Genomic DNA, 55,408 nt, shown 5'->3' with positions numbered 1-55,408 from the left:
GAGATAATCCAGCCGTATGCAGAGTATGCGTTCGGCGCGCTGCCAGGACGATGCATTCATGGGGCCGCCAACTCCCCGCCTGCCGGGGCCTGGCCCTGCCTGCCCGCATGCTCGCGCGCAATCAGCGTGGCCGCCTCATACAGGTTCTGCGCGGTGAGGTCGGGCGTGCGCAGCGGCGACATTTTCCATTCGGTTTCATTGCCGTTGTCGATCAGCACCGTGCGGCAGCCCGCGCGGCGTCCCGCCTCCACGTCATTGAGGATGTCGCCGATCATCCAGGACTGCGACAGGTCGATGCCGTGTTCATGGGCGGCGCGAAGCAGCATGCCGGGCATCGGCTTGCGGCAGGTGCAGGCGGTCGCATAGCGCGCCACGGTGCCGTCGGGGCTGTGCGGACAGTAATAGAAGCCGGCGAGCGTGACGCCGTATTGCGCCAGCCGCTCGCACAGGCGGTTGTGTATCGGCTGCAACGCGGTCTCGGTGAACAGGCCCTTGGCGACGCCGGACTGGTTGGTGACCACGATCAGGGCATAGCCGAGCTGCTGCAGGATCTGCAGCGCCTGGCCGGCCTGCCAGGTGAATTCAAGCAGCGACGGGTTGACGTTGTATGGAATGTCTTCCACCAGCGTCCCGTCCTTGTCGAGAAAGATTGCGCGCATGAGGGGCGTGTCCGGTGAGGAGGGCGGGGGCAATGCCTTGGCGGCATTGCCCGGATAGCAGGATCAGGGCCAGGAGCTTTCCTTCATCGGCAGCACCATGATCTCCGGTATGACGGTCTGCTCCGGCAGCAGGATCACGCCCTTGACCGCCCTGGCGACATTGACCGGGTCCTGCAGGGTGGAGACGTCGATGTCGGGGAAGCGGTCGAGCAGGAAAGGCGTGCGCATGCCGCCGGCGAGCACCGCGGTGACCTTGATGTTCATCGGCCGCAGTTCCGCATGCAGCGCGTGCGACAGGCCGAGCAGGCCCCACTTGCTCGCATGGTAGGCGGAGGCGTTGGGCCAGGCGCGCTTGGCGGCGGTGGAGGCGATGTTGATGATCTGGCCGCCGCCGTTCTTCATGTGGCGCGCCGCGAACTTGGACAGCAGGAAGGGGCCGTAGAGATTCGTCTTCATCACGCGGTCCCAGTCCTCGATCGCCAGTTCCTCGACCGGGCAGGTGACGTCGGTGCCGGCGTTGTTGATGAGCACGTCGAGACGGCCGAAGCGCGAGACGGTGTCGTTGATGGCCTGCTCGGCTGCGGCCGGGTCGCCCACGTTCAGGGCCAGCGCATGGGCCTTGCCGCCGCCGGATTCAAGCAGCTGCGCCACGGTCTGCGCCTTGTCGAGCTTGAGGTCGGCGACGATCACGGTCGCGCCCGAACCGGAAAGCACGTGGCAGAGGGCGGCGCCCAGGCCGCTCGCGCCGCCGGTGACGAGAATCGTCTTGCCCGCGAGCTGGCTGGCTTCCGCAGGGTCGGCGACATAACTCGATAGTTGTGCTGTGCTCAATTCTCACTCCCAGTATTGAAGGTTGAAGGACAAAAAACAGCTTATGCCGTGCAGGAGCCGGCGTTATTGATGCAAGCGGAACAGTGGCCCGGCGCTAGCTGCGCAAACCGACCTCGCCGGCGGCGACGCGCGACGGGATCGGGTAGCTCCCGGCCGGCACGAGGACGCTCTCGTACACAGCGGCCACGTTTTCGGCGACATGGCGCCAGGTGAAGTTCTGCCAGGCGCGCCGCATGCCCGACCAGCCCATGCGCTGCGCGGCGTGCGGGTGGCGGTAGAGCCACTCGAGGCGCCCGGCGAGCGCCTCGGGATCCTTGGGCGGCACCAGGCAGCCGGTCTCGCCATCGACCACGGTGGTCTTGATGCCGCCGACATTGCTGCCCACCACGGGCGTGCCGCAGGCCATCGCCTCCAGCGGGGTGATGCCGAAAGGCTCGTACCAGGGCGTGGTGACGAAGACATTCGCCGCGCTGTAGTAATAGCGCAGCTGCCCGCGCTGCCGCTGCCCGGTGAAGGTGACGCAGTCGCCGATGCCGAGCTCTTCGGTCATCCGCATCAGGCGGCCCAGCTCGGGCGTGGTTGCGACGTCGGGCGTTTCGGCGTTGCCGCCGACCACCAGCAGGCGCACCGGCACGCCGTGCCGGTGGCGCAGGATGGCCGCGGCCTGGATCACGTTGTCCACGCCCTTGCGCGGCACCATGCGGCCGAGCTGAAGGATGATGAATTCATCGCGCGACAGGCCGAGCTGCTGGCGCGCGTCGAGCGTGACCGGCCAGAACTCGTCGGGATCGAAACCGCAGGGAACGATGTCAATGCGATCGGACGGCGCGTGATACAGCTGCTCCATGTCCTCGCGGTCCTGCGGGCATTCCGCGATGACGCGGTCGGCGTCGCGCATCAGGCTTTCCTCGATGTCGAAACGCTCGTCGGGGAAGCCGTCCGCTTCCTTCTGCGACAGCCGGCGCACGCGGCCGAGGGCATGGAAGGTGATCACGAAGGGCAGGCCGAGCGCGCGGCCGACGGATCGGGCCACCATGCCGGACATGAAGAAGTTCGCGTGCAGCAGGTCGTAGCCGATCTGCTCGCGCCGCGCGAAGCGGATCATGAAGCGCGCGAACTGTTCCATGTGCGGCAGCATCGCTTCCTTGGGGATGAAGCGGGCCGGGCCGGCGGGAACGTGGACCACCCGCACGCCGGGCATCCAGTCGACGACCTGCTGCAGGTCCTGCGCATCGCGGCGGGTGAAGACATCGACGAGGTAGCCGAGTCGGGCCAGGTGCATCGCCAGTTGTGCCACGTAGACATTCTGGCCGCCGCTGTCGATGCTGCCCGGGCGGGCCAGCGGCGACGCGTGTTCGCTGATGAGCGCTATTTTTCGCATGATCTGTTTCTGATTGGTTTATCGATGTCCGCGGGTTGTTGGATATGCAAAGCTTGTTCCCGGTTCACTTCTCACAGTCATTTCAGGCGCGCACCTTTGACATAGCTCTCCGGCCTTGCCGATCGCTTTGAATATCCGGGTAATTCATGCCCTTGCATGTAAATATTTCCGCAGTGTTCCGGGGCATCATGACTGCGGGAGCAAGCCATGCTCGCGCGATCCGGGCAGGGTCCGCGCAGCGATGCGACGGGCTCTGGCACAAGAACTGCATCCGTTGACGCAGTGATCCGGCGCCGCTTTTCCGTCTGGAATGCCGCCGGCTGTCTGAACCAACAAGGAGATGACCATGCGTACCAACAAGATGAAACTGGCGATCGCCAGCGCTTCGGTCGCGCTGCTCGCGGCCTGCGGAAGCTCCCCGGACCGTACCTACGGCGACACGTCTTCCAGCATTCCGGTGACCACCACCACCAGTTCGATCCCGGTCACCACCACCTCGACCACGAGCGCGGCCAGCGGCTACGGCGTCGTGCAGGCGATCGACGTGGTGCCGCGGGAACAGGCGGGGGTGGGCCTCGGCACGGTGGCCGGCGCGGTGGTCGGCGGCGTGCTCGGCAACCAGGTGGGCAGCGGCACCGGGCGTACCGCGGCTACGGTCGCGGGCGTAGCCGGCGGTGCCATGGCCGGCCGCGCGATGGAGAGGAATGCGCGCGCGGGCGAGGTCTACCGGGTAGCGGTGCGCATGGATAACGGCGCCGTGCAGACCCTCGCGCAGGAAGTGCCGCCCGGGGTGCAGATCGGCGAACGGGTGCGGCTCGAGAACGGCGTGATCGTCGAACGCTTCCGCTGATCCGTCCGCGGCGACGCGCTAAAATCGCCCGAAGCAGTGAGGTGCAGGCAGCAATGCCTGCACCTCGTTTTTTGTGCGACGGAAAAGGGGGGCGAATGGAAAACGATATCAATACCTTGAAGCTGTGGGCGACCGCGCTGCGGCCGTGGATCGACATCTTCGTGATCTGGGTGCTGGCCTGGATCACGCTGCGCCTGATCCGGCATTCGCTGCAGACGCTGAAGAACCATATCGTCGGGCGCGTCGACAGGGAGCGCGAAGGCCGGCGCATCGAGACGCTGATGAATGTGTTCCGCTACACCGCCAACGTCGCCGTTGCCGCAGTCGCGGTGATGCTCACGCTCGGCACCATCGGCATCTCGGTCGCCCCGCTGCTGGCGACCGCGGGCGTGGCCGGCATCGCGATCGGCTTCGGCGCGCAGAGCCTGGTCAAGGATTTCTTCACCGGCCTGTTCCTGCTCATCGAGAACCAGGTCAGCGAGGGCGACATGATCGAGGCCGCCGGCAAGAGCGGCCAGGTGGAGCGCGTCACGCTGCGGCATATCCGCGTGCGCGACTACGACGGCAGCGTGCACTTCATCCCCAACGGCATGATCACCACCGTCACCAACCGCAGCCGCGACTTCGCCTATGCGGTGATCGACCTGAACGTGCGGCGCCAGGATGATCTCAACCACGTGTTCGACACCATGCGGGAGATCGGCCAGCAGCTGCGGCGCGATCCCGCGCTGGGCCCGTCCATCCTGGACGACATCGACATCGGCGGCGTGGAGCAGGTCGGCGACGCCACCGTCACCCTGCGCTGCCGGATCAAGGTCCGGCCCGGCAGGCAGTGGCGGATACGCCGCGAATTCCTGCGCGCAATGAAACAGGTGATGGATGAGGTCAGGGAAGTGGAAGCGGCTTCCTGAGAGCACCGCATTCGACCCGCACATGCTCCTGATCCGGTAGCGCCCGGTTGAACTTCCGCCCGATTGGGGCGGTCTCGGTTATTGCACGGGAGCCTTCCGTGCAATACAGGGGAGAATCATATGGCGGTCAGCGAAACGCACGGTTCCGGGACGGTGGGGCAGGTCGGGGCACCGCTCGACAACATGCGCCGGCCCGTGTTTCCGGCGATCCGCTGGGGCGCGGTGCTCGCCGGCGTCGCGGTCGGCATTTCCGTGCAACTCGTGCTCACGCTGCTCGGCATTGCGCTCGGCCTGTCGGCCACCGCGATGACCGAAGGCACGGACATGGGCACCGGCCCGCTGGTCTGGGCCGGCATCAGCATGCTGGTCGCGGCTTTCTTCGGCGGCTATGTCGCCGCCCGCATGTCCGGCCTGAAGCGCCGGGCCGACGGCGTACTGCACGGCGCCGTCTCCTGGGCGGTGACCACCATCATGTTCGTGATCCTGGCGACATCGGTCGGCGGCGCGCTGGTATCCGGCGTGTTCAGCAACATGGGCCAGCTGACCGGCGCCGCCGCGCCGGGCGGGCAGTCGCCGCTGGCCTCGCTGCTGCGCGTGCAGGGCGCCAGGATCGACCCCGAGTCCATGCGCCAGCTGCAGGAGCATCTGCAGGCCGGCCGCCGCGATGAAGCGGTGCGGCTGGTCAGCGGCAACATGGGCATCGAACAGGCAAAGGCGGAAGCGCTGGTCGACCAGGCGCTGATTCTGTCCGGGTCGCCGCAGCAGGCGTCCGGCGAGGGCCAGGCGACGGCGCGGCAGGCGATGCGTTCGGCGGCCACGGCCGCATGGGTCGTGTTTCTTACGGTAGCGCTGGCGCTCGCCATCGGCATCATCGGCGGCATGCTCGGCGCAAGGGGCTCTCGACGCCGGGTCAGCTGGACCGGCAGCGGAGCGCGTTGATACCACTCCAACCGACAGGAGTCGTCATGCAGAGCAAGCCAGGGAGCCGTGGACGAGTGCGCCGCCGGCACGGACCGCCGCGCTTCATCCGGATGAACGGGCATCATTCGAACACGGTCGGGCTGCTGCAAGGCTGCCCCGTGGTCACGAGCGGCGGCGAGCGCATCGGCACCGTCGATCACCTGATGGTCGATGCCGATACCCAGCAGCTGCGTTTCGTGATGCTCGCGCGGCGGCGGCAGGGAGCGGTGGTCGCGATTCCCTGGCACACGCTGTATTTCGATTCCGAAAAATCCCGGCTCGTGTTTTACACCCTCGCCTGATCCGCGGGCAGGAACAGGCCTTTCCTGCGTTCCTCCACCACCGCCGCTTTCGCCAGCGCGCGCAGGCACATCGCCACCGTGCCGGCGAAGGCTTCGTCGTACCAGGGATTGGCGCCGCTCACGCCGACCACGATGCCGTCCACGACCACGCTGCCCCACAGCACCGTATCCCTGGCGGCGAGCAGGTGCGGACGCAGCTCCTGCACCAGGTGGCTGTCGAAGCCGGTGCGCCAGGCCAGCTTCGCCTTGGCGCGCGCGAAGCCGGCATAGTCGGCATCCCATTTCTCGCGGTCGCCGATCGCATGCTCGTACAGGATCGCTTCCTCGAAGGAGGCATTCCCGGGCGTGCGCAGCGGGTCCATGACCACGATGTACAGGAAGCCGCTTTCGCCGACTTCCTTGAGCTTCATGGCTTCCTCGATCATCGGCAGGCTGAGGCGGACCGCCTTTTCCGCGGCGGCGCGGTCGAGCAGAAAACTACCGTTGGATGGCATAGGTGACTCCTGTTGATGGAAAAAAGTGTCAGGCGGCGACTTCGCGGAACACCGCATCCCAGTCGCGGGCGAAGCGCGCGATGCCGAATCGCTCGTTGGCATAGCCGCGCGCCGCCTCGCCCAGCGTCCTGGCCAGCCCGGGGTCGGCGAGCAGCGCCTGCATGCCTTCGGCGAGGCGCGCCGGATCGTTGCTGGCATAGCCCCTGACGCCGTCCTGGACCACGGTCGACATCTCCGTGGTGGCGAGCGCGACGATCGGCAGGCCGACCATCATCGCCTCGATCACGGCCAGGCCGAGGCTGGTATAGCGGATGGGATTGAAGAAGAAGCGGTAGCGCGCGGAGAAGGCGGGCAGCTGCGCATGCTGCACTTCGCCGAGCCCGCCGATTTCCTGCGCGCCCATGCCGACCAGATCGAGCGGAACGCGGTCGCGCATGTCGGCGAAGATGTCGCCGCCGAGGCGCCGGCCGCGGCTGGCGATGTTGTTGACGACGACCAGGCCGCGCGCGAGTTCGCCGGTGTACGCGATGCCGGGCGGGATTTTCACGCCGTGCTCGACCACCCTCGTCGGGGTGCGTCCGCTGTCCCACATCAGCGCGTTGAAGGGCGTGACATGCACCAGCAGGACCCCGGGGTCGTCGACGGGGTGCCGCTCGTCGGTCGGGTTCTGGCGCGGGCAGTCGTGCTCGATGTAGATCTTCGGCAGGCGCCGCTGGGCGGGTGTCAGAAAGTCGTGCTGGTCCTGGAAATACTGGTGGTCGTCCTGGAAGACGATGCAGTCGAACTCATGATGCTTCGCTTCGTCGACCGGCATGTCGAACACGTTGTCGCCCCACGGTATGTGGCCGCCGCGCCCGCCGTAGCCCGCCGGACGACCGGGCTTGGACAGCACGTAGAAATCATGCGGCGCCTGGGTGAGGTAGTAGAGGTAACTGCCGTGCGTGTGCCAGGTAAGTATCTTGAGTCTTCTCTGCATGGACGGGTCGGAACGGATCGGTGGAGGGCGGCGGGCCGACCGGCGGTGCTGCAGGGAGGCGGGGAAGGGGCGCTAGAACGTACCCGAATAGAGCGCGCAGCTCTGGCAGACTTCCGGCGCCGGCCCGTGCTCCAGCTGCTCGCGGAAGGCCGAATAGGACTGATTGTTCCAGACCTGTTCCACGCCGTATTGCGCCATATCACCGAAGTGGATGCGGTCCGGCGTGGCCACCATGCAGCAGGGCATGGCGCGGCCGTCGTAGCTGATGTAGGCGCCGCGCCAGGGCCAGTCGCAGCGCGTGCGGCCGGATACTCCGGCGTCGTGCGCCCGCGGCCTGAGGCTGGGCAGGCGCAGATCCATGCCGAGGCGGCGCGCCTCCGCGCGCGCAAGCCCGAAGTAGTGCGCGACACGCGCCGGGTCCTCGTTGAGCAGGGTCTGCGCGTCGACGAAGTCGCGCATCGGCGCATAGCGCGCGGGCAGCGTGGATTCGCCGAAGTCGTGGCACAGGTGCTGGACGAAGATCGTGGAGATGCCCTCGTCGTGCGCGAGGGTCACCAGAGCCGGCAGTTCTTCGAGATTGCGACGCATCGCCACCGCCACCAGGCGCAGGTGCGGGGTCGCGCTGCCCGCCTGCGCGCGCGCCGCCACCACCCGGCGCAGATTGCGCAGCACCCGCTCGAAGCGCGCGCGCAGGCGTATCTCCTGATAGGTGCCGGCGGTGGCGCCGTCGAGCGACACATGCAGGGTATGCAGTCCGCTGTCGATGCATTCGGCCGCGCCGTGCCCGGTCATCACCGTCATGTTGGTGTTGGTCGAGACCTGCATGCCGCGCTTCGCCGCATAACGCACCATGTCGAAAAAGCGCGGATGCAGCAGCGGTTCGCCCAGCCCCTGCAGCTGCAGCTCGCTGTCGGCCGGGAACTGGTCGACGAGCCGGCAAAAGAGATCGAAATCGATGAAGGCGCGCGGCTGCCCCGGCTGTCCGTCGGCGCGGAACTGTATCGGGCACATCCGGCAGCGCAGGTTGCACTGGCCGACCGGCTCGATCTGCAGATAGCGCGGCAGCGGAACGGCCGCGGTCACAGGAAGCCCACCCGGAATTTCCAGGCGCCGACCGCCCGCCAGAAGACCGCGAGCGGCGGAATCAGCGCCGAGGTGACCACCATTTCGGCGACGTGCGAAGGCGCATGCGAGGTATTGCGCAGCCGCTGCGCGCAGAAGCGCGTGGTCATGCCCAGCCATACCGCGCCGGCGGCACCGGCGAGCAGCGGTTTGCCGGCGGCGAGCGCGCCGAGGCCGAGCAGCAGCGAACTCACGGTCAGATAGAAATCCCAGCGCGGGCTGGCGCGTATGCGGCGCCGGTAGAGCAGCGGATGCTTCTTGTAGAGCAGGGCGTCGAACTGCACCTTCCTGACCTGCTTCAGGCTCACGCCCCAGCCGGCCGGCCGCACCGGATGCATCATCACCGCGCGCGGCTCGCGCACGATGCTGGCGTGGTACTCCATGAGCCGGAAGTAGAGGTCGGAATCCTCGCGCCATGCCGCCTTGAAGCGTTCGTCGAAGCCGCCGATGTCTTCCAGCACGCGGCGCCGGCAGAAGCAGTTGGCGGTCACGAACTCGGCTGTCTCCAGCCGCTTGGCGTCGAGTTCATAGTCGGTCGGCGTGCCGTTGAGTGGCATCACGATGCGCCCGCAGACGGCGTCGGCGCCGTCTTCGATCGCGCGCAGGCCGTTGCGCAGCCAGTCGGTGCGGGCGATGGTGTCGTCGTCGGTGAAGGCGATGACGGCGCCGCGCGCCGCGCGCCAGCCGTGGTTGCGGGCGGCCGCCGGCCCGTAGGGACCCATCGAGGGAATGTAGACCACCTGCGGCCCCTTTTCCTCGGTGTGCGCCGCCCAGTCGGTGGCGACCTCGCGCGTGCCGTCATCCGGCCCGTCGTCGACCACGATGATCTCGAAGCGCTGCGGGTCGAGGTTCTGCAGGACGAGGCTGGCCAGGCAGCGGTTGAGCAGCTGGGGCCGTCCCTTGGTCGGTACCACCACGGAGATGGCGATGGCCTGCTCGGGCTCGGTCCGCTCGCCGCCGCGGATCAGGACGAGCGGCGCGGTCCGCGAACGCAATGTTCCTCCGCTGTCATGGCCGCCGCCGCGGTTGGCGGTCTGGCGGCGATTCCTGTCAAACGCAAGTATTTTTGACATGCTGCCTCGCTAGAATCTTCTTGTTTTCCATCGATAGACAGGCGCGCAGCAAGACCCGTTCCAGCGCCGCTTCAGGCGGCGCGCATGCGCTCCCTCGACTGATCGGCGTCTTCCCGCTGCTGCAATTGCCAGAGGCGGGCATAAGCGCCGTTCTGCTGCAGCAGCTGGGCATGGGTACCGCGCTCGATGATGCGGCCGCGGTCCATCACCAGGATCTCGGTGGCGTCGACCACCGTGGACAGGCGGTGCGCGATCACGAGGGTGGTGCGGTTGACGGCGAGCGCGTCGAGCTCGGCCTGGATCGCCTGTTCCGACGCGGTGTCCAGCGCCGACGTGGCTTCATCGAAAATCAGCAGCGGCGGATTCTTCAGGATGGCGCGCGCCAGCGCGAGACGCTGCCTTTCTCCGCCGGAAAGCTTGACGCCGCGCTCGCCGACCGGCGTCTCGTATTTCTGCGGCAGGGAATCGATCAGCTCGTGGATGTGCGCGGCCCTGGCGGCGCCGACGATCTGCTCGCGCGTCGCGTTCTTGCGGCCGTAGCCGATGTTGTAGCCGATGGTGTCGTTGAACAGCAGGGCTTCCTGCGGCACCACGCCGATCGCCTCGCGCAGGCTGGCCGAGCTGACCTTGCGGATGTCCTGGCCGTCGACCTGGATACTGCCCGAGCCGACCTCGTAGAAGCGCAGCAGCAGCCTCGCCAGCGTCGACTTGCCGGAGCCGCTGCCGCCGACCACCGCCACCGTGCCGCCCGGCGGGATGCGGAAGCTGACGTTGTGCAGGATCGGCCTTTCGGGTTCATACGCGAAGCTGACATTGTCGAACACCACCTCGCCGCGGCTCACGCGCAGGGCGGGCATGTTGGGGGCTTCCGCGATCTCGGGCTTCTCGCGCAGCAGCTGGAAGAGTTTCTCCGCGTTCACGAGCGCATCGCGCGCTTCGCGGTAGACGAAGCCGAGCGCGTTGAGCGGGAGACAGATCTGGATCACATAGGCGTTGATCAGGATGAGGTCGCCCACCGTCATCGCGCGGTTGAGCACGTCGCTGCCGGCGAGCAGCATGACCGCCCCGACGCCGAGCGCGATGATGCCGCTCTGGCCCACGTGCAGGGTGAACAGCGCCTTCTGGTTGGACACCTGCGCTTCCGCCCAGTTATCCATGATGTGGGAAAAGCGCTGCGACTCCATTTTCTCGTTGGTGAAGTATTTCACCGTGTCGTAGTTGATCAGGCTGTCGGCGAGCAGGCTCTTGGCATTGGAGTCGAGGCGGTTGACGCGGCGCTGGAAGATCGCGCGGCGGGCCGTGAACACCAGGGTGAAGCCGCAGTAGATGACGAAGGTCACGGCCAGGATCACGGTGTACCACTGGCTGTAGCGCGCGGTCATGATGCCGACCACCATCGCGATCTCGAGGAAGGTCGGCACGATGGTGAACAGCGCCACGCCGAGCAGGAAGGCAATGCCGTTGGTGCCGCGGTCGATGTCCGGCAGCAGGCCGCCTATCCGCCGCTGCGCATGGAAGCGCGCGCCGAGCGCATGCAGGTGGGCAAAGGTATTGAGCGCATACGTCGCTACCGTGTGCTGCGTCACCCGCGAAAACACCAGGTCGCGCAATTCATTGAACAGCGTGCTGGCGAAACGCAGCAGCGCGTAGCCGGCGAGCAGGGCGACCGGCAGGATGAGGACGGCTTCCGGGCGCGACAGTTCGTCGACGATGCGCTTGAGCGCCAGCGGCACCGAGACCACGGCCACCTTGGCGAGGATCAGAAAGAACAGCGCGATCGCGATGCGTTCCTTGAACTGCTTGGCCACCTGCCACAGGTCGCGCATCACCTGGGCGGTGTCGGCCGGCATTTCTTGCTTCGTCTCGGTCATTGTGATGTCGTTCCCTTTGGCAAGCGCGATCGCGCGTCGATGGTTCTGGAATGGAAGTTGCAATCACCGTGCGCGCTCCGCATGCAGCACTGTGAAGAAAAATTAGCAGGGTCCGTTCCAGCAAGCCGGAGCCCGGACCAACGGAAAAGGAGATCCATGATGGCAAGAGTCGAGCAATCGATAGAAGTCAATGTGCCGCCGCGCACCGCATGGGAGATGCTCACGAGTTTCGAGCAGTATCCGCGCTTCATGCAGGGCGTCGAGGAGGTGCGCAGGCTCGACGAGCGGCGCCTGCGCTGGCATACGCGGGAGGGCGGGCTTGGCATGCACTGGGATGCGGAGATCACGCAACAAGTTCCTGAGCAACGTATTGCCTGGCGCAACATGGACGGCCCGAGGAACGAGGGCGAGATTTCCCTGCAGCGCCTCGACGGCGACTGCACCCGTATCGTTCTGTCCATGGACCGTGAAGCGCTGCAAGCGGATGCCGGCGCGCGGGCCGAGCAGGACCTGGTGCGCCTGAAGCAGTTCATCGAGAAACTGGGACGCGACAGCGGCGAATGGCGGGGACGGGAACAGGACGGCATGCCGAGCCACAGCGCGCCGGCGGAATTTGCGGCGGGCAACGTGACGCGCATGGCGGACACCACGCCCCTGCATGCGGTCGGCAGTCTTGCGCAGCAGCCGGATGCGCCGCAGCAGGCTTTCGGCGCGGACGAGGCCGACAACGCGCGCGGCGGCGCGGGCAGTCTGCAGGGGCGGCGCAGTGCGTCAGGAATGTTGCCCGGCCTTTTCCGCCAGCGCTGGCAGGATCCCTTGTCCACCATGCGCCGCATGTCGGACAACGTGGAACAGGTCATGACGACGCTCGCCGCCGCCTCCGGCCTGATGCGCGGCAGGGAGACCGCGCCCGGCGCCTGGCTGCCGCGCATCGAGATCGTGGAAGACCCGCTGCGCATCCTCGTCTGCGCGGAATTGCCGGGCGTGGCGCGCGACGAGATCACGGTCGAGGTCAGGGGCGGAGAACTGGTGATCGAAGGCGCCCGCGGCAAGCCTGCCAATGTGACCGACGCCGGCAGCCGCTGCAGCGAATTCCGCTATGGACGCTTCCACCGCGCGGTGGCCTTGCCGCCCGACGCCGACCCCGGCGCGGTCAGTGCGGAGCTGCGCCACGGCGTACTCCAGGTGACCGTCCTGCGTCATCCGATGGCCGGCGGCAAGCGCATCGATATCAGCGAAGGATGATGAATGCGGAACATAGCGGTACGGTCCGGCGTCCATCGGCATAGCCTCACTTTCAACAAGGATACCCATGAATGCCGACCTCATCGGCTGGATCAGCGCCGCCATTCTCGTTCTGACCATTTCCCGCCAGGTGTACTCGCAGTGGCGCAGCGGTAGCGTCGCCGGCGTCTCGAAGTGGCTGTTCATCGGACAGATGTCCGCGTCGCTCGGCTTCACCATCTACAGCTGGCTGGTCGAGAACTGGGTGTTCGTGTTCGCCAATTTCTTCATCCTTCTGACGGCGGTCGCCGGTGAAGGCGTGTACCTGCGCAACAAGCGCAACGCGCAGCGCAAGCAGGCCGCGCCGATGAACGCGCAGGCGATGCGCCGCTGATTCAATTTTTACAAGCACCTGCATTTCTTACAGCGACGCAGGCGCGCCGGCTGGAGAAATGCCTGCGCGAACATGCAGGTACAGGGCTTGCATGGGCTCAAGAACGCTTTCCCGCTTTCATTGCCGGCCTACACGGGGCGGCGGAGCGGGACCGATCGGAGGTGACTTGTGCATACGCTCGGAATCAACGCCGCCTACCACGACTGTTCCGCCTGCCTGGTGCGCGACGGGGTCGTGATCGCGGCGGCCGAAGAAGAACGCTTCACCCGCATCAAGCACGGCAAGCGGCCGGTGCCTTTCTCGACCTGGCAGCTGCCCTTCCATGCGATCGACTATTGCCTGCGCGAGGGCGGCATCATGCTCGCCGACGTCGACCATGTCGCCTATTCCTACGATCCTTACCTGCTGCTCGGCGACCATGCGGGGCGGGCGACGATCACGCTGCCGCTCGAGCCTTCCGCGCATCCGCACGAGGAGTGGCTGTCGCCGTGGGATCCGCTGTTCCTGTCTTCCATCGTGAACGCGCCGCGCCAGCTCGCCGCCGGCGCCCCGCATCACCTCAAGAAGCGCTTCGCCGGGGTGCGCCACGACGGCCCGTTCCGCTGGCACTTCATCGAGCATCATCTCGCGCATGAAGCCAGCGCCTTCCTCGCCGCGCCGTTCGAGGAATGCGCGGTGCTGACCATGGACGGGCGCGGCGAGCAGGCGACCACCAGCTACGGCGTGTACCGCGACCGGCGCTACCGCCGTCTCGGCCAGGTCAACCTGCCGCACTCGCTCGGCCTGCTGTACGAGTCGCTGACCACGCATCTCGGCTTTCTTCATTCATCCGACGAATACAAGGTGATGGCGCTCGCGTCGTTCGGCAAGCCGCTGTTCGCCGAAGCCTTCCGCGACATCCTGCGCTATCGCGGCGAGGGCCAGTATGAAGTCCGGTCCGCCGACTGGCACGCGCTGTTCGGTCCGCCGCGCGAGCGCGGCGCGCCGTTCACCGACCACCACATGAATATCGCGTCGTCGCTGCAGGTGGTGCTGGAAGAGACGGTGCTGGAGATGACGCGCTGGCTGCACGCGCAGGCGGGGACCGACAATCTCGCGCTGGCGGGCGGCGTGGCGCTCAACTGCGTGATGAACGCGCGCATCCGCGACCGCGGGCCGTTTCGCCGGGTGTGGGTGCAGCCGGCGGCCGGCGACGCCGGCACCTCGCTCGGCGCGGCCCTGTGGGTGGACTCGCTCGAGCGCGGCGCGCAGGCCCGCCGCTGGACCATGGACCACGCTTTCCTCGGTCCGGCCCATGACGACCAGGAAATCGAGGCTTTCCTGAAGCAGGCGCGGCTGTCGTACCGACGGCCGGCGAACCTGGCCGAGGAAGTGGCCGAACTGCTGGCGCGGAACAGGGTGATCGGCTGGTTCCAGGGACGCATGGAATTCGGGCCGCGCGCGCTGGGCGCGCGCTCTATCCTCGCGTCGCCGCTCGACGCCGGCATGCAGCAGCGGCTCAACGGCATCAAGGACAGGGAAGACTTTCGCCCGGTGGCGCCGGTCGTACTCGAGGAAGAGGCGGCGGAATGGTTCGTAAATGGGAGCGTCTCGCCCTTCATGGTTTTCGTGTACGACGTGCGCCCGGACCGCGCGCAGCGAATTCCCGCGGTGCGGCACGTGGACGGGACCGCGCGGATACAGACCATCAACCGCGGACAGAACCCGGCCTATTACGATCTGCTGCAGGCCTTCCGCCGGCGTACCGGCGTGCCGGTGCTGATCAACACCTCGTTCAATACCCGGGGCGAGCCGGTGGTATGCAGCCCGCGCGACGCCGTCGAATCCTTCTGCAGCACGCCGCTCGACACACTGGCGATCGGCCCGTTCATCGTTGAAAAGCCATGAAGCCGCCGCGGCTTCAGTCGACACCGGAGGCGCAATGAAGGCAGCGGACCGCAAACGCATACTCGTGACCGGCGGCGCCGGTTTTCTCGGCTCCCACCTGTGCGAAGCGCTGCTGCGCCAGGGACATGAACTGCTGTGCGCCGACAATTTCCTGACCGGCTCGCGGCGCAACCTGCTGTCCCTGCTTCGTCATCCCCGCTTCAGGCTGATGCGCCACGACGTCACGCAGCCGCTCGAGGTGGATGTGGACGAGATCTACAACCTGGCCTGTCCCGCCTCGCCGGTCCACTATCAGCAGGACCCGGTCCGCACCACGCGCACCAGTGTGCTCGGCACGCTCAATCTGCTGGAGCTGGCGCGCCGCAGCGGCGCCCGCCTGCTGCAGGCATCCACCAGCGAAGTGTATGGCGACCCGCTGCAGCATCCGCAGACCGAATCCTACTGGGGCAATGTCAACCCGGTCGGCGTGCGCGCCTGCTACGACGAAGGCAAGCGCTGCGCCGAGACCCTGTGCATGGACTACCGCCGCCAGTACGGCGTGGATGCGAAACTGGTGCGCATCTTCAACACCTACGGTCCGCGCATGCAGGCCGACGATGGCCGCGTGGTGTCGAACTTCGTGATGCAGGCGCTGCGTGGCGCACCGCTGACGGTCTACGGCGACGGCATGCAGACCCGCTCCTTCTGCTATGTCGAAGACATGGTGCGCGGCCTGGTCGCGATGATGGGCACACCGGCCGGGACCGGCGGGCCGGTGAATCTCGGCAACCCGAACGAGTGCACCATGCTCGAGCTCGCGCAGCAGGTGATCCACCTGTGCGATTCCGTGTCGAGCGTCGAGCATCGTCCGCTGCCGAGCGACGATCCGGCACGGCGGCGGCCGGACATCGGCCTGGCGCGGCAGCTCCTCGGCTGGGCACCGGAAGTCCCGCTGGAGGCCGGCCTGCAGCGCACAATCGGATGGTTCCGGCAACAGTGGCGCGCGGCGCCGGCACTGGCGGCGGAGCACGCGCGCACGCGGCGGCGGGACGCAGTTTTCGCCGCGCGGACCTGAGCCATCGCCGCCGCCCCGTGGCATGAAGCTTGCGACGGGGCGCGGAGCAGGATTCCGGACATGCGCGAGGCGCTGCCGAAGCCTTGCCGCCCGGCTTGCCGGCGACGCGCGTACCCGCGTGACGGAATGCACCGGAATCCGGCCGACAGAGATGGAGAGTGATGATGGCGTTATCGATTCGAACGGAGAGGATAAGGATTCCCCTGGAGTACATGGAGATCGAGGGCGTGCTGTCGCTGCCCGAGGACGCGCTGGGCGTGGTCATGTTCGCCGACACCGGCGTCGGCGCCCGGGTCAAGCCCGGCAACGATTATCTCGGCGCCGCCCTGCGCGGCGTTCGCCTCGGCACGCTGTGGCTGGATCTGCTGCGGCCGGAGGAGGCGCAGGCGAAGGCGCCGCGTCCGCCTGCCGCGTTGCTGCATGCCCGCCTCGCGGCCGCTTGCGGCTGGCTGGGCCGGCATCCCGCGACCGAGTCGCTGCCGGTGGCATTGTTCGGCGCCGGCGAGGCCGGGGCGGCGGCGCTCGAGCTGGCGTCCGGCCGGCCGGCATGCATCTGCGCGGTGGTCACGCGCGGCGCGAGCGTCGACATGGTCGAGACGGGCACCCTGGCGAAGATCGCGGTGCCTACGCTCTTGATCGTGGGCAGCCTGGACGACGCACTGCTTGCCGCCAGCCGCGGCGCCTACGCGGCGCTGCGCTGCAAGAAGCGGCTGGAAATCGTGCCCGGCGCGACCCGCGACTTCGAGGAGCCGGGAAGCCCGGAGGTGGTTGCGCGGCTGGCGCGCGCCTGGTTCCTGCAGCACGCGCGCTTCGCGATGGCCTAGCATTGGCGCAAATCATTTCCCGTGCGGGAGACGGAAACCCGCCGGCAGGCGCTCGCGTCTACGTCTCACGACCCACACAAAAAGGAAAAATGCCATGAAAAAACTCGTGTATCCCGTGATGCTCGCCTGCACCCTGCTTGCCGCGGGCTGCGGCACCTTCGGCGGCGATCGCAAGGACGGCGACAACAGGACCGCCGGGGCCGTGGTCGACGATGCGCTCATCACCTCCAAGGTGAAGGCGGCCCTGCTGAAGGACCCCGACATCAGCGGCTTCAAGATCAATGTGGATACCGCCAAGGGCGTGGTCAGCCTCAAGGGCGAGGTCAAGACGCTGGCGTTGCGGCGCAAGGCCGAGTCGATCGCCTCCGGCGTGGAAGGCGTGCGCAAGGTCGACAACCAGCTGATCATCACCGGCTGATTCCAGCGAGCCGGCATGGACGGGGCGCCTGCCGATCGGCCGCGGGCCGGTCGGAACGGCGCCGCTCGTCCCGCCTCAGGCACGCTCCTTCCTGCGCGCGCCCGGCGCCTCGAGCGTGACGTCCGACTGCGCGACGGCCACGCAGGGCAAGATCCATCCCTCCCGTTTTTCTTCCGGCGTGATGCCCGGCCATTCGATGCGATGGCGGATGCTGCCTTCGCGCAGGCGTGCGATGCAGGTGCGGCAGCTACCGTTGCGGCAGGATGCCGGCAGCACGATGCCCGCCGCGCGCGCGGCTTCCATCAGTGAAAGCTGTTCGGAGGCATCGAACTGCCAGCCGGAAGGCAGCAGCGTAACGCGGTGCCCGGCCATCAGCCTGTCCTCGCGCGAGACGGACGGCGGACGGAAGCGGCGCGGCGATGGCGGTCATGTCGGATCATGCGTGGCCGGGGGCGGGAGGAGAAGGCGGCCATTGTAGCGACTCTGCGGCCGACGCCGCCGCGAATTCCGCCGCGAAGCCTGCCGTCGACTCGCGCAGCGCCGCGATCACGGCCGCGCGCAGCGCCCGCCACGGCGGCCCGCCCGCCAGCACATGCCGCTGATTGATTTCGAGTTCGATGCCGAGGTAATGCGCGGGGCCGAAGCGCTGGCGGAGATAGGTGGTGAAACCATCCGCCGTGCCGGCGTAGGGGTAGTTCATTCTTACCCGCATCCCCGGCGCATGGCCCGCCAGGCTTTGCCGCCAGCGCCGGCAGAGCTGCGCCTCCGGTTCGCGCGAGGGGTCGTACAGCAGGCCGATGTCGGCGTTGCGCACCACGCCGTTCAGCTGCGGGGTGAAACTGTGGCAGGAGACGTGGATGACGCGCCGCCCGGCGGCGATCTTCTGCCCGGCCAGCGACTCGAGCTTCGCGCGATAGGGAAGGTAGTAGCGGTGCAGGATTTCCTTGCGCACCTCGGGCGCCGCGGCGCGCGAGGCTTGCGACCACAGGCCGGGATGGTGGAGCGAGCGGTTCAGGTCGACCAGCAGCCGGCTGACGGTGGACGCCAGGAGCGGGGCGTCGAGGGCCGCCGCCATCTCGCGCGCCACGCGCAGCGCGCCGAAGTCGGCGCCCCGGTGCGTGCGCAGCAGCGCCTGGTGGGCCAGGAACAGCTCCCGGTACCGCGAGGGAATGCGGTTGCCGCCATGCTCGCAGCTGACGAGGATGGCGACGGTCGGCGTACTGGCCGCCTTACTGGCCACCTTACTGGCCGCCATCATGCCGGCGCCGCGCCTTGCATGGAATCGCCACGCGCGGCAGCGGTGATTCGCGCCAGCTCGTGGCCGTCCGGCACCGCGAAGGCGTAGCGGCTGCGCGCGGCGCGGGGCAGGGGCGTCACGCCGTCGCGATCGAAATCGTCGGCGACTTCCCTGTACTCGTAGGGCGCCACCTCGCGCGTAAGCCTGAGCACCCCGTGATCCGCCGAAGCTTCGTCGAGAAAGGCCGCGCGCGCATCCTCATCGAGCAGGTGCACCGGAATCTCGACGCACAGGTGCCGTTCGCCGCTCAGGTCGGCCTCGAGATAAAAGAGGGCGCCGCCGAGCTTGCGCATCTGCAGGCGCCAGCTGCCGGGTGCGGCTGCCGCCGCCACCGGCGTGCGGTAGAGCATGCGGTCGACATTGCGCCGGCTGCGCGCGATGGCCAGTTCGAGCGGTGAGTCGGCGCCCCGCATCGGATCGCGCCCGGACGCGGCCGGCCCATGCAGTGCCGGATGGAACAGCCGGTGAAGCGGACGATTCTCGAAGGCGGCGCGCGCCGTGATGCAGCGCAGGAAGGCACCCCGGTCCGGCCATCGTCCCGCCCGCACGCCCGCTTCCGCCGCCGTCTCGATCACGTTCGCATAATGCCGGACGACGTGGCGCAGGTTTTCATTCACGCGCTGACGGGCCTCATCCGCGCTGGCCACCGCATACTTGCTGACCGCCGCCCGGGCTCGCCAGCCCGTGCTGACCGCCGCCTGGCCTGCCGGCGGGGGACGGAAGTCGAGCAGCGCGAAGAGCCCTTCCTCGGTCAGCACCCGCCGCGATCCGTCGGTAGTGTCGAACGCCGTCTCCGCCAGCTCGCGAAACAGCCGGAACGGGTCCGCCACGGCGGCGCCGGTCGCCTCGTCCCATTTCTCCCGCGCGTTCCATGCCTGCCCGCCGCGGAAATAGCGGCCGATGCGGCGCAGGTGCTTGGCCAGCGGGCGGGCGGCCTCGGGCTGCTCGTTCAGCACCTGCCTGGCCGTCGCCTCGGGCAGCCCGAGGGCCGCCAGGGTGACGACATCCTTGGCCTCGCGCCATGCGGCGGCCCACTCCCGTTGCAGACGCAGCGGCTTCGCGACGATTTCGGAGACGGCCCGGTGTTCGCTGCCGAAGATGCGCGCATCGACCAGCCAGATGTTGTGCCTGGCATGCCGGACGAGCGCCGGGAGCGACCAGGTGAACAGCGGCGCGCCGCGCGGCTGCGCGGTGAAGGTGCCGAAGTCGAGCGCGGTCCCGGCCAGCCCCATGTTGGATTCGTCCAGCGTGCCGTGCAGCAGGCCATGCCGGCGCATCCTCGCGGCCAGCACCGCGTGCGAACCGACGATGCGTTCTCGCATCGCCCCGGGGCCGTCGCCGAACATGCGCTGCATCGCGCGTTCCATCGCCCCTTCGTCATAGCGCCGCGGCTTGCCGCCCCAGGCTTCGGAGACGAAGTGCGCGGGCCGCGGCGGCATGCCGACGCGGATGATCAGCGCGCCCTCCGAGCGCGAGCGTTCGGCGTCGTCCCGCCGCCAGTCTTCGCGCGGCACGAGGACCGCCAGCACCCGCGTGCTCATGCCGCCCGCGATGTCGGCGAATGCTTCGCCGGCGGCGGCTTCGACCAGCGCTTCTTCCAGGTCGGCCCGGCCGTCCCCGTGGGTGTGGCCGGTCGGGCCGAGGCCGGTTCGTCCCGCCCCCTTGCTGTACTCGCCGCCGGGCAGAAAAACCGCGCGGCCCGCGCCCCGGGTGTCGTCGTTGGCCACCCGGTAGCGGTCCGCGCGGCCGAACGCCGCCGGCGGCCCGGCGCGCCCATTGAACAGCAGGTCTTCATCGACCACGTAGCCGCAGCGTTCGACGATCGCGTTCTCAAGCCCGGGTGTGAGCACGGCGTCGCTCCAGTCGACGTCGGGCTCGATCTCCTGCAGCAGGTGCCGGTTGAACCAGGCCACCCTGGCGTTGATGCGGCGCAGCGGCACTTCCTTGAAAGCTCTGGAGTCGAGAATGTCGAGCAGGTTCGCGGTTCTGGCGCCGGCGGGCGCGGCGGCGTGATGCAGCGCGTGCGAGGGCGGCAAGGCATGGGGCGGCTGGCGGCGGACGGACATTTCCTGCAGCAGTTGCCGTTGCAGTCTCGCTTCGCCCGCCCGCGCCGGCGGCGGACTCCCGGTGCGCGGCGGCAAGCTCGCCGGCGCCGCCACGGGTTGCATGGGGACGGCGGGAGGCGACGGTTCGGCGGGAGCGGGACGCGGCCGTCCGCCGCACAGGCCGAAGCAGGATGTGATCAGGGATCGCATGGGGATGAACGGAAAAGAGGGCGGCCTTCGCAGGGCGGGCCGGCCGGACGCCGGTGCGCGATGAGTGGGTGCCGGGGCCGTCCGGTTCCGTGCAGGGTGACACGCGGGCCGCGCATGCTGCGGCGGGCGAGGAAACGGTCGCGCTAGCACGGCAGGAACAGGCTTCCCGTACGCAGACAGTCGCACAGGGACCGGTACACCCCGTCGATGCGCGCGGCATCCGGGGCCGGCCCGAGACGCTGCAGCAGCCGGCGGGCGAGCGGTCCGTGCTCCAGCTGCACGCGCAGCGCCTGCGCCCAGGGGCCGCCGTCGTCGAGCAGCGGGCCGGCGAGATGGCGCCACAACTCCCCGGCGCTGCACTGCGCCCGCGGGTAACCGAGCAGGGAGAGATACAGCGCATTGTCGATGTGCGCCTGATCAGCGTCGCGCATGCAATCCTGAAGCATGGCGGCCAGCGCCCCGGTCGGAATGTCCTGCTGGCGCGCGAGCTGGTGTTCGCCGGCTTCGTAAAGCGCGCGCACGGCGTGGCAGCAGGCGGCTGCCACCGCGAGGTCGGCCTGCGGACATTCCTGGGTATCGATCACGCGGATCTCGATGGCGTTGCGGGAAAAGCGCGCGATCGCGCCGCGGGAATTCAGCCATTCATGCCGCAGCACGCCCTCCGGATCGTGCGGCGCGATCGCGTCGTACATTGGCGCCAGGATGGCGGCTTCGTATTCATTCCGGCTGGCGACGGTTTCCGGCACCACCAGCCCGGCGATGCAGGGAATGTCGTCCGCGTTGTCGCAATACACGCGCATGCGGTAGTCGGCCCAGCCGGTGAGGCGGCCCTCGGCCAGCGGCGAGCTGGCGGCGAGCGCGGGCAGGATGGGCAGCACCAGGCGAATCGCCGCATGCAGCCGCGCGAACTGCGCATCGTCGGCGAACGGCAGATTGACATGCATGCTTTGCAGATTGGCCCAGCCGTGACTGCGGCTGTCGAAGATGCGGTCGTAGGCGCGGTAGATCGCTTCATTGCCGTGCGGCCAGAGCACGGTCTCGACGCGCGGATCCATGCGGGGATGCATGGCGCCGGGCATCAGGCAGGCGCCGAGCGGAGCCAGCCGCGCGTTGATCTCGTCCACCTCGCGCTGGAAGGCGGCGGGAAGGGTGTCGAGCGAGGCGGCGGGCCGCAGGTTCTTGACCTCGATCACATGCAGCACCAGCTCGTTGGACCAGCCGAGCGCGCCGCCGGCCGGCCCGCCCGTGCCTTCCCGGTCGAGCAGGCGGTCGGCGAGCGGCCGCACCGCCAGCGTCTCGCGATCGACGATCATGTATTCCAGTTCGATGCCCACGCCGGCGAACGCGGGCAACGGTTTGTCGTCCTCCTTCATGCGCTGCTCCCCCTGCCGGTCTCGATGCGCTTGCGGAACACGCCCATGACTTCCCGGTACAGGGCGTCAGACAGCACCGCGTCTTCGTTGCCGGCGTCGACGTTCGGATTGTCGTTGATCTCGATGACCACCACCTGGCCGCCGACCTGCTTGAGGTCGACGCCATAGAAGCCGTCGCCGATCAGGTTGGCCGCCTGCAGGGCCGTGCTCACCACCTCGTCCGGCGCCTCGCCGATCGACAGCGCTTCGGTGCGGCCCTCGCAGACCTGCTGCGGTTCATGCTTGATGATCTGCCAGTGGCCGGGCGCCATGAAGTACTTGCACACGAACAGCGGCCGGCGGTCGAGCACGCCGACGCGCCAGTCGTATTCGGTGGGCAGGAATTCCTGCGCCAGCACGAGTTCGGAACTGCGCAGCATGTCTTCCACCTTGCCCGGCAGGTCCTGTTCGTTTTCCACCTTGACCACGCCGAGCGAGAAGGCGCCGTCGGGTTGCTTCAGGATGCAGGGCAGGCCGAGCGCCGGCACGATGTGGTCGATGTTGCCGCGGTGGACCACCAGGGTCCTGGGCGTGGGAACGCGGTGGCGGCCGAGCAGTTCGTTCAGGTAGATCTTGTTGGTGCAGCGGAGGATGGAGTCCGGATCGTCGATCACCACCATGCCGGCCTCGGTCGCCTGCCGCGACAGCTGATAGGTGTAATGGTCCACGTTGGTGGTGGCGCGGATGAAGAGGCCGTCGTACTCCGTCACGCGCCGCGCGTCGCGCCGGGTGACGAGTTCGGTGTCCATGCCGACCAGTTCGGCCGCCTCGCGGAACTTGCGCAGCGCTTCCTGGTTGGACGGCGTCTCGCTGTCGCCCGGGTCGTGCAGGATGGCGATCGTCGGCTTGCGCGCCGCCGGCGCGCTGCCCCGTATGCGATGCTCCTTCAGGTAGTCCGCCGCCGCCTGCAGGGCGATCGCGCGGTGCGCCTCCGGCAAGGCGCACACGCTGCCCGCCTCGATGCGGCACAGCAGCCAGTGGCTGCTGCCGCGTTCGAAGCGGGCATGCAGCACCGGCGACTGCAGCAGGTCGAACAGGCGGGCGCACAGATGCGGATGGGCGCCGTGCGCGTCGCGGCCGAAGTAGATGTCCAGGTCGACCACGTCTTCCCGCGTCAGGGCGAAGGAGCAGTCCGGCAGGGTGCCGAGTTTCTCGCCGACTTCCTGCAGCAGCGAGGCCGAATGCAGATCCTTCATCACGCCGACGCCCGGCACCGGATGATGGCCGCGCGCTTCCGCCAGCAGGCTCACATAGTAGCCGGCGGTCTGGTATGCATAGCTGCGGCAGAGATTGATGACGCGTGCCGTGGCGGTATCGCCGCAGGCCGGATCGAGCAGATAGCTGCGGTCGGAAATGACGGTCACGCCCGTCATGTCGGCCGGCCAGTCGCCCGGGTCGCTGACGACGAAGAAGACGTTCATGGCGCCTTCTCCCGCGGCGCGCGCCGCCGCGGATAAATCACGAGCAGGTTGGCATCGTGGGTGACGATGCCCAGCAGTACGGCATTGACCACGCGGTCCACGCTGAGCCAGTACGCCTGGCTTTCCGCATACGGATTCTGTTGATAGGGGTCGACCACCAGCACCTCGCGGCGCTCGCTGTCGTAGCCGGCGATCACCACGAAATGCCCCGACGGCTTGCCGCGCACGTCGTCCGGCCTGTCGTCGGGGCCGTACTCGCGCGCCACCCGGTACAGATAGGTGGAGCTGAGCCCGGTGATGATCGGCAGCCTGCGGCGCAGGATGCCGCGGATCAGATAGCGCGACAGGTCGAGCAGCCTGAGGCGGCCGCCGAGCCTGAGGAATTCCAGATAGCCTTCCGTCGCGTGCCGCAGCCGCGGATCGTCCTTGACCTCGGCCTGCTGCCGCAGCCGCAGCCCGATGTCGAATCCGCGCTGCGTGAACCAGGTCGGATCGAACACCGTCAGGTTGTAGGTATAGATGGTGGCATGGTAGCCCCGGCGCAGCGCGTCGCAGGCGAGGAACACCGCGAAGGTGCCGCCATGCTCGAGCCGCCCGGTGCGGCCGATGATGTCGCGCAGCGACTCGTCGCCGCCCCAGTAACGGTACACGGAGTGCAGGCAGGTCGGGCCGCAGGTGGTTTCGTCAGGTTGCGGCAGTATCCTGAACGGCAGTTCCAGGCGTGTCTTGTGTGCGGACATGGCATCGGATGAACGGAAAGCAACGACATGGGCGGCGCCGGGCGCGCCTCGCGCCATGCTATGAGCATTTTCGGTGCCAGTGCCCGCCGCACGGGCGCCGCGCGCGCGCCGCGTGCGGCTCGTGTAAAACTTGCCGTGGCGTGCAAGCAGCGCGACCGCGCCATGATGTGATGCAAGGCAAAGCGGGCGCGCGGCCGGGCACGGATACTGCACCAGACACGGCGCATCATTCGGTGCGCGCATCCCCATCTCTTACGCCAGCATGACAAGAACAACCGACCGCGCCGGGCGCCCGGGCCAGCCTTGCCTGCGCCGGCGCCGGACCCGCTGACATGAACGCCAATACCGACTTCCCGTCCGCGCCGGTGCCGGCGCCCGAGCACATGGCGGCGCAGGCCGAGCAGACGCAGCGTCTCGCCGATCCCGCGCAGGCGGCCGCCAGCGAAGCCGCCGCGACGGTCGCGGCGGCGCAGGAACTGAGCGACAGCCGCTTCCTCCGGCGCACGCTGCTGGTGACCGGGCTGTTCCTGTTCACCGGCCTGACGCTGACCATGTTCTGGTATGCGAGCGACGTGTTCCTGGTCCTGTTCGCCGGCATCCTGATGGCCGTGCTGCTGCGCGCGCCGACCAACTGGCTGTCGCGCGTGACCGGCGTGCGGCCGGGCGTCGCGCTCGGCGCCACGATCGCAACGCTGGCGCTGATGGTGTTCATCCTGGTGAGCCTGTTCGCGCGGCCGATGGCCGAGCAGATCGGCCAGCTGATCGAAACCCTGCCGCAGGCGATGGAGCGCGCCGAAGAGTGGATGGGCAACTACCGCTGGGCGCGCCCGCTGCAGCCGCTGCTCGCGGAACTGGCGAACCTGCGGCTGGACAGCCAGCTGCTCGGCCGCGCTTCCGGCCTGATCACCTCGATCGGCTCGGCGGTCGGCGGCCTGGTGGTGGTGATCTTCATCGGCATCTATCTCGCCGCGCAGCCGCGCCTGTATCAGCGCGGCGTGATGCATCTGCTGCCCCGCCGCGCGAGGCCGCGCGCGTATGAAGTGATGGATGAGATCGGGCGCGTGCTGCGCGCCTGGCTGCTCGGGCGCCTGGTGACCATGGTGGTGGTCGGCATCGCGGCCGGCATCGGCCTGTGGTGGCTGGAGGTGCCGCTCGCCTTCACGCTGGCGGTGATGACCGGCCTGCTGGAATTCGTGCCCTACATCGGGCCGATCCTGTCGGCCGGGGCGCCGATGCTGATCGCACTCAACCTCGATCCCGAGCTGGCCTTTTATGTCGCCGTGCTCTACATCGGCATCCAGACCGCGGAAAACTATCTGCTGTCGCCGCTGATCGAGCAGCGCGCGGTGGCCCTGCCGCCCGCGCTGGTGGTGTTCTCGACGCTGCTGCTGGCGGTGCTGGCCGGTCCGCTCGGCGTGCTGCTGGCCTCGCCGATCACCGCCACCGGCATCGTCGCGGTCAAGCTGCTGTATGTGGAGGATGTGGTGGAGAATCCGAGCAAGACCTGAGCGCCAAGACGCGCGATCCGCGCAAGAAGTTCAGGGTGCGGGGTACGCAAAGCAGGGCAGGCCGGGATTTCTCCCGGCCTGCCCGTTTTCCTTTCCGAAGCAGCGATGCTTACTTGTTCTTTTCTGCCGAGCCCTGGATTTTCTCGCCACCGCGCTCGATATCCTTGCCCATGCCGGACATGGTGTTGCAGGCGGCGAGGCCGAGGGTGAAAGCCAGGATGCTGAAGACGGAGATGATTTTTTTCATGATTCTTCCTTTCACATTAGCGGTTGGGACGTTTTTCCTCTGCTGACGCTGCACGGATGCGCCGCTGAACGCACGCATGCCACTGCAACACTTTCTGCCGGATACTGCCCGCCTTGCCGTGCGGCCTTGCATGCAGGCACCCGTCATTTGTTAAGAGCCTTTCATCACGGCGACGTTCGATTGGTTGTTCGTCGTCAAATGCTTGCGGACGCCGCGCTTCAGCGGCGGCGGAACAGCATCCCGAGCAGCAAGCCGGCGCCGGCGGCCACTGCCATCGACTGCATCGGCTTTTCCTTCACATAGCCGGTGGTGGTTTCGACGCCGCGATTGATCTGCCGCGTCGCCTCGCTGGCGATGCCGCGCGCGGCGGACCGCACGGAACTGAACTTCGCCATCAGCCTGGCGTGGGCCTGCGCGAGTTCTTCATCGCTCAGGCCGGGTGAGCGTTCGACGAGCGAGTCGAGGTCATTCTTCAGGCTCGACAGTTCGCTGCGAAGCGCCGGACCGCTCTTGTGGCCGCCCGGCTTCAACTCCCTGAAGGTACTGTGGGTGGGCTGGCCGCCGCCCGCACTGCCGGAGGTGTCGCTGGAATCCATGATGCGCTCCTTGCCGATTCGTTGAACATGGTCGTCGCACCGCCCGGCCTGTAGCCGCGTGTGCTTGCGAAATCAGCAATCGCCGTGCCAGGCAGTAAATGCCGCGCAAGGCTTGCCATGCGATTGAATGAGGGAATGGCCCGGAGCTGCGCCGCAAGAACTTTTGCATTGAGGCTGTAATTTCTGCAAGCAGCGCCACACGGAAATGAAGGAGCGCTTGCCATTATTGCCGTAGGGAAACATAATCCGGGAGTTTCCTTGCAGGAGAGGCGTCACATGTCCAGCAACTTCGGTCCCGATGAAGCCCGGGCCTACATGCACCAGCTGTTGAAGGCGATGTTCCAGCAGGGCGGGTCGGACCTGTTCATATCCGCGGATTTCCCGCCGAGCATGAAGCACCAGGGCAGCATGAAAGCGCTGAGCCAGCAGAAGCTCAACGGCGACATCACCCGGCTGCTCGCGCAATCGCTGATGAACGAGAAGCAGCGCAGGGAATTCGAGGCGGAACTGGAATGCAATTTCGCCATTTCGCTGCCCGGCGTGTGCCGCTTCCGCGTCAACGTCTTCATCCAGCAGCAGCAGGTCGGCATGGTGATCCGCACGATCGCGGCCGAGATCCCGAGCTTTGAAAAGCTGCAGCTGCCCGAGGTGCTCAAGGATGTGATCATGACCAAGCGCGGCCTGGTGCTGGTCGTCGGCGGCACCGGTTCGGGCAAGTCGACCACGCTGGCGGCGATGATCGATCATCGCAATGCGAGTTCGGCCGGTCACATCATCACGGTGGAAGACCCGGTCGAATATGTGCACAAGAACAAGTCCTGCCTGATCACGCACCGCGAGGTCGGCGTCGATACGCTGTCCTGGCATCACGCGCTCAAGAACACGCTGCGCCAGGCGCCCGATGTGATCCTGATCGGCGAGATCCGCGATACCGAGACCATGGAGCATGCGATCGCGTTCGCCGAGACCGGGCATCTCTGCCTCGGCACGCTGCATGCGAACAATGCGAACCAGACCATCGACCGCATCATCAACTTCTTCCCCGAGGAACGGCGCCACCAGCTGCTCGGCGATCTGTCGTCGAATCTGCGCGCCATCATCTCGCAGCGCCTGGTGCGGACCGAGGACGGCAAGGGCCGCCGCGCGGCGATCGAAATCCTGCTCAACACGCCGACCATCGCCGAGCAGATACTCAAGGGCCAGTTCCACGCGCTCAAGGAGACCATGGCCAAGTCGAAGGAACTCGGCATGCGCACCTTCGACCAGGCGCTGTTCGATCTGTACAACGCCGGCCACATCGGCTACGACGAAGCGATCCGCAACGCCGACTCCGCCAACGAGCTGCGGCTGCAGATCAAGCTGCGCGGCTCGCGCGGGGCGCAGGCGGGCGACGGCGGCGGTTTCAACCTCGCGCTCGACGAGGAAAAAGAGGACGAGGGCGAAGAGCAGAAGTAGCGCAGCCACGCGCGCAGGGAGAATTGGCTAAGATAGCGGCTCTTTCCCCCGCTGCGATCTCCCATTCATGCCCCTCCAGAACGACGCGACCACGATACTCGTCGTCGAAGACGACGATCACATCGCCCAGGTGCTCAGTTTCATCCTCGAGCGCCAAGGCTACCAGGTCATTCTTGCCACGGACGGCCTGAAGGCGCGGGAACTGATCGAAAGCCGCGACCAGCCGCCGTGCCTGGTGCTGCTCGATGTGATGCTGCCGTATATCGACGGCTTCGAGGTGGTGCAGATCGTGCGCGCGCGCGCCGGCTGGGAGAACACGCCGGTGGTGATGCTGACCGCCAAGACGATGGAACAGGACATCGTGCGGGCGCTCGATGCCGGCGCCAACGACTATATCGTCAAGCCCTTCCAGCCCAGCGAACTGCTGGCCCGCATCCGCCGCTTCCTGCGGGGCAGGGCATGAGGGCGCTGCTCGGCGCGGCGGCGCTGCTGGCGGCCGCCTGCGTGCAGGCGCAGGGCAATACCAGCATCGGCCTGCGCGCGGGCGTGGAACGCCTGTCCAGCGACAGTCCCGACTGGCAGGAGCGCAGCCTGCATCTGAGCCACGCCTTCGGCAAGCGTCACCTGCTCGACGCGGCCGCCACGCGCACCGAACGATTCGGCCTGGACGATAACCAGTTCGCGCTCGGCTACGCGGTGCCGCTGACGGAACGGCTGACCGCCACGCTCGATGCCAATGTCAGCGATACCCACCGGGTGCTGGCGCGCCATGCCTACGGCGGCGTGCTGCAATATGAATTCGCGCCCGCCTGGCTGGTGCACGGCGGCGTGCGCAGCACCCGCTACAACGATGTGCGCGTCAACCAGGGGCTGCTGATGCTGGAGCGCTATGTCGGCGCGTTCAGCTGGGCGCTCGGCTGGCGTCCTGCGCGCGCCTTCCGCACCACCGCCCATGGCATCGAGCTGCGCGGCGGCTACTACTACGGCGAGCGCAACTCGGCGGCGCTGATCCTCGCCGGCGGCAAGGAGGCCGCCAGCATCGGCGGCGAGGTGGTGCTGACCACGCTGCGTTCGGTGGCGCTGACCGGGCGCCACTGGATAAGCGACGACTGGGCCGTGAACTGGAGCGCCGGCCGCACCCGCCAGGGCGACTTCTACAGCCGGAACGGAATCAATCTTGGCCTCCAGTACACTTTCTGATCCCTTCCTGTTCTTTGCTTTCTGGACCGGCATGGCGGCGCTGGCGCTGACGCTGCTGCTGGGCGCGCAGATCGTCTGGCTGCGGGTTTCGCTGCGCCGCGCCGAGCGGCGCGAAAAACAGGTGATCGCGCGCTGGCGGCCGCTGGTGACCGCGATGCTCGCCGGCGAGCCGCCCGCGCACCTGCCCGCGATCCGTCGCCGCGACCGGCTGGTGTTCCTGAAGATGTGGATACACCTGCATGAATCGCTGCGCGGCAGCGCCACCGACGCGCTCAACCAGATGGCCTGCCGGCTGCGCTGCGACGAGACCGCGCTGCGCCTGCTGCGCCGGCGCAACCGCGCGCACCGCCTGCTCGGCATCCTCGCGCTCGGCCACCTGCGCGCCGCCGCGGCCTCGGCCGACCTGCTGCGGCTGTCCCGTTCCGGCGACAGTACGGTGTCCGTCAAGGCGCTGTGGGCGCTGGTGCAGATCGATCCCGCCTTCGCCGCCGCGGAAACCATGGCCGGCCTGATCCGGCGCGAGGACTGGCCGCTGCCGCAACTCGCCGGCATCCTGCAGGAAGCGCCGGAGGCCTGCACGCCCGCGCTGGTGGCGGTGCTGCGCGAGACCGGCGGCGAGCATCTGCCGCGCGCGCTCGCGCTGGCCGAGACGCTGCGCATCGCGCTGCCGCCCGACCTGGCGCGCGATCTGCTCGCGCATCCGTCGACCGAAGTGGTGATACACGCGATGCGCGTGGCCGCCACGCCCGCGCTGCTGGACGCGGTGCGCGCCAACGCCGCCCATGAGGACTGGCGGGTAAGGGTGCAGGCGGCCAAGGTGCTCGGCCGCATCGGCAGGCAGGAGGACGCGGAACGCCTGCGCGGACTGCTGCACGATCCGCAGTGGTGGGTGCGCTACCGTGCCGCGCAGGCGCTGGTCGCGCTGCCGTTCATGAACGGCGACGCCCTGCGCGCGCTGCGGCAGGACATCGGCGACCGCTATGCGCGCGACATGCTGGCGCAGGTGATGGCCGAGAAAGGGATGGCGGAATGAGACAGCTGATCGTCGACTTCGTGACCTGGCTCGTGCTGTGCTATTTCATCCTGCTCAACGGCGGCTACCTGCTGCTCAACTTGCTGTCCATCGTCTCCCTCCGCCGCAAGTCGCAGGAAAGCATCCTCGACGACCTGCCGCAGGTCTACTCCGGGCTGGAGCCGCCGATCAGCCTGCTGGTGCCGGCCTACAACGAGGAGGCGACGATCGCCGCTTCGGTGCGCTCCATGCTGCAGCTGCAGTATTCGGAAATGGAAATCATCGTCATCAACGACGGCTCGAAGGATGGCACGCTCGACGTGCTGAAAAAGGAATTCGCGCTGCTGCCGTTCCCCGAAGCTTACCGGGTGCAGATTCCGACCGCGGCCGTCAACGGCATCTGGCGTTCGACCCGCTATCCCAACCTGCGGGTGATCGACAAGCAGAACGGCGGCAAGGCCGATTCGCTCAATGCCGGCATCAATGCCTCGCGCTATCCGCTGTTCTGCGGGGTGGACGCCGACTCCATCCTGCAGCGCGACAGCCTGCAGCGCCTGGTCAAGCCCTTCCTGCGCGACGGCAGCGTGGTCGCCGCCGGCGGCACGGTGCGGGTGGCCAACGGCTGCGAGGTGCGCGGCGGCTTCCTGACCCGGGTCGGCCTGCCGTCCAACCTGCTGGCGCTGTTCCAGGTGGTCGAGTATCTGCGCGCCTTCCTGTTCGGGCGGCTGGGCTGGTCGGTGATCAACGGCATGCTCATCATTTCCGGCGCCTTCGGCCTGTTCCGCAAGCAAACGGTGATCGAGGCTGGCGGCTACCGGCCCAACACCATCGGCGAAGACATGGAACTCGTGATGCGCATGCACCGGGTGCTGCGCGCGAAACGCCGGCCCTACCGCATCGAGTACGTGCCCGACCCGGTCTGCTGGACCGAGGCGCCGGAAGACCTCGCCACGCTGCGCAACCAGCGCATCCGCTGGCAGCGCGGTCTGTCCGAGAGCATGGCCGCGAATTGGGGGCTGCTGTTCTCCCGCAACGGCGGCACGCCCGGCTGGGTCGCGTTCCCCTTCATGCTGCTGTTCGAATGGCTGGGGCCGCTGGTGGAGCTGGGCGGCTATCTGTTCATGATCTTCGCCTTCCTCTTCGGCGGCGTGTCGTGGCAGGCTTTCTGCGTGTTCATGTTCGTCGCGCTCGGGCTCGGCATCCTGCTGTCGGCCTCCGGCCTGCTGCTGGAGGAAATGTCCTTCCATATCTACCCGCGCGGCGCGCATCTCGTGCGCCTGGCGCTGATCGTCGTGCTCGAGAATTTTGGCTATCGCCAGCTCAACACCTGGTGGCGCCTCATCGGCCTGTGGCGCTGGATGCGCCAGAAGGAAGCGAGCTGGGGCGCGATGACGCGCAAGGCGAGCTGGCAGCGAAAGGCCTGAGATGCGCATCTGCCTTCCCTTACTCATTGCCTTCGCCGTGAACCTGTCCCACGCAGCCAGCCTGCACTCCTGTCCCGCCGGCGTGCAGGCCGCCGGCAGCCATGAAGCCCGCATCACGCTGCCCGACGGCGGCGCGCGCCGGGTCTTCGTCAGCGGCGAGGAAAGCATCGCCGGCTGCCGCAGCATGCGCCTGCCGGTGCCGCTGGAAAGTATTGCCGGGCTCAGGCCGCTGGCATCCGGCGATCCGGGCGAGACGCTGTTCCTGCACGGGCCTGCCGACGGGCAGGGCTCCGAGATCGAAAGCGTGAGCGCGGCCGGGTCCGATTCGCCGCCCGGCGGCCGGACCATGCCGCTGCGCGAAGACTTGCTGGCGCACTTGCGCCTGCAGACCTTCGGCAGCGAGGAAAGGGCGCAGGCGGAACTGGCCGATGGCCGCCTGCGGCTGCACTGCGGGGCGGGCGGCAAGCCGGCGGGCGTCATTCTGCGCGGACCCTGGGCGGCGACGCGGGCGCGCGCGGACATCGTGCTGCAGGCATCCGGCAACGGCCGCTTCGCGCTGCAGGTGCTGGATGAAGCGGCGGCGGCGCGCGGCGAGGCGCATGCGCTCGGCGCCTTCGACGCGGGCGCGCCGGCGCGGCATGCGATCTCCTTGCCGCCGACCCGCTACGATCCCGCCGCCTGGCAGGGCTTCGTGCTCGTCTGTCCCCCGGACGCCGCCAGCCTGCAAGTCGATGCACTGCGCGTGATGCCGCGCGCCGGCGACGTCGCCGGCCGTTCCGCATGGGTATGGGATGCGCGCGCCTGGCGCGAGCGTCCGCAGGAAGTGTTCGCGCATGCGCAACGGCACGCGCTCAGGACGCTGTTCGTCTCGGTGCCGGTGCGCGAGGGCAGGGTGGACGATCCGCAGGCGCTGGCGGCCTTCATCCGCCGCGCCGGCGCGCTCGGCCTGTCGGTATGGAGCGTCGACGGCGATGCGCAGATGGTGTTGCCGCAGGAGCATGCGCCGAGCGCCGCGCGGGTGCGCGCCTATGCCGACTACAACCGGTCGGTCGAGGCGGCGGCCCGCCTGCAGGGCGCGCAGTTCGATGTCGAGCACTACCTGTTGCCGGGCTATGAGCTTGACGCGCAGGCCTGGGACCGGCGCTACCTGGAACTGGCCCGCGCGCTGCACGAGGCCGCCGGCGGCCTGCCGCTGGAATTCGTGATGCCTTTCTGGTGGGCCGACAAGCAGGCGCTGCTGCAGGGTCTGGCGCCGCTCGCCTCCGGCCTCACCGTGATGGATTACCGCACGCGCCGGGAAGAAATCCTGGCGCTGGCGCAACCCTTCCTCGACTGGGGCGTGCGTCACGGGCGCCGGGTGCGCATCGCGCTCGAGGCGGGGCCGGTGGCGCCTGAGCGCCAGCATCGCTTCACGCGCGCCGGATCGGGGGAATTGTGGCTGCTCGACTTCGAGCGCACGCCGGTGCTGCTGCTGCTGACCGCGCCCCGGCCCAACCCCGGCGGCATCGCATACCGGCGGGTGTCGTCGCGGATACTCGACGGTTCGGCCACCACTTTCCACGGCGACCCGGGCCGCCTGCTGCGCATGCTGCCGGAGCTGGAAGGGGAACTGTCGGCGTGGACTTCCTTCGGCGGCATCGCGCTGCACGAGCTGAAGTAGCGAACTACCTCGCTGCTGGGCACGATAGTTGCTGACCGCCGTGCATGACGAACATCGCGGACAGGCCATGAAGACGACGAGCGGCGCGGCAAGAGATACCACAGGCGCCGGCGCTTCCGGCATGACCGCCGGCGACGTGCTGGCGTTTTCTCCGGCAGGCCGGCAGCCCGGCTATGACGCCGGCGAAGGCCAGCGCATCAGGGGCTTCAAGGCGGTGAGCGTGGGCCTGCCCCGCCTGCACGGCATGAAGGTGCCCCTGATCGACATGCGCCTGCGCCTGGATGGCGCCGCGCCGATGGCCTCGCCGGCCATGGTGATCGCGCGGCTGGAAGGCAGGATCATGGCGATCCTGGTGGACGATATCGGCGCCTTGCTGCCGGGTGGGCAGCACGCGCTGCAGGACAGTCTGGTCGGCGTCGCCGAGCCGGGGCAGCACAGCATGGTGCTGCTGGCCGTCGAGAAACTGGCGCCGCCCGCGCCCCTGGCCTGACGCACCAAACTGGCCTGCGCGCGCCATCGCGGCGCAGCGTCGCCGCCGGTGCACAGGCATGAGCCGCGTGCTAGCATGCCTTTCCGACATCGCACCGTTCCGTCATGCACGCTTCGCCTTCCTTCGCTTCCGTTTCCACGCCCGCCATCCTGCTCGACGAGCAACGCCTGCGCGCCAATTGCGCGCGCATGGCCGAGCGCGCAGCGGCGGCCGGCGTGCGCCTGCGCCCGCACATGAAGACCGCGAAATCGGCCCGGGTGGCGGCGCTCGCCACCGCCGGCCAGTTCGGCGGCATCACCGTCTCCACCGTCGCCGAGCTGGAATACTTTTTCGCCGCCGGCTTCGCCGATCTGACCTATGCCGTAGGCATCGTGCCGGCCCGGCTGCCCGCGATCGAAGCGCTGGCGATGCGCGGCGCCCGCATACAGGTGATCGCCGATTCGGTGGCCGCGGTGCAGGGCATCGCCGGGCATGACGCGGGGCGCGGCGGCAGGCTGCGGGTCCTGATCGAGATCGATTCGGGCGGGCATCGCGCCGGGGTGGCGCCGGACGCCGCCGCGCTGCTCGACATCGCGCGCGCCATCGATGCCGCCCCCGCCCTGCAGCTCGAAGGCGTGCTCACCCATGCCGGCCATTCCTATCACGCGCAGGGCGATGCCGCACGGCGAGAAATCGCGCTGCAGGAACGCGACTGCGCGCTGCTCGCCGCCGCCCGTCTGCGGCAGGCGGGTTTCGACGTGCCCGTGGTGAGCATCGGCTCGACGCCGACGGCGCTGACCGACATTCCGCTCGACGGCATCACCGAGATCCGCCCCGGCGTCTACATGTTCTTCGACCTGTCGCAGGCACGGCTTGGCGTCTGTTCGCCCGAGGACATCGCGGTCAGCGTGCTGGCCACCGTGATCGGCCATCAGCCCGGCCATCTGCTGATCGACGCCGGCGCGCTCGCGCTGTCCAAGGACATCAGCGCCAATGAATACGACGCCGGCATCGGCTATGGTCTGGTATGCGACGAACAGGGGAGGCCGATCGACGGCCTGTACGTGGCCGACGTGCACCAGGAGCATGGTTTCGTGAAAGCGTCGCGCGGCAGCCCGCCCTTCGACAGCCTGCCGATCGGCGCCCGGGTACGCATCCTTCCCAACCACGCCTGCATGACGGTCGCGCCCTACCGCCAGTACCTCGTGCCCCGCGATGGCGGCATCGACAGCTGGGACAAGACCGGCGGCTGGTGATCAGCCGAGCGCGAGCCGCTTGTCCTCGATCACCATCTGCGCGAAGGCATCGGCGGCCACCGGCGGGCTGAACAGGTAGCCCTGCAGCTGATCGCAGCCGAGGCCGCGCAGGAAGGCCATCTGCTCCGCCGTCTCCACGCCCTCGGCCACGATCTCCTGGCGCAGCTGCTGGGCCATGGTCACGATCGCGCGCGCGATCGCGCAGTCGTTCTGCTCGCCGGGCAGGCCGACCACGAAGGTCCGGTCGATCTTGAGCGTGCTGATCGGGAATTTCTTCAGATAGGCGAGGCTGGAATAGCCGGTGCCGAAGTCGTCCAGCGCCAGTCCCACGCCCATCGCCGCGAGTTCGTTCATGATCGGAATCACCTGCTCGGGACCGCGCACCAGCAGGGTCTCGGTGATTTCGAGCCGGATGCGCTCCGGTCCGAGTCCGTACTGGTCCAGCACCGCCTGCACCCGCATCGGCAGATGATGGTCGAACTGGCGCGAGGACAGGTTGATCGCGATCGGCGGCACCTTCAGGCCGCGTTCCTGCCAGTGGGCGATCTGGCGGCAGGCTTCTTCCAGCACCCAGGCGCCGATGTCGAGGATCAGGCCGGTCTCTTCGGCCAGCGGAATGAACTGGCCGGGCGGCACCATGCCATGCAGCGGATGGCGCCAGCGCAGCAGCGCCTCGGCGCCCACGATGCGGCCGCTGCGCAGACTGGCCTTGGGCTGGTAGTGCAGCAGCAGCTGGCCCTGCGCGAGGCCGCGCCGCAACTCGCTTTCCATGCGCAGATGTTCCTTGGCGCGCCGGTTCATCTCGGCGCTGAAGAACAGGTAGCCGCCGTCGCCCTCCTGGCGCGCGCGCCCCGCCGCGGTGTCGGCGAAGCGCAGCAGCGAGGCGGCGTCGAGCGCGTCTTCCGGGTACACCGAGATGCCGGCCACCGCATCGACGCGCAGGTCATGCAGGCCGATAGAGAACGGCGCGGCGAGCGCGCCGAGCAGCTTCCTGGCGACGGTGCCCGCATGCTCGCGCTTCTGGATGTCGAGCAGCGCCACCGCGAACCGGCCGTTGTCGATGCGGGCCAGCACATCTTCCTCGCGCAGCAGGCGCTTGAGGCGGCGGCCGATGTCGCAGACCAGTTCATCGCCGACCTCGGTGCCCAGGGTGTCGACCACCTGTTCCAGACGCTGGATGCTGATCACCAGCAGCGCGCCATGCACCTGGTTGCGCCGCGCCACGTTGAGCGCGTGGCCGACCAGCTGGGTGAGCAGGGTGCGGTTGGGCAGGCCGGTCAGGCTGTCATAGTTGGCCATGCGCTGCACGCGCGCTTCGGCCTCCTTGTACACGCTGATGTCGGAGAAGATGGAAAACGCGTGCGTGATGCGGCCGAGATCGTCCCGCACCACGCTGATGGTGACCGATTGCGGGAAGATTTCGCCGTTCTTGCGGCGGCCGTAGATCTCGCCCTGCCACGGCCCGGAGCCCCGCATGGCGGCGCGCACCTCGGCGCGGAAGTCGGCGCTGTGGCGGCCCGAGCGCAGGATGTCGGGCGTCTGTCCGATCGCTTCGGCAGCGGAGTAGCCGGTGATGCGGGTGAAGGCGGTATTGACCGAGACGATGCGCTCGTCGGCGTCGGTGATCAGGATGCCCTGGTCGCTGTCCTCGATGATGCGCGCGTGCAGGCGGAACTTGTCCTGCTCCGACAGCCGCTCGGTGATCTCCGACATGCGGGCCACCAGGGCGGCGGGGCTGCCGCTGTCGTCGGTGTCCACCGACAGCGCCAGGCTGGCCCAGAAGATTTCGCCCGACTTCTTGCGGCGCCGCACTTCCATCAGCGAACTGCCCTGTTCGAGAAACAGTTCGGCGACCTCGCCGTCGTCGTCGGCATAGAGAAACAGCACGTGCTGGCCGATCGCCTCGGCGGCCTCGTAGCCGAACAGGCGTTCCGCGCCCTCGTTCCAGGCCGTGATATAGCCGGCCAGGTCCATCACGATGACCGGGCCATCGGCGTCCCCGTCGGGGGCGTCGCCCTGCGCATGGGCCTCGGCCTCGGCCAGTTCCGCCTCCAGCCTTGCCAGCGCATCCGCCCGCGCCGCGCCGCCTTCCCGCCTGGCCTGCCGGCACAGGTCCAGCCATCGCCGCAGGGTCGACTCATCCATGGCCTGCTCCCGCCTCATCGCGCACCACATCCATTGCCCATGCATGCGCCTGCAGCAGCGATGCATTGAAATCCTCGTGCCGCAGGGGCATCGCCGACAGCAGTGCCGGCAGGGCGGCGAAGTCGGCCGCTTCCGCCAGCTCCGCGATCCGCAGCAGGCTCCCCGCATCGCCCTCGTGCCGCAGCACCGCCGCCGACAGCGCCGGGTCCAGCCGGAGCGGCGCGAGCACCTCTTCCAGCGGCATCCCGAACAGCACGCCCAGCAGCGAGAACATGCCGGCCATGAAGGCCAGTTCCTGGCCGGTCTTGTCCATGCCGCACTCGCGCGCCAGCAGCTCCATCAGCCGCGCGCGCGATGCGGCCCGGGCCATCAGCATGGGTCCGCGCTCGTCTCCCTCGCGCGAGGAAAACAGCATCAGGTTGAGCCAGCGCCGCAGCTGATTGCGGCCGAGGATCAGGATCGCCTGCGCGAAGCTCGTGATCTTCTTGCTCAGCCCCATGCCGAGCGAGTTCACCAGCCTGAGCAGGTGATAGGACAGCGCCGGATCGCGCCGCAGCAGCGCTTCGATCTCGTGATTGTCCGCGTCGGCGGCCACCAGCTGCGCCAGTTGCAGCGCCAGCGCGCGCGACGCCAGCTGGCGCTGGTTCGGTTTCCCCGGGGGCGCCATGTACCAGTCGCCCGCCAGCCATCCTTCCGCGGGCAGCACGCGGCAGCCGGCCTGCAGGAGCGCGTCGACCGGGTCGCCGCCGGCCGGCAGAAAAACCGGTGCGGTCCGTGCGAGCGCCGCCAGCGCCGCATCGTCGGCAGGCACTGCGCCGGCCGCGCGCAGCAGCAGGGCGCCGGGCCGCTTGTTGCGATCGGCCAGCAGCGCGATCGCCAGCAGGGGAGCTTGGTCGTCCATGTCGGAATGTCTTGCTGTGAAGCCGACAATACTAACCGAGAAACGTTGATTTCAAGAAACTCTTCATGCTTGCGGCGCAAGCATGACTTTTGCGAATGCCCGCTCACCCGCCGCTGAACTTTGCGGCAGCGGCGCGTACTCAGCTGATGACAGGGCTGCAACAGGAGGCGGCCGAACGGACACCGGACATGGCGAAAGGAAGCGATACCAGCGACGGCAAGGACTTGCCGCCGCTCGACATTCAGGGCGGCGGACAGAGCGCGGGATTCCCGGCGCAGGCCCGTCTCGATACGAGCAGCTACAACCCGCTCGGCAATCCCGGCAACAAGCACTGGCAGGCGGCGGTGGTCACGCGGCCCGGCCTCGACGACCGCAGCAGCATCTTCTTCGCCGCCGTCGAAATGACGCGCATGCCGATGGTCGTGGCCGATCCGCGCCAGCATGACACGCCGATCGTCTTCGCCAACCGCGCCTTCCTCGACATGACCGGCTACGAGGAAGAGCAGGTGCTCGGCCGGAACTGCCGCATGCTGCAGGGCCCCGATACCGACCGCGCGACCGTCGCGGAGGTGCGTGAAGCCGTCCAGGAAAAGCGCGCGGTCGCGGTCGACATCCTCAATTACAAGGCCGACGGTTCGCCATTCTGGAATGCGCTGTTCATCGGCCCGATCTTCGACGAGAACGGCGAACTGCTGTACTTCTTCGCCTCGCAGCTCGACATCACGCGGCGCCGCATCTCCGAGCAGGCCTTCCGCCAGGCGCAGAAGATGGAAGCCATCGGCCAGCTGACCGCCGGCCTTGCCCACGATTTCAACAACCTGCTGCAGATCGTCAGCGGCAATCTGGAACTGGCCGAGCATTTCGCCGGCGACAATCCGCCGCTGCGGCACGCGATCGGCCAGGCCGCCCGTGCCGCCGATCAGGGCGGCAAGCTGACCCAGCAATTGCTCACCTTCGCCCGCAAGCAGCGGCTCGACCCCAGGCGCATCAGCCTCAACAGCCTGGTGATGGATTTCAGCGAGATGCTGTCGCGCACCCTCGACGACCGCGTCGAGCTGCGCCTCGACCTGCGTTCCGGCCTGCCGTTCTGCACCGTCGATCCCACGCACCTGGAAATGGCCCTGCTCAATGTCGTCATCAATGCACGCGATGCGATGCCGTCCGGCGGCCGCATCCGCATTGCCACCGGCGTCCTCGACGATCGCCAGCGGCTGGCCAGCCATGACCTGCCGCACGGACCGTACGTGATGCTGTGCGTGATCGACGACGGCGAGGGCATGCCGCCCGAGGTGGCGCGGCGCGCCACCGAACCCTTCTTCACCACCAAGCGGCCCGGCACCGGTCTCGGACTGGCAATGGTGCACGGCTTCGTCCAGCAGTCGCAGGGGCGGCTCGAGATCGACAGCGAGGTCGGCCAGGGCACGACGGTGCGCATGATCTTCCCGGTCGCCGCCGAGCATGCGCTGCCGCCGCAATCGCAGAACGTGCCGGACCTGATGCCGGAACCGGTGCCGGTCACCCGCACCGTGCTGCTGGCCGAAGACAGCGACGACGTGCGCCAGCTCGCCGACACCTGGCTGCGCAGCCTCGGCTACCGGGTCCTGACCGCGCGCAGCGGCGAGGAAGCGCTGGACCTGCTCGAACGCGACGGCCCGGTCGAACTGTTGCTGACCGACGTCATCATGCCCGGCGGGATGAACGGGCTGGCGCTGGTCGAGCATGCGCGCCGCCGCCTGCCCGGCCTGCCGGTGCTGCTCATGACCGGCTACATGGACGACCTGGCGCAGGAGGAATCGAGGATGTCGGCGATGGATGTGCTGGCCAAGCCTTTCCGCCGCGCCGAACTGGAAGAAAAGATACGCGTCGTGATCAGCCGCGCTCAGGCCGCCGGGCCGGCCACGCCGTCGACCTTCCGCCACGAAGGCTGAGCGCCCTGCGCCGGAAAGCCGCAGCGCTGCCGCGGCGAGGTGCGCACCGCCACCCACGCCGCCTGCGCCTCGCCCTCGGTGGCCGCACCGGGCCGCTCCGCCGGCACGCTGCTGTCGAGCAGATGCACGCACCAGCGCTCCATGCCGGCCGGCACCATCACTGCACGCGCATGCGCCGCATCCTGCCCGAGGAAATGCAGCCTGGTCCCCTGCGCCAGCCACCAGCCGCGCGACGTGTGGCGCAGCGTCCAGCCGCCGACGACGGCGGTGGAGGCGCGCGCGCCGGCCGCGATCTCGAGCCACGATGCCCTGCTGCCGGCATGGCGCATGCTGATGCGGTCGCTCGGCCCCGCCGGCGCCGGCTGTCGCCGCGCCTCCACCTGCTGCGGCTTGAATTCCTGCGGCAGGAAAGCCGGCCACGGGCTGATGCGCAGGCTGCGGTCCGCCAGCGGAATCTGCAGCGTGCCGCCATCGACCACCGGCGTCGCCTCGCCCGACGCGCCCTGTTCGAAAGGGAGCAGGCCGGCGATGCGCAGCTGCGCCGCAGTAGGCTGGATGCCGGCGAGCGTCAGCGCGGCGGCGATGCACAAACGTTTCAGGTGTCGTGCGCGCGGCATGGTCTTACCTCCAGGGACGATGGGCATGGCGCAGGGCCTGGTGCAGGTCCTGCGGCAGCGGGTCCTCCACCGTGCGATTGCGGGCGGAGAGATTCATCGGGTTGACGCGGCGCTCGGGCTGGGTCGGCGATGCCTCGTCGGCATTGAAGCCGTAGCCGTAGCTCGCGCCCGACCAGGCGCGCGAAAAGCTCAGCGTGAGATTGCCCCATTCGTTGTAGTCCTTCAGCACCGTCTTGGCCGTGCCCCAGAGCGGATTGATGTTGCGCGCGACCAGGCTGCTGGTGAAGGCACCGTTGTCGTCCCAGTCCGCATACGCGCCGCCGCTGCTGCCGCGGCCGATGTTGGCGGCTTCGGACAGGGCCAGCTCGTTCAGTTCGCTGCCGCTGCCGTCGGAAAAGTCGATCACGAAGGCGGTGCCGCAGGGCGAGTTCTCGACCAGGTTGCAATAGGTCTTGCCCTTCATGCCGTTGACCAGGTAGTAGCGTTCGGCCGCATACGGCGACTGCGGCGTCGCGCTCAGGCCGGCGAACTGATACATGTAGTTCATCACGCTGTAATGGTTCGGCTTGTAATTGACGTCTTCATGGCCCCCATGGTGCAGGCCGAGATTATGGCCGAACTCATGCATAAGGGTGCTCGCCTGCAGGTTGGTCAGCATGTTGCGGTCCACGCCCTCGGCGCCGGTGAAGCCATAGCCGCCGAGCGTGACGATCAGGTCCGCGCCATTGAGTTCGGCCACGCCCGACGATCCGGCGCTGCCGTCCGCGCGCTGCGAATTGGCGAACAGGCCATAGTGGAAGACCAGCTTGCGCCGCACGTCGAAATGCCCGCTCTTGTACGCATAGAAGGACGAGCAGCCCGCCGGCGGCGTCGTGCCGGCCAGGTCGAGGTCGATGCATTGCGCGAACGGCACCGGATTGCCGCCGCCGAGGTTGAAGGCGGCCGCGTCGGTCCCGTGCAGGCTTCCGGTATCGATATGCAGCGCGATGTTCCTGCGCGCGAAGGCATCCACCACCATCTGCAGCGCCTCGCGCCGCGGCACGAGCGCGGCATCGCTGCCCTGCATGTAATCGAGTTCCATGAACACGTCGCGCCGGCCCGGTCGCGCACCCATGGCATAGAGGTCGAGGCCGCCATAGGTGCCGCCCGCGACCTTGGCGCTGTCCGGAATACCGTCGCGGTCGGAGTCGGTGACGCCCGGCGGCACATCGTTGCGTCCGGCCGGCGTCGCGAAATTCACGTGCCGCCAGTCGTCCGCGCCATTGGTGTCCGCCATGCCGCCGGCGGCGAGGCGCACGATCGCCTTGCCGTGCTCGTTGGCGCCGGACGGCAGGGCCGTCACCGCTGCATCCCCCCAGTGGTCTTCGCTCGCCGGCACCGCCGTCGAACTGCCGAAGCGCACGAAGTCCACCGTCGCCCCGTCGCGCAGCAGTTCGATCGAGCCGCTGGCATTCCAGTAAGGCATCCTGGTGCCGTCGCCGACATAGACCATCTGGCTGTTGGCCCGCAGGTTCTGGTGCGCGCGCGAGGCCACGACCAGATAGCCGCCGGGAGGGATTTCTGCCGCGGGCAGCGTGAAGCCGCGCGGCGTGCGCGAGCTGCGGCCGGTGGAGGTGTCGACCCAGGAGCTCGACAGCGAGTACTCCGCGAGCTGCACCGTGGCCCCGGTGCCGTTGTGGATCTCGAACCAGGCGACGTCGTCGCTGTAGTAGTTGCTTGCCACTTCCGACAGCAGCAGCTTGCCGCTCGCCGGCGCGGCCGACGTCGTGGCCTGGTCGCTGGCGGGCGCGAGTGCCGGTGCCTCGGCGGCGGCACCGCCGCCACCGCCGCCGCCCCCTCCGCCGCATGCCGCGAGCACCGCGAGGAGTAGGGGGGAAACCGATGCCCGCAGCAGGCGAGGCAGGCGTGAACGATGGATCATGGGCGCGCGTCGGGAAGTGGAATAGTTCCCGTAGACAACGCTTTTGCGAATTAGTTTCTTATTGGAAAAACAGCAAGCATGCCGGAAGACGCGTGGCCGGAAACGGGGTAAGCAAGCTCGGGAGGGAAGGGGGAATCAGGCGGGGTGGTCGGCGTGCCGCCCCGTTTCTGATCGGATCCGGCGACACGCCTTTCCGCCTCCATGCATATCGGTTGCATGTGAAGCAGATGAAAGGATGATACCGGCGGGATATGACGGCTCCATGAATTTGCTCAACCTGCGTCGCCGTCGCGGCACCGCCGTTTGCCGCGACGCAAATGCCGGCGCTCAGCGGCGCAACGATGCGCTCATCGCAAGGCGTTTCATCAGCGCGGCGTATTCGTCATGCGCGAAATTCTCCGCGCCCGCCTTCTGATAGCAGAGCGCCACCACGCCGATCACGCCTTCCAGTTCCTCGTCATGCAGGCGGTGCGCCATGGTGATCAGGCTGTTGGCCGCGCGTTCGACGACCGCCGACCAGCGGCCTTCGGGCTGCGGCGGGGCGGTGCGGATGATGCCCAGGATTTCACTCTCGGTCATGGCTGTCTCCCTTTTGTTGGCTGTCGATCATGATTAAGCCCGAGGCATGCGCGAGCGCATTGCGACGCCGCAATATGAGCAAAGTCATGCGGTATGCCGCGGTCTGTTCCGCCGCAAGTCCTTTTCTTGGCGGAATGCTGTAATCCATGCAGGAGGACAACATGACCGTATTGCTTATTCTGCTCGCCGCCGCCGCGCTGTTCGCGGCCATCCACCATGCGGCCCCGCTGCTCGCGCTCGACGACGACTGGGAACGCAGCCTGCCCCCCGCGGTGGAAGACCTGGAGCTGCTGCTGACCGCGGGCGACGAACACGAGGACGACCGCGGCTGGGTGCTGTGGCGCCCTGATTTTAATCAAAAGAAAGTTTTTCTTTAGAATCAGTCGCTTGGCAATCTTCCCGGTGCTTATCCTCAGACTTGTCCACAGAATCGGTGGGTAATTCCGGGACCCATCCCTACTTCACCAGCGTCACCGGCACGTCCACGAGATGGATGACGCGGGTGGCGACCGATCCCGCCATCACGGAAGAGAGCGGCCCCAGCCCGCGCGTTCCCATGACGACCGCCTCGCAGGCGTGCTCCTCGCAGTGCCGGGCGATCTCGCTCGGCGGCGACCCCACCCTGGACTGCGCCAGGTAAGGCACGCCGCAGGCATCGAGGATCGCCCGGGCCGGCGCCAGCACCTTGCCCGCCTCGCCGGCCTGCACCTGCCGGATCTCGTCCGGCGACAGCGCCAGCGAACCCAGCGGCAGCGGCGTCTGCACATTCAGCAGTTCGATGTGGACATCGCCGCCGCCCGCCATGCCGATCGCATGCTGCAGGGCGTGGGTCGCGCTCGGCGAACCGTCATAGGGAACGAGTATCTTGCGCATGTCCGATCCCTCCGCTCAAAGCGATCCGCCCCGGGCGCCCGGGCGCAGTGCGTCGGCCAGTCCGCTCATCATTTCCATCGGCAGGGGCAGCACGATGGTCGAGGCCCGGTCGCCGGCGATCATGCTGAGCGTCTGCAGATAGCGCAGCTGCATCGCGCCCGGCTGGCGCGCCAGCACCTGCGCCGCCTGCATCAGCTTCTCCGATGCCTGCAGCTCGCCTTCCGCATGGATCACCTTGGCGCGCCGTTCGCGTTCGGCCTCGGCCTGGCGCGCGATCGCGCGTATCATCGATTCGTCCAGGTCGACATGCTTGATCTCGACATTGGCGACCTTGATGCCCCAGGCGTCGGTCTGGGCATCGAGCACCTGCTGGATATCGATGTTCAGGCGTTCGCGCTCGGCCAGCATGTCGTCGAGTTCATGCTTGCCCAGCACTGCGCGCAGGGTCGTCTGCGCGAGCTGGCTGGTGGCCTCGAAATAATTCGCGACCTGGATGATGGCCTTGTCCGGCTCGACGACCCGGAAGTACAGCACCGCATTCACCTTCACCGACACGTTGTCGCGCGAGATCACATCCTGCGTCGGCACATCCAGCACCACGGTGCGCAGATCGACCCGCACCATCTGCTGCACCACCGGAATCACGATGATCAGCCCCGGTCCCTTCACGCCCCAGTAGCGGCCGAGCTGGAACACCACGCCGCGCTCGTATTCGCGCAGGATCCGGATCGCGGAGGCGAGCAGCGCAATGATCAGGATGGCCAGCACGATGAAGGCCGAGCCCAGGTCGAAAAGAAACATGCTTATTCTCCTTGTTCATGGTTTTCCAGCGGAACGACGTCGAGCACCAGCCCCTGCCGGGCGACGACCCTGACCTTCTGACCGGGCCGCAGCAGCACGCTGCTGCGGATGCGCCAGGTCTCGCCATGGATGCGCACCCAGCTGCCGTCGCCCACCACCTCGGCCGATTGCCCGGTGAGGGCGTCGCCCGACGCCAGCGGCTTGCGCCGCGTTTTCAGCGCGATGCTGGCGGTCGCGATCAGCAGTGCCGCGCTCGCCAGCGCCACGCTCAGGATCAGCGCGGGGGGAATGCCGAAGCCGGGGATGTCGGTATCGATCAGGATCATGGCGCCGATGACGAAGGCGATCACGCCGCCGAGGCCGAGCACGCCGAAGCTCGGCAAAAAGGCTTCCGCCACCATGAAGGCCAGTCCCAGCACGATCAGTCCCATGCCCGCGTAGTCGACAGGCAGCAGCTGCAATGCATACAGCGCCAGCAGCAGGCAGATGGCGCCGGCCACGCCCGGCAGCCCCATGCCGGGATTCATGAATTCGAACACCAGGCCGTAAATCCCGATCGTCATCAGCAGCAGCGCGATGCCCGGATCGGTGATCACCGACAGCACGCGCGTGCGCCAGTCGGGCTGCAGGGTTTCGACCGCCGCTCCCCTGGTGGACAGCGTCACTTCCCGGCCCGCCGCCTGCACCTTGCGCCCGTCCACCCGGGCCAGCAGCGCCGGCAGATCGGCGGCGATCAGATCGATGACTTTTTGCCGCAAGGCTTCCTCGGAGGCCAGGCTGACCGCCTCGCGTACCGCCTGCTCCGCCCATTCGGCATTGCGTCCTCGCATCTGCGCCAGGCCGCGGATATAGGCGGCGGCATCGTTGACCTGCTTGCGCGTGGACGGCGTCGTGGTCGCATCGTCCGTGCCGTCGCGCCCGGTGCGCTTGCCGTCGCCTTCACGTGCCGGCTCCTGCTGCGGCATGCCGATCGCCACCGGCGTCGCCGCGCCGAGATTGGTGCCCGGCGCCATCGCCGCCACATGGCTGGCATACAGGATGTAGGTGCCCGCGCTCGCCGCCCGCGCCCCGCCCGGCGCGACCCACGTCGTCACCGGCACCGGGGAGGCGAGGATGGCCTTGATGATGGTGCGCATCGAGGTGTCCAGGCCGCCCGGGGTATCCATGCGCAGGATGACGACCGTCCTGCCGTCCGCCGCCGCGCGCTCGATCCCGCGCCGCACATAGTCCGCCTGCGCGGGACCGATCGCGCCCTGGATGTCGAGGAGCAGGGCGCCGCCGGCCGCCCAGGCGGGCAGCGAGGCCAGCAGCCACAGCACCGCGGCCACCACCAGCCGGCGATGGAAAGCGAGGGCGCGACGGCGGACAGCGGATTCCGGCATGCTGGGCTCCAGGGTGGCGGATTCGCAAGACGCGATTGCCGTCCATTCTCGGGCAGGGGCCGGCCGCGGCCTTGCGACATGTCAGAACCGGCCGTGGCGCAGGGCGTTTTCCGGAATTGGCGCGAGCCATTGAGGTCAGACTCGGCGCCGACGCTTTTCAAGGAGAACATCATGCTGCACAGCCTGAAGTCGCTCGATGGTTTCGTGATTGCCGCGCAGGACGGCACGCTGGGAAGAGTCCAGGACATCTATTTCGACGATCTCCACTGGACCGTCCGCTACCTGGAAGTCGACACCGGCGGCTGGATCGGCGGCCGCCGCGTCCTGATCCCGCCGCCCGCCGTGATCGCGGTCGACTGGGACAACCGCGAAGTGAGCGTGCGGCTCACCCGCCAGCAGGTCGAGGACAGTCCCGGCATCGACACGGCGGTTCCCGTCGCCCGCCAGCATGAAGCCGCGCTGTTCAACTACTATGGCTATCCCTACTACTGGACCGGCCCCTTCATCTGGGGCTATACCGCGCTGCCGACGCTGGACATGCAGGCCGCCCGGCCGCCGGTGCAGCTGCAGGACGACACGCAGGACGATCAGCCCGCGGGCGATCCGCACCTGCGCAGCAAGGATGAAGTCATCGGTTACGCGATCCAGGCCGCGGACGACAGCTTCGGCAGCGTGGATGACCTCCTGATCGACGAGAGCAGCTGGACCATACGCCTGATCGTCGTCGACACGCGCAGCTGGCTGCCCGGCGGCGAGGTTCTGGTGTCGCCGTCGCGCGTGCAGCAGGTGAGCTGGGAAGAAAAGAGCCTGGTGCTGGACGTGACGCGCACCGATATCGAGAAATGCCCGCTGTACGATCGCAGGCATCCGCCGTCGGAAGAGGCATTCCAGGACCTGTACCGCGGCGACGGCGCCCGGCTTGCCGCAGCCGCCAGGGGCGGCGCCGACATGACGCGCCCGGGCTAGGCGGAGGTGGCGCGGCGGGGCCGGCGCCAGCGCCGCAGGCGCCAGGCGAGCTGCACCAGCCCATAGCCGATCGCCGCGCTGCCGCAGGCGAGGATGGCCAGGCCCGCGGCCAGCGGCAATCCGAACGACTGAACCCAGGCCAGGGCCTGGGACAGCCAGCCGTCGAGCCCGGCCTCGGGCAGGCTGGCCGCGACCTCCGGCAAGGCCGTCAGGCTGCCGGTCACCGCGTCGCCGATGCGGTAGGCGAGGTAGTAGATGGGCGGGAAGGTGAGCGGATTGGTCACCAGCGTGCACAACGCCGCGACCGGCAGGTTCACCCGCAGCGCGATCGCCGCCGCGGCCGCCAGGAATATCTGCATGAACGGCACCAGGATGCCGAAAAACAAGCCGACCGCGACACCGCCCGCGACGCCACGCCGGCTGATACGCCACAGCGCGCGCTGGTCGAGATGGCGCGCCAGCGGCCTGAGCAGGCGGTTTCTGCGCAGGGTATCGGCAGAGGGCAGGTATTTCTTGAACATGAAGCGCCTCCCAATCGGACTCCGGCACATGATACTGCGTTTGCCCGTTCGCATGCGCTGCGCATGTCAGCGCCTCGACCATATCCCGGTATCGACCCCGTCTCTCAGTTCCGGGTAGTCGCCGAGATGGAATTCGGGTCGCTTGCCCGCGCGCCGCTGAGCGGTATAGTCGCGCGTCAGCTTGACGACGGTGCCGGAAAGCAGGGCAATGGCCACGATGTTGACGGTCGCCATCAGTCCCATCGACGCGTCGGCCGCATTGAATACCGTGCTCACGCTTTCGTAGGCGCCCCAGATCACCATCACCAGTGCGCCGATGCGCAGCAGCGTGATTCCGACCGGTCCGCCAAGTTTCAGGAACACCATCGCGTTTTCGGCATAGGAATAATTGCCGATGATCGATGTGAAGGCGAAGAACAGGATGGCCACCGCCACGAACCAGTCCCCGGCGGGGCCGATGTGCTCGCGCATCGCCGCCTGTGTCAATGGCGTGCCGGTGAGATCCGAGCCGGGCGTGATTGCGCCGGAAAGGAGGATCATCAATGCGGTGGCGGTGCAGACCAGCAACGTGTCGATGAATACCCCCAGCGCCTGAACGAGGCCCTGCGCCGACGGATGGTGGGGATCGGGCGTCGCCACCGCGGCGATATTGGGCGCCGACCCCATGCCCGCCTCGTTCGAGAACAGGCCGCGCTTGACGCCGTTGAGCAAGGCGCCCGCGACGCCGCCCGCCGCTGCTTCCAGCCCGAAGGCACTGGCCACGATATGCATGAGCGTGGCCGGTACTTCCGAAATATTGACCGCAACCACGTAAAGGGCCACCAGCAGATAGGCCAGCGCCATGAACGGCACCACCACCTGCGCGACCCGCGCAACCTGCCTGATGCCGCCGAGGATGACGATCCCGGCCACGACGGCGAGCGCAATGCCTACCCCCAGCTTGGGCACACCGAATGCGCCCTCCATCGCCTCCGCGATCGAGTTTGCCTGTACCGCATTGAACACCAGGCCGAAAGTGAGAATCAGGCACACCGAGAATACCGCCCCTGCCCACGGCGCTTTCAGACCCCGCGCCATGTAAAAGGCCGGGCCCCCGCGGTACTCGCCTTGCTCGTTGCGCGTCTTGTAGAGCTGCGCCAGCGTCGATTCCGCATAAGCGGTCGCCATGCCCAGCAGCGCCACCATCCACATCCAGAAGACCGCACCCGGTCCGCCCAGGTGAATCGCCACCGCCACCCCTGCAATGTTGCCGGTCCCCACCCGTGACGCGAGGCTGGTGCAGAGAGCCTGGAAAGGCGTAATGCCCGCCCGGTCCTTTTCGCCGCCGCCGAGCACGCTGCGGAACATCTCCGGAAACATGCGGAACTGGACGAAGCCGAGCCGCACCGTGAAGAACAGGCCGATCGCAAGCAGTCCGTAGATGAGGATGTAGCTCCAGAAGATGTCGTTGATGAAGTCGATGATGGCGTCCATCCTGAGTCCTCCGAAGCCGGGTTGCGAAACGTGCAATTCCGACAGCGATCACCTTTCGTCGGTTCAGGCATGCGTATTTTGGTCAAGCTTTTCACCGCGCCTTCGGCATATCGTGCGCGGAACTCGGCCTGCGTTCAGCCGTTCGGCCGAGGGGACTGCATGGAAACGGAAGAATGCGGAGAGGCGGGTAGACGTGGTCCCGCATGAGCACGCAAGGCGCGGAAAAGCAAAAAGCCCAGTCTTTCGGACTGGGCTGGATGCTTGAATCTCTGGGGTGGCCGATGGGACTCGAACCCACGACGACAGGAATCACAATCCTGGACTCTACCAACTGAGCTACGGCCACCGTTGATCTTTACCCGGTTTAACCCCGGGAAAGCCAAGCATTATACAAACCGAATTCGCGCTTGGCAAATCAATTCCTGCGCGATGCCGATCTTCACTGCGTGGAGATCGCCGTGACCGGCGGCTCCATGCCGAGCAGCCGGGAAAACGCCGTCGCCAGCGAACTGCCGCTGCCCGTCGTGAAAGCCCGCACCTCGCCGCCCGTCCCGGCCGCCTGCCGCAGCAACCCGCGCTCCTCCAGCAGCCGCGCGAGCTGTCGCGCAACCGGCTCGCCGGTGTCCACGATGCTCATGCCGCGCGGGGTCAGGCGCGCCAGGATCTCTTCGATCAGGGGCAGCAGGAAAGGGTAGTGGGTGCAGCCGAGCACCAGCGTGTCGGCGCCCTGTTCGACCAGCGGCACCAGGTAGCGCCTGAGCAGTATGGCTGTTTCCGCCGAATGCAGCTCGCCTTTTTCGACCTGGTCGGCGAGGCCGACGCAGGGCTGCGGCAGATAGCGCACGCCGGTGCTGCGCTCGAGCTGCTCGCGCAGCGCGGCGAACCTGGCGCTGGCCAGCGTGCCGCGCGTGGCCATGACGCCGACCACGCCGTTCCTGGACTTCGCCGCCGCCGGCTTGAGGCCGGGCTCGACGCCGACGATGATCAGCGCCGGCCAGCGTTCGCGCAGCGCGCGGATGGCGGCGGCGGTGGCGGTATTGCAGGCCACCACCAGCGCCTTCGCTCCCTGTTGCAGCAGGAATTCGGCGATGCCGAGAGAGCGCGCGACGATCTCTTCCTCGCTGCGCCCGCCATAGGGCGCATGGCCGGAATCGGCGAAGTAGAGCAGGTCTTCGTGCGGCAGCAGGCTGCGGATGTACTTCAGCACCGACAGGCCGCCGATGCCGGAATCAAAAACCCCGATGGGTGCGTCGCGCACGGCCACCGGGGTTGCGGGCTGCAAGCCTTGATTCACGTGACGGTCAGGCGACGGTCACCGGGATGTTGCCGAGGCTGCCGCTGGCGATGCGTTCGGCCCATTCCTTCGGGCCGGTGTTGTGCACCGAGATGCCGTTGGAGTCCACCGCGACCGTGACCGGCATGTCCTTGACCTCGAACTCGTAGATCGCTTCCATGCCGAGGTCGGCGAAACCGACCACCTTCGCACCCTTGATCGCCTTCGACACCAGGTAGGCGGAACCGCCGACGGCCATCAGGTAGGCCGACTTGTGGTTCTTGATCGACTCGATCGCGACCGGGCCGCGCTCGGCCTTGCCGATCATCGCGATCAGGCCGGTCTGCTCCAGCATCATGTCGGTGAACTTGTCCATGCGGGTGGCGGTCGTCGGGCCTGCCGGGCCGACCACTTCGTCGCGCACCGGGTCGACCGGGCCGACGTAGTAGATGACGCGGTTGGTGAAGTCCACCGGCAGCGGCTCGCCCTTGGCCAGCATGTCCTGGATGCGCTTGTGCGCGGCATCGCGGCCGGTCAGCATCTTGCCGTTCAGGAGCAGGGTCTGGCCCGGCTTCCACGAAGCGACTTCTTCCTTGGTCAGCTTGTCGAGGTCGACGCGCCTGGATTTCTGGGTGTCCGGCACCCACTGCACGTCCGGCCACTCCGACAGCGACGGCGGCTCGATATATGCCGGGCCGGAACCGTCGAGCACGAAATGCGCATGGCGGGTGGCCGCGCAGTTCGGGATCATCGCGACCGGCTTGGATGCGGCGTGGGTCGGGTACATCTTGATCTTGATGTCGAGCACCGTGGTCAGGCCGCCGAGGCCCTGGGCGCCGATGCCGAGCGCGTTGACCTTCTCGTACAGCTCGAGACGCAGTTCTTCGGTCTTGTTGCGCGGGCCGCGCAGCTTGAGCTCGTACATGTCGATGTCTTCCATCAGCGACTCCTTGGCCATCAGCATCGCCTTCTCGGCGGTGCCGCCGATGCCGATGCCGAGCATGCCGGGCGGGCACCAGCCGGCGCCCATGGTCGGCACCGTCTTGAGCACCCAGTCGACGATGGAGTCGGAGGGGTTGAGCATGACGAACTTCGACTTGTTCTCCGAGCCGCCGCCCTTGGCCGCGACCTGCACATCCACGGTATTGCCGGGCACGAGTTCCATGTGCACCACCGCCGGCGTGTTGTCCTTGGTGTTCTTGCGCTCGAACTGCGGATCGGCGACGACCGATGCGCGCAGCATGTTTTCCGGATTGTTGTAGCCGCGGCGCACGCCCTCGTTGACGGCGTCGACGATGGAGCCGGAGAAGCCCTCGAAGCGCACATCCATGCCGATCTTCAGGAAGACGTTGACGATGCCGGTATCCTGGCAGATCGGGCGCTTGCCTTCGGCGCACATCTTGGAGTTGGTCAGGATCTGGGCGATCGCATCCTTGGCCGCCGGGCTCTGCTCGGTCTGGTAGGCGCGCGCCAGGTGCTGGATGTAATCGACCGGATGGTAGTAGCTGATGTACTGCAGTGCGGCGGCTACCGATTCGATCAGGTCTTCTTGCTTGATGATGGTCATGATGTCCTGCCTGTCAGGTGGGGGTTCAGTGGGATTCCTTGTCATGCGCAATGGCCGGCGCCATGATGCGGTCGCAGGCGGCGATCGCCATCGCCGACAGCAGGAAGGCGAGGTGGATGCCGGTCTGGGCGAGCAGGGTCTTGGCGTCGTAGGCGTTGGCGTTGATGAACGTCTTGAGCAGATGGATCGAGGAGATGCCGATGATCGCGGTCGCCAGCTTCACCTTCAGCACCGAGGCGTTCACGTGCGACAGCCACTCGGGCTGGTCGGGGTGGCTTTCCAGGTTCATGCGCGAGACGAAGGTTTCATAGCCGCCGACGATGACCATGATCAGCAGGTTGGAGATCATCACCACGTCGATCAGGCCGAGCACCACCAGCATGATGATGCTTTCGGTGAGCTTGGTCGGCCGCGGCGCGCCGTCGATCGCTACCGCGCTGATGATGTGCTCGAGCGATGCCGGATTGCCCATCGCCGCGCCGATCAGGTCGACCAGCTCGATCCAGAAATGATAGACGTAGACGCCCTGCGCGAGAATCAGGCCGATGTACAGCGGCAGCTGCAGCCAGCGGCTCATGAAAATCAGGTTGGGCAGGGGGCGGATGGGCCGTGCGGCCTTGTGCGTTTCGGTGTCGGTCGATTTCATGAAGAGGGGCAATACTGCTTGGACAAAACCCGCGCATTTTACACCGGCGCCCCGCTCCACATGGCCCTGCCGTCGTTCGCGCGCCGACCCGTGAGCTGCATCAATGGCAACTTGACAAGATCGGCTATAACCCTAGCCCCGGTGCCTTCGCTTGTATAAAAAGCATGTGTAAGGCTTAAGTAAGAGTAGGGGCTTAAGGTCGCACACCAAACAGACCAACACATCTGGAGACGCACATGGCCGACATCGAAACCTTCAAGCAGGAAAACCGCATCTTCAATCCCCCGGCCGATTTTGTCCGCGACGCGGCGATCTCGGGCATGGACAACTACAAGGCGATGTGCGCCGCCGCTGAGCGCGACTACGAGGGCTTCTGGGCCAACCTGGCGCGCGAGAACATCAGCTGGCAGAAGCCCTTCACCAAGGTGCTGGACGAATCGCAGGCGCCGTTCTACAAGTGGTTCGACGACGGCCAGCTCAACGTCTCCTACAACTGCCTCGAGCGCAACCTCCAGAACGGTAACGCGGAAAAAACCGCCATCATCTTCGAGGCCGACGACGGCACGGTCACCCGCGTCAGCTATCAGCAGCTGCACGACAAGGTCTGCCAGGTCGCGAATGGCCTGAAGTCCCTCGGCATCAGGAAAGGCGACCGCGTCGTCATCTACATGCCGATGTCGGTGGAAGGCATCGCCGCCATGCAGGCCTGCGCGCGCATCGGCGCCACCCATTCCGTCGTGTTCGGCGGCTTCTCGGCCAAGTCCCTGCAGGAGCGCATCATCGATGCCGGCGCGGTCGCCGTCATCACCGCCGACGAGCAGGTCCGCGGCGGCAAGCAGCTGCCGCTCAAGGCCATCGTCGACGAGGCGCTTGCCATGGGCGGCTGCGACTCGATCAGGAACATCATCGTCTACCGCCGCACCGGCGGCAACATCAACATGCAGCAGGGACGCGACCTGTGGCTGCAGGATGTGACCGCCGGCCAGGCCGCCACCTGCGAGCCGGAATGGGTCAACGCGGAACATCCGCTGTTCATCCTATATACCTCCGGTTCGACCGGCAAGCCCAAGGGCGTCCAGCATTCCTCCGGCGGCTACCTGCTGTGGGCGGCGCTGACGATGAAGTGGACCTTCGACATCAAGCCGACCGATGTCTTCTGGTGCACCGCCGACATCGGCTGGGTCACCGGCCACACCTACATCGCCTACGGTCCGCTGGCCGTCGGCGCAACCCAGATCGTGTTCGAGGGCGTGCCCACCTATCCGCACGCCGGCCGTTTCTGGGACATGATCGCCCGCCACAAGGCCACCATCTTCTACACGGCGCCCACCGCGATCCGCTCCCTGATCAAGGCTTCCGAAGCCGATGCCAAGGTGCATCCGAAGAACTTCGACCTGTCCAGCCTGCGCCTGCTCGGCTCCGTCGGCGAGCCGATCAATCCGGAAGCCTGGATGTGGTACTACCGGAACGTCGGCAACGAGAAATGCCCGATCGCCGACACCTTCTGGCAGACCGAAACCGGCGGCCACATGATCACCCCGCTGCCGGGCGCCACGCCGATGGTCCCGGGCTCCTGCACGCTGCCGCTGCCCGGCATCCAGGCCGCGGTCGTCGACGAGACCGGCAACGAGCTGCCGAACGGGCAGGGCGGCATCCTGGTCGTCAAGCGTCCGTGGCCGTCAATGATCCGCACCATCTGGGGCGACCCGGAGCGCTTCAAGAAGAGCTACTTCCCCGAAGAGCTCGGCGGCAAGATGTACCTCGCGGGCGACGGCGCGGTGCGCAACGAGCAGACCGGCTACTTCACCATCACCGGCCGCATCGACGACGTGCTCAACGTCTCCGGCCACCGCATGGGCACGATGGAGATCGAATCGGCGCTGGTCGCCAACCCGCTGGTCGCCGAAGCGGCGGTCGTCGGCAAGCCGGACGAAACCACCGGCGAAGCCATCTGCGCCTTCGTCGTGCTCAAGCGCGCGCGTCCGAACGGCGACGAAGCCAAGCAGATCGCCAAGGAACTGCGCGACTGGGTCGCCAAGGAAATCGGCCCGATCGCCAAGCCCAAGGAAATCCGCTTCGGCGACAACCTGCCCAAGACCCGCTCCGGCAAGATCATGCGCCGCCTGCTGCGCGTGCTCGCCAAGGGCGAACAGATCACGCAAGACGTATCGACACTCGAGAACCCGGCCATCCTGGAACAACTCAAGCAGGCGCAATAAGCACGCGCGCCTGACACAGGAGGAGACAAGGAAAGGGCGCGGCCAAAAGCCGCGCCCTTTTTCCATTCCATCCATCCTTCCAGCCCGAAATATTGCTGAAATTCCGCCGACTGCTGCTATAATGTGCGGCTTCGCGTACCAGCGATACGAATCCAGGAGAGATGGATGAGTGGTTTAAGTCGCACGCCTGGAAAGCGTGTATAGGTTAATAGCCTATCGGGGGTTCGAATCCCCCTCTCTCCGCCAAGAACAAGCAAGGCCTCCATCCGGAGGCCTTTTTGTTTTGGTTGACCCGTCCTGAAATGCGTTGACACTTTTTTGGAGGTGTCAAATGGACAGAGGGATCAAGCGTACGCAGCGGGACTACACGCTGGCTTTTAAGTTGGCGGTAGTTGACGAGGTGGAAAAAGGCG

General features: G+C 67.5%; 53 protein-coding genes and 2 tRNA genes (1 of these 55 cut by a window edge). 24 read left to right on the top strand and 31 right to left on the bottom strand.

What is annotated here, in order from left to right:
• From waaF to NCCP691_RS19160, 4 genes are all read right to left on the bottom strand, one after another.
• Positions 1-60: the 5' end (the start) of a lipopolysaccharide heptosyltransferase II gene (gene waaF / locus NCCP691_RS19175; protein WP_220810177.1), read on the bottom strand. 1,065 nt of this gene lie to the left of the window's left edge; the window shows 60 of its 1,125 coding nt (coding positions 1-60); the start codon lies at positions 58-60; its stop codon lies beyond the left edge, outside the window.
• Positions 57-659, bottom strand: a complete 603-nt coding sequence (locus tag NCCP691_RS19170; protein WP_220810176.1) for a D-glycero-alpha-D-manno-heptose-1,7-bisphosphate 7-phosphatase — start codon at positions 657-659, stop codon at positions 57-59. Before NCCP691_RS19170 ends, waaF begins: the two co-directional genes overlap by 4 nt.
• 63 nt (positions 660-722) lie before the next feature.
• Positions 723-1,490 carry an SDR family oxidoreductase gene (locus NCCP691_RS19165; protein ID WP_220810175.1) on the bottom strand — a complete coding sequence of 256 codons (768 nt, stop codon included), beginning with the start codon at positions 1,488-1,490 and terminating at the stop codon, positions 723-725.
• 94 nt (positions 1,491-1,584) lie between these two features.
• Entirely contained in the window at positions 1,585-2,871 is a 1,287-nt protein-coding gene (locus tag NCCP691_RS19160; RefSeq protein ID WP_220810174.1) for a glycosyltransferase family 4 protein, read from the bottom strand.
• A gap of 346 nt (positions 2,872-3,217) precedes the next feature.
• On the opposite strand from NCCP691_RS19160, the gene NCCP691_RS19155 reads away from it, so the two are divergent.
• The 4 genes from NCCP691_RS19155 (at position 3,218) to NCCP691_RS19140 (ending at position 5,894) form a co-directional block, all read left to right on the top strand.
• Positions 3,218-3,721 carry an outer membrane lipoprotein gene (locus NCCP691_RS19155; RefSeq protein ID WP_238482507.1) on the top strand — a complete coding sequence of 168 codons (504 nt, stop codon included), beginning with the start codon at positions 3,218-3,220 and terminating at the stop codon, positions 3,719-3,721.
• A 95-nt stretch (positions 3,722-3,816) separates the two neighbouring features.
• A complete protein-coding gene (locus tag NCCP691_RS19150) occupies positions 3,817-4,632 on the top strand; it encodes a mechanosensitive ion channel family protein (RefSeq protein WP_220810172.1) in 816 nt (271 codons plus the stop codon).
• A 120-nt stretch (positions 4,633-4,752) separates the two neighbouring features.
• Complete coding sequence (locus NCCP691_RS19145) at positions 4,753-5,571, top strand: hypothetical protein (protein WP_220810171.1); 819 nt, start codon at positions 4,753-4,755, stop codon at positions 5,569-5,571.
• Positions 5,572-5,597: 26 nt separating this feature from the next.
• Positions 5,598-5,894, top strand: a complete 297-nt coding sequence (locus tag NCCP691_RS19140) for a PRC-barrel domain-containing protein (RefSeq protein WP_220810170.1) — start codon at positions 5,598-5,600, stop codon at positions 5,892-5,894.
• Here the strand turns inward: NCCP691_RS19140 and NCCP691_RS19135 are convergent.
• From NCCP691_RS19135 to NCCP691_RS19115, 5 genes are all read right to left on the bottom strand, one after another.
• Entirely contained in the window at positions 5,879-6,388 is a 510-nt protein-coding gene (locus tag NCCP691_RS19135; RefSeq protein ID WP_220810169.1) for a hypothetical protein, read from the bottom strand. The genes NCCP691_RS19140 and NCCP691_RS19135 overlap by 16 nt on opposite strands.
• Positions 6,389-6,416: 28 nt before the next feature.
• On the bottom strand, positions 6,417-7,364 hold the full coding sequence (locus NCCP691_RS19130; RefSeq protein ID WP_220810168.1) for a glycosyltransferase: 948 nt from the start codon (positions 7,362-7,364) through the stop codon (positions 6,417-6,419).
• 72 nt (positions 7,365-7,436) lie between these two features.
• On the bottom strand, positions 7,437-8,447 hold the full coding sequence (locus NCCP691_RS19125; protein WP_238482506.1) for an SPASM domain-containing protein: 1,011 nt from the start codon (positions 8,445-8,447) through the stop codon (positions 7,437-7,439).
• Complete coding sequence (locus NCCP691_RS19120; RefSeq protein WP_220810167.1) at positions 8,444-9,559, bottom strand: glycosyltransferase family 2 protein; 1,116 nt, start codon at positions 9,557-9,559, stop codon at positions 8,444-8,446. The genes NCCP691_RS19125 and NCCP691_RS19120 overlap by 4 nt, the downstream gene beginning before the upstream one ends.
• A gap of 71 nt (positions 9,560-9,630) precedes the next feature.
• The gene (locus NCCP691_RS19115; RefSeq protein ID WP_220810166.1) at positions 9,631-11,430 is read right to left on the bottom strand and encodes an ABCB family ABC transporter ATP-binding protein/permease; all 1,800 of its coding nucleotides are present in this window, start codon (positions 11,428-11,430) and stop codon (positions 9,631-9,633) included.
• Positions 11,431-11,586: 156 nt separating this feature from the next.
• Between NCCP691_RS19115 and NCCP691_RS19110 the strand changes: the two genes are divergently transcribed.
• The 6 genes from NCCP691_RS19110 (at position 11,587) to NCCP691_RS19085 (ending at position 17,231) form a co-directional block, all read left to right on the top strand.
• Positions 11,587-12,675, top strand: a complete 1,089-nt coding sequence (locus NCCP691_RS19110) for an SRPBCC family protein (protein ID WP_220810165.1) — start codon at positions 11,587-11,589, stop codon at positions 12,673-12,675.
• A 67-nt stretch (positions 12,676-12,742) separates the two neighbouring features.
• Entirely contained in the window at positions 12,743-13,048 is a 306-nt protein-coding gene (locus tag NCCP691_RS19105; RefSeq protein ID WP_220810164.1) for a hypothetical protein, read from the top strand.
• Positions 13,049-13,216: 168 nt separating this feature from the next.
• Positions 13,217-14,935 carry a carbamoyltransferase family protein gene (locus NCCP691_RS19100; protein WP_220810163.1) on the top strand — a complete coding sequence of 573 codons (1,719 nt, stop codon included), beginning with the start codon at positions 13,217-13,219 and terminating at the stop codon, positions 14,933-14,935.
• A 34-nt stretch (positions 14,936-14,969) separates the two neighbouring features.
• Positions 14,970-15,989, top strand: coding sequence for a UDP-glucuronic acid decarboxylase family protein (locus NCCP691_RS19095; RefSeq protein WP_220810162.1), 1,020 nt, complete (start codon positions 14,970-14,972; stop codon positions 15,987-15,989).
• Positions 15,990-16,150: 161 nt separating this feature from the next.
• Entirely contained in the window at positions 16,151-16,813 is a 663-nt protein-coding gene (locus NCCP691_RS19090) for an alpha/beta hydrolase family protein (protein WP_238482505.1), read from the top strand.
• A gap of 94 nt (positions 16,814-16,907) precedes the next feature.
• Positions 16,908-17,231 (top strand): BON domain-containing protein, encoded by a 324-nt coding sequence (locus NCCP691_RS19085; protein WP_220810161.1) that lies wholly within the window; start codon positions 16,908-16,910, stop codon positions 17,229-17,231.
• 75 nt (positions 17,232-17,306) lie between these two features.
• On the opposite strand, the gene NCCP691_RS19080 is transcribed toward NCCP691_RS19085, so the two are convergent.
• From NCCP691_RS19080 to NCCP691_RS19055, 6 genes are all read right to left on the bottom strand, one after another.
• Entirely contained in the window at positions 17,307-17,603 is a 297-nt protein-coding gene (locus tag NCCP691_RS19080) for a 2Fe-2S iron-sulfur cluster-binding protein (protein ID WP_220810160.1), read from the bottom strand.
• Positions 17,604-17,667: 64 nt separating this feature from the next.
• A complete protein-coding gene (locus NCCP691_RS19075; RefSeq protein ID WP_238482504.1) occupies positions 17,668-18,489 on the bottom strand; it encodes an N-formylglutamate amidohydrolase in 822 nt (273 codons plus the stop codon).
• Complete coding sequence (locus tag NCCP691_RS19070; RefSeq protein WP_220810159.1) at positions 18,486-20,783, bottom strand: hypothetical protein; 2,298 nt, start codon at positions 20,781-20,783, stop codon at positions 18,486-18,488. Before NCCP691_RS19070 ends, NCCP691_RS19075 begins: the two co-directional genes overlap by 4 nt.
• A gap of 143 nt (positions 20,784-20,926) precedes the next feature.
• A complete protein-coding gene (locus NCCP691_RS19065; protein WP_220810158.1) occupies positions 20,927-22,156 on the bottom strand; it encodes a carboxylate-amine ligase in 1,230 nt (409 codons plus the stop codon).
• Positions 22,153-23,616 (bottom strand): RimK family ATP-grasp domain-containing protein, encoded by a 1,464-nt coding sequence (locus tag NCCP691_RS19060; RefSeq protein WP_220810157.1) that lies wholly within the window; start codon positions 23,614-23,616, stop codon positions 22,153-22,155. Before NCCP691_RS19060 ends, NCCP691_RS19065 begins: the two co-directional genes overlap by 4 nt.
• Entirely contained in the window at positions 23,613-24,356 is a 744-nt protein-coding gene (locus tag NCCP691_RS19055) for a C39 family peptidase (RefSeq protein ID WP_220810156.1), read from the bottom strand. Before NCCP691_RS19055 ends, NCCP691_RS19060 begins: the two co-directional genes overlap by 4 nt.
• A 332-nt stretch (positions 24,357-24,688) precedes the next feature.
• Here NCCP691_RS19055 and NCCP691_RS19050 point away from each other — a divergent pair, with 332 nt between their 5' ends.
• Entirely contained in the window at positions 24,689-25,864 is a 1,176-nt protein-coding gene (locus NCCP691_RS19050; protein ID WP_220810155.1) for an AI-2E family transporter, read from the top strand.
• Positions 25,865-25,973: 109 nt separating this feature from the next.
• Here NCCP691_RS19050 and NCCP691_RS19045 read toward each other — a convergent pair whose 3' ends face one another.
• On the bottom strand, positions 25,974-26,111 hold the full coding sequence (locus tag NCCP691_RS19045) for an entericidin A/B family lipoprotein (RefSeq protein ID WP_220810154.1): 138 nt from the start codon (positions 26,109-26,111) through the stop codon (positions 25,974-25,976).
• Positions 26,112-26,329: 218 nt separating this feature from the next.
• A complete protein-coding gene (locus NCCP691_RS19040) occupies positions 26,330-26,707 on the bottom strand; it encodes an ElaB/YgaM/YqjD family protein (RefSeq protein WP_220810153.1) in 378 nt (125 codons plus the stop codon).
• A 276-nt stretch (positions 26,708-26,983) separates the two neighbouring features.
• Between NCCP691_RS19040 and NCCP691_RS19035 the strand changes: the two genes are divergently transcribed.
• The 8 genes from NCCP691_RS19035 to NCCP691_RS19000 all read left to right on the top strand — a co-directional run bounded on the left by NCCP691_RS19035 (position 26,984) and on the right by NCCP691_RS19000 (position 35,183).
• Entirely contained in the window at positions 26,984-28,162 is a 1,179-nt protein-coding gene (locus NCCP691_RS19035; protein WP_220810152.1) for a PilT/PilU family type 4a pilus ATPase, read from the top strand.
• A 67-nt stretch (positions 28,163-28,229) separates the two neighbouring features.
• Positions 28,230-28,625, top strand: coding sequence for a response regulator transcription factor (locus NCCP691_RS19030; protein ID WP_220810151.1), 396 nt, complete (start codon positions 28,230-28,232; stop codon positions 28,623-28,625).
• On the top strand, positions 28,622-29,362 hold the full coding sequence (locus NCCP691_RS19025) for a YaiO family outer membrane beta-barrel protein (protein ID WP_220810150.1): 741 nt from the start codon (positions 28,622-28,624) through the stop codon (positions 29,360-29,362). The genes NCCP691_RS19030 and NCCP691_RS19025 overlap by 4 nt, the downstream gene beginning before the upstream one ends.
• A complete protein-coding gene (locus NCCP691_RS19020) occupies positions 29,340-30,395 on the top strand; it encodes a HEAT repeat domain-containing protein (RefSeq protein ID WP_220810149.1) in 1,056 nt (351 codons plus the stop codon). Before NCCP691_RS19025 ends, NCCP691_RS19020 begins: the two co-directional genes overlap by 23 nt.
• Positions 30,392-31,798 (top strand): glycosyltransferase family 2 protein, encoded by a 1,407-nt coding sequence (locus NCCP691_RS19015; RefSeq protein WP_220810148.1) that lies wholly within the window; start codon positions 30,392-30,394, stop codon positions 31,796-31,798. The genes NCCP691_RS19020 and NCCP691_RS19015 overlap by 4 nt, the downstream gene beginning before the upstream one ends.
• Positions 31,799-31,835: 37 nt before the next feature.
• Entirely contained in the window at positions 31,836-33,458 is a 1,623-nt protein-coding gene (locus NCCP691_RS19010; protein ID WP_220810147.1) for a hypothetical protein, read from the top strand.
• Positions 33,459-33,525: 67 nt separating this feature from the next.
• Complete coding sequence (locus tag NCCP691_RS19005; protein ID WP_220810146.1) at positions 33,526-33,948, top strand: CheW domain-containing protein; 423 nt, start codon at positions 33,526-33,528, stop codon at positions 33,946-33,948.
• 104 nt (positions 33,949-34,052) lie between these two features.
• Positions 34,053-35,183, top strand: coding sequence for an alanine racemase (locus tag NCCP691_RS19000; protein WP_220810145.1), 1,131 nt, complete (start codon positions 34,053-34,055; stop codon positions 35,181-35,183).
• Here the strand turns inward: NCCP691_RS19000 and NCCP691_RS18995 are convergent, their stop codons facing one another.
• Both NCCP691_RS18995 and NCCP691_RS18990 read right to left on the bottom strand, forming a co-directional pair.
• A complete protein-coding gene (locus NCCP691_RS18995) occupies positions 35,184-37,328 on the bottom strand; it encodes a putative bifunctional diguanylate cyclase/phosphodiesterase (protein ID WP_220810144.1) in 2,145 nt (714 codons plus the stop codon).
• Entirely contained in the window at positions 37,321-38,229 is a 909-nt protein-coding gene (locus tag NCCP691_RS18990) for an EAL and HDOD domain-containing protein (protein ID WP_220810143.1), read from the bottom strand. The genes NCCP691_RS18995 and NCCP691_RS18990 overlap by 8 nt, the downstream gene beginning before the upstream one ends.
• Positions 38,230-38,417: 188 nt before the next feature.
• Here NCCP691_RS18990 and NCCP691_RS18985 point away from each other — a divergent pair, with 188 nt between their 5' ends.
• Positions 38,418-40,157 carry a histidine kinase famiy protein gene (locus NCCP691_RS18985; RefSeq protein ID WP_220810142.1) on the top strand — a complete coding sequence of 580 codons (1,740 nt, stop codon included), beginning with the start codon at positions 38,418-38,420 and terminating at the stop codon, positions 40,155-40,157.
• Here the strand turns inward: NCCP691_RS18985 and NCCP691_RS18980 are convergent.
• The 3 genes from NCCP691_RS18980 to NCCP691_RS18970 form a co-directional block, all read right to left on the bottom strand.
• Positions 40,109-40,774 carry a hypothetical protein gene (locus NCCP691_RS18980; protein WP_220810141.1) on the bottom strand — a complete coding sequence of 222 codons (666 nt, stop codon included), beginning with the start codon at positions 40,772-40,774 and terminating at the stop codon, positions 40,109-40,111. The two genes, NCCP691_RS18985 and NCCP691_RS18980, sit on opposite strands and share 49 nt — an antisense overlap.
• A 4-nt stretch (positions 40,775-40,778) precedes the next feature.
• The gene (locus tag NCCP691_RS18975; RefSeq protein ID WP_220810140.1) at positions 40,779-42,695 is read right to left on the bottom strand and encodes a hypothetical protein; all 1,917 of its coding nucleotides are present in this window, start codon (positions 42,693-42,695) and stop codon (positions 40,779-40,781) included.
• Positions 42,696-43,022: 327 nt separating this feature from the next.
• A complete protein-coding gene (locus NCCP691_RS18970; RefSeq protein ID WP_220810139.1) occupies positions 43,023-43,274 on the bottom strand; it encodes a hypothetical protein in 252 nt (83 codons plus the stop codon).
• Positions 43,275-43,435: 161 nt separating this feature from the next.
• Here NCCP691_RS18970 and NCCP691_RS18965 point away from each other — a divergent pair, with 161 nt between their 5' ends.
• Positions 43,436-43,651, top strand: a complete 216-nt coding sequence (locus tag NCCP691_RS18965) for a hypothetical protein (RefSeq protein WP_220810138.1) — start codon at positions 43,436-43,438, stop codon at positions 43,649-43,651.
• 79 nt (positions 43,652-43,730) lie between these two features.
• On the opposite strand, the gene NCCP691_RS18960 is transcribed toward NCCP691_RS18965, so the two are convergent.
• From NCCP691_RS18960 to NCCP691_RS18950, 3 genes are read right to left on the bottom strand one after another with little or no spacing between them, the layout of a single operon-like run.
• Positions 43,731-44,147: a universal stress protein gene (locus NCCP691_RS18960; protein ID WP_220810137.1), complete on the bottom strand. Its 417-nt coding sequence runs from the start codon at positions 44,145-44,147 to the stop codon at positions 43,731-43,733.
• A gap of 15 nt (positions 44,148-44,162) precedes the next feature.
• On the bottom strand, positions 44,163-44,948 hold the full coding sequence (locus tag NCCP691_RS18955; RefSeq protein WP_220810136.1) for a slipin family protein: 786 nt from the start codon (positions 44,946-44,948) through the stop codon (positions 44,163-44,165).
• A 2-nt stretch (positions 44,949-44,950) separates the two neighbouring features.
• Positions 44,951-46,330 carry an NfeD family protein gene (locus NCCP691_RS18950; protein WP_220810135.1) on the bottom strand — a complete coding sequence of 460 codons (1,380 nt, stop codon included), beginning with the start codon at positions 46,328-46,330 and terminating at the stop codon, positions 44,951-44,953.
• A 171-nt stretch (positions 46,331-46,501) separates the two neighbouring features.
• Between NCCP691_RS18950 and NCCP691_RS18945 the strand changes: the two genes are divergently transcribed.
• Entirely contained in the window at positions 46,502-47,296 is a 795-nt protein-coding gene (locus tag NCCP691_RS18945; RefSeq protein ID WP_220810134.1) for a PRC-barrel domain-containing protein, read from the top strand.
• On the opposite strand, the gene NCCP691_RS18940 is transcribed toward NCCP691_RS18945, so the two are convergent.
• The 6 genes from NCCP691_RS18940 to NCCP691_RS18915 all read right to left on the bottom strand — a co-directional run bounded on the left by NCCP691_RS18940 (position 47,293) and on the right by NCCP691_RS18915 (position 52,776).
• The gene (locus NCCP691_RS18940) at positions 47,293-47,817 is read right to left on the bottom strand and encodes a DUF2062 domain-containing protein (RefSeq protein ID WP_220810133.1); all 525 of its coding nucleotides are present in this window, start codon (positions 47,815-47,817) and stop codon (positions 47,293-47,295) included. The genes NCCP691_RS18945 and NCCP691_RS18940 overlap by 4 nt on opposite strands.
• A 66-nt stretch (positions 47,818-47,883) precedes the next feature.
• Positions 47,884-49,290 carry an alanine/glycine:cation symporter family protein gene (locus NCCP691_RS18935; RefSeq protein WP_220810132.1) on the bottom strand — a complete coding sequence of 469 codons (1,407 nt, stop codon included), beginning with the start codon at positions 49,288-49,290 and terminating at the stop codon, positions 47,884-47,886.
• Between the two features lie 270 nt (positions 49,291-49,560).
• A tRNA-His gene (locus NCCP691_RS18930) sits at positions 49,561-49,636 on the bottom strand.
• Between the two features lie 93 nt (positions 49,637-49,729).
• On the bottom strand, positions 49,730-50,572 hold the full coding sequence (murI, locus tag NCCP691_RS18925; RefSeq protein ID WP_238482503.1) for a glutamate racemase: 843 nt from the start codon (positions 50,570-50,572) through the stop codon (positions 49,730-49,732).
• Positions 50,573-50,591: 19 nt separating this feature from the next.
• A complete protein-coding gene (locus NCCP691_RS18920; protein WP_220810130.1) occupies positions 50,592-52,130 on the bottom strand; it encodes a fumarate hydratase in 1,539 nt (512 codons plus the stop codon).
• A gap of 25 nt (positions 52,131-52,155) precedes the next feature.
• Complete coding sequence (locus tag NCCP691_RS18915) at positions 52,156-52,776, bottom strand: YqhA family protein (protein WP_220810129.1); 621 nt, start codon at positions 52,774-52,776, stop codon at positions 52,156-52,158.
• Positions 52,777-53,012: 236 nt separating this feature from the next.
• On the opposite strand from NCCP691_RS18915, the gene acs reads away from it, so the two are divergent.
• Both acs and NCCP691_RS18905 read left to right on the top strand, forming a co-directional pair.
• Positions 53,013-54,995 (top strand): acetate--CoA ligase, encoded by a 1,983-nt coding sequence (gene acs, locus NCCP691_RS18910; RefSeq protein WP_220810128.1) that lies wholly within the window; start codon positions 53,013-53,015, stop codon positions 54,993-54,995.
• Between the two features lie 155 nt (positions 54,996-55,150).
• Positions 55,151-55,241, top strand: a tRNA-Ser gene (locus NCCP691_RS18905).
• The last annotated feature ends 167 nt before the right edge of the window (positions 55,242-55,408 follow it).

The sequence above is a fragment of the Noviherbaspirillum aridicola genome, assembly GCF_019656455.1.
Lineage (GTDB): Bacteria > Pseudomonadota > Gammaproteobacteria > Burkholderiales > Burkholderiaceae_D > Noviherbaspirillum > Noviherbaspirillum aridicola.
This window is presented reverse-complemented; position numbering and strand designations above follow the sequence as displayed.

What these genes read in the sequence shown, in the direction of transcription:
- NCCP691_RS19030 (WP_220810151.1), top strand. Translation starts at nt 28,230, where the DNA reads ATGCCCCTCCAGAACGACGCGACCACGATACTCGTCGTCGAAGACGAC.
- NCCP691_RS18965 (WP_220810138.1), top strand. Translation starts at nt 43,436, where the DNA reads ATGACCGTATTGCTTATTCTGCTCGCCGCCGCCGCGCTGTTCGCGGCC.
- NCCP691_RS18955 (WP_220810136.1), bottom strand. Translation starts at nt 44,948, where the DNA reads ATGTTTCTTTTCGACCTGGGCTCGGCCTTCATCGTGCTGGCCATCCTG.
- NCCP691_RS19135 (WP_220810169.1), bottom strand. Translation starts at nt 6,388, where the DNA reads ATGCCATCCAACGGTAGTTTTCTGCTCGACCGCGCCGCCGCGGAAAAG.
- NCCP691_RS19055 (WP_220810156.1), bottom strand. Translation starts at nt 24,356, where the DNA reads ATGTCCGCACACAAGACACGCCTGGAACTGCCGTTCAGGATACTGCCG.
- NCCP691_RS18915 (WP_220810129.1), bottom strand. Translation starts at nt 52,776, where the DNA reads ATGAAATCGACCGACACCGAAACGCACAAGGCCGCACGGCCCATCCGC.
- acs (WP_220810128.1), top strand. Translation starts at nt 53,013, where the DNA reads ATGGCCGACATCGAAACCTTCAAGCAGGAAAACCGCATCTTCAATCCC.
- NCCP691_RS19005 (WP_220810146.1), top strand. Translation starts at nt 33,526, where the DNA reads ATGAAGACGACGAGCGGCGCGGCAAGAGATACCACAGGCGCCGGCGCT.
- NCCP691_RS19015 (WP_220810148.1), top strand. Translation starts at nt 30,392, where the DNA reads ATGAGACAGCTGATCGTCGACTTCGTGACCTGGCTCGTGCTGTGCTAT.
- NCCP691_RS19050 (WP_220810155.1), top strand. Translation starts at nt 24,689, where the DNA reads ATGAACGCCAATACCGACTTCCCGTCCGCGCCGGTGCCGGCGCCCGAG.
- NCCP691_RS19090 (WP_238482505.1), top strand. Translation starts at nt 16,151, where the DNA reads ATGATGGCGTTATCGATTCGAACGGAGAGGATAAGGATTCCCCTGGAG.
- NCCP691_RS19080 (WP_220810160.1), bottom strand. Translation starts at nt 17,603, where the DNA reads ATGGCCGGGCACCGCGTTACGCTGCTGCCTTCCGGCTGGCAGTTCGAT.
- NCCP691_RS19070 (WP_220810159.1), bottom strand. Translation starts at nt 20,783, where the DNA reads ATGCGATCCCTGATCACATCCTGCTTCGGCCTGTGCGGCGGACGGCCG.
- NCCP691_RS19095 (WP_220810162.1), top strand. Translation starts at nt 14,970, where the DNA reads ATGAAGGCAGCGGACCGCAAACGCATACTCGTGACCGGCGGCGCCGGT.
- NCCP691_RS19105 (WP_220810164.1), top strand. Translation starts at nt 12,743, where the DNA reads ATGAATGCCGACCTCATCGGCTGGATCAGCGCCGCCATTCTCGTTCTG.
- NCCP691_RS19170 (WP_220810176.1), bottom strand. Translation starts at nt 659, where the DNA reads ATGCGCGCAATCTTTCTCGACAAGGACGGGACGCTGGTGGAAGACATT.
- NCCP691_RS19150 (WP_220810172.1), top strand. Translation starts at nt 3,817, where the DNA reads ATGGAAAACGATATCAATACCTTGAAGCTGTGGGCGACCGCGCTGCGG.
- NCCP691_RS18920 (WP_220810130.1), bottom strand. Translation starts at nt 52,130, where the DNA reads ATGACCATCATCAAGCAAGAAGACCTGATCGAATCGGTAGCCGCCGCA.
- NCCP691_RS18970 (WP_220810139.1), bottom strand. Translation starts at nt 43,274, where the DNA reads ATGACCGAGAGTGAAATCCTGGGCATCATCCGCACCGCCCCGCCGCAG.
- NCCP691_RS18940 (WP_220810133.1), bottom strand. Translation starts at nt 47,817, where the DNA reads ATGTTCAAGAAATACCTGCCCTCTGCCGATACCCTGCGCAGAAACCGC.
- NCCP691_RS19025 (WP_220810150.1), top strand. Translation starts at nt 28,622, where the DNA reads ATGAGGGCGCTGCTCGGCGCGGCGGCGCTGCTGGCGGCCGCCTGCGTG.
- NCCP691_RS19045 (WP_220810154.1), bottom strand. Translation starts at nt 26,111, where the DNA reads ATGAAAAAAATCATCTCCGTCTTCAGCATCCTGGCTTTCACCCTCGGC.
- NCCP691_RS19155 (WP_238482507.1), top strand. Translation starts at nt 3,218, where the DNA reads ATGCGTACCAACAAGATGAAACTGGCGATCGCCAGCGCTTCGGTCGCG.
- NCCP691_RS19130 (WP_220810168.1), bottom strand. Translation starts at nt 7,364, where the DNA reads ATGCAGAGAAGACTCAAGATACTTACCTGGCACACGCACGGCAGTTAC.
- NCCP691_RS18935 (WP_220810132.1), bottom strand. Translation starts at nt 49,290, where the DNA reads ATGGACGCCATCATCGACTTCATCAACGACATCTTCTGGAGCTACATC.
- NCCP691_RS19110 (WP_220810165.1), top strand. Translation starts at nt 11,587, where the DNA reads ATGATGGCAAGAGTCGAGCAATCGATAGAAGTCAATGTGCCGCCGCGC.
- NCCP691_RS19145 (WP_220810171.1), top strand. Translation starts at nt 4,753, where the DNA reads ATGGCGGTCAGCGAAACGCACGGTTCCGGGACGGTGGGGCAGGTCGGG.
- NCCP691_RS19140 (WP_220810170.1), top strand. Translation starts at nt 5,598, where the DNA reads ATGCAGAGCAAGCCAGGGAGCCGTGGACGAGTGCGCCGCCGGCACGGA.
- NCCP691_RS19035 (WP_220810152.1), top strand. Translation starts at nt 26,984, where the DNA reads ATGTCCAGCAACTTCGGTCCCGATGAAGCCCGGGCCTACATGCACCAG.
- NCCP691_RS19160 (WP_220810174.1), bottom strand. Translation starts at nt 2,871, where the DNA reads ATGCGAAAAATAGCGCTCATCAGCGAACACGCGTCGCCGCTGGCCCGC.
- NCCP691_RS19000 (WP_220810145.1), top strand. Translation starts at nt 34,053, where the DNA reads ATGCACGCTTCGCCTTCCTTCGCTTCCGTTTCCACGCCCGCCATCCTG.
- NCCP691_RS18990 (WP_220810143.1), bottom strand. Translation starts at nt 38,229, where the DNA reads ATGGACGACCAAGCTCCCCTGCTGGCGATCGCGCTGCTGGCCGATCGC.
- NCCP691_RS18995 (WP_220810144.1), bottom strand. Translation starts at nt 37,328, where the DNA reads ATGGATGAGTCGACCCTGCGGCGATGGCTGGACCTGTGCCGGCAGGCC.
- NCCP691_RS19085 (WP_220810161.1), top strand. Translation starts at nt 16,908, where the DNA reads ATGAAAAAACTCGTGTATCCCGTGATGCTCGCCTGCACCCTGCTTGCC.
- NCCP691_RS19040 (WP_220810153.1), bottom strand. Translation starts at nt 26,707, where the DNA reads ATGGATTCCAGCGACACCTCCGGCAGTGCGGGCGGCGGCCAGCCCACC.
- NCCP691_RS18950 (WP_220810135.1), bottom strand. Translation starts at nt 46,330, where the DNA reads ATGCCGGAATCCGCTGTCCGCCGTCGCGCCCTCGCTTTCCATCGCCGG.
- NCCP691_RS18975 (WP_220810140.1), bottom strand. Translation starts at nt 42,695, where the DNA reads ATGATCCATCGTTCACGCCTGCCTCGCCTGCTGCGGGCATCGGTTTCC.
- NCCP691_RS19120 (WP_220810167.1), bottom strand. Translation starts at nt 9,559, where the DNA reads ATGTCAAAAATACTTGCGTTTGACAGGAATCGCCGCCAGACCGCCAAC.
- NCCP691_RS19075 (WP_238482504.1), bottom strand. Translation starts at nt 18,489, where the DNA reads ATGATGGCGGCCAGTAAGGTGGCCAGTAAGGCGGCCAGTACGCCGACC.
- NCCP691_RS19060 (WP_220810157.1), bottom strand. Translation starts at nt 23,616, where the DNA reads ATGAACGTCTTCTTCGTCGTCAGCGACCCGGGCGACTGGCCGGCCGAC.
- NCCP691_RS19115 (WP_220810166.1), bottom strand. Translation starts at nt 11,430, where the DNA reads ATGACCGAGACGAAGCAAGAAATGCCGGCCGACACCGCCCAGGTGATG.
- NCCP691_RS18960 (WP_220810137.1), bottom strand. Translation starts at nt 44,147, where the DNA reads ATGCGCAAGATACTCGTTCCCTATGACGGTTCGCCGAGCGCGACCCAC.
- NCCP691_RS19065 (WP_220810158.1), bottom strand. Translation starts at nt 22,156, where the DNA reads ATGAAGGAGGACGACAAACCGTTGCCCGCGTTCGCCGGCGTGGGCATC.
- NCCP691_RS18985 (WP_220810142.1), top strand. Translation starts at nt 38,418, where the DNA reads ATGGCGAAAGGAAGCGATACCAGCGACGGCAAGGACTTGCCGCCGCTC.
- NCCP691_RS18980 (WP_220810141.1), bottom strand. Translation starts at nt 40,774, where the DNA reads ATGCCGCGCGCACGACACCTGAAACGTTTGTGCATCGCCGCCGCGCTG.
- NCCP691_RS18945 (WP_220810134.1), top strand. Translation starts at nt 46,502, where the DNA reads ATGCTGCACAGCCTGAAGTCGCTCGATGGTTTCGTGATTGCCGCGCAG.